This window comes from Streptomyces sp. R11, assembly GCF_041051905.1.
Lineage (GTDB): Bacteria > Actinomycetota > Actinomycetes > Streptomycetales > Streptomycetaceae > Streptomyces.
The window spans coordinates 3,529,683-3,587,353 of the sequence record NZ_CP163432.1; the positions used below are offsets into that span (position 1 = coordinate 3,529,683).

The window sequence follows — 57,671 nt, forward strand, 5'->3', positions numbered from 1 at the left end:
TCGACCCGATCACCAAGAAGCTGAACAACACGGTGGCGCAGGACCTGAACGCGAAGGTGGACGTGGACGGGGAGGATCCGCATCAGGTGGCGTTGGACTGGATGAAGGAGGAGGGGTTCGTGAAGTAGGGGTTGCGGTCCGACTTCCAAAGAACTCGTTGCAAAGCAACCTTTGCATAGCTACCTTTGTACGCATGCCGGAAGAGCACAACGTACGGAAACTCGACGCGCGTTCGCTGCGTGGGCTCGCTCATCCCCTGCGGATGGAGCTGCTCAACGCGCTACGACGGAACGGACCCGCCACGGCCTCGATGCTCGCCGAGCGGCTGGGCGAGTCGAGCGGAGCCACCAGCTACCACCTGCGCCAGCTCGCCGCGCACGGGTTCGTCGAGGACGCCCCTGAGCACGGCAAGGGGCGAGAGCGCTGGTGGCGGGCCGTGGACTCAGGGATCGCGATGGACGAGAACCTGTATCAGAGCCCGGACCCGGCAGTCCGCGGCGCGGCCGACCTACTGCTGCACGAACTCGTGAACCAGCACACCCGCGAGCTGTCCTCCTGGCTGTCCACCCGCGACAGATGGTTCCCGCGATGGACGGACCACTCGATGGACCTGAGCGACTTCACGCTACGGCTGACACCCGAGCGCTCACGCGAACTCATCGGCAAGGTGCACGAGTTGCTCAACAGCTACCAGGCGCACGAGGCCGCCGAGGACGACCCGGACGCGGAGCAGGTCCGCCTCCACACGCACGTCTTCCCCATCGCCACGGACCCGGAGGAGCTCCGATGACCGACCCCGAGACGCATCTCTCCCTGCACCACCTGCACGCGGCCGACCTCCAGGCCCAAGCCGACGCCCACCGCCTGGCCGTCCAGGCCAGACAGCCCCGCCACCTACGGGCCCGCCTCGGCTGGACGTTAGTGGAGATCGGCCTGCGCCTCGCCACCCCTCCGCAAGCGACCGTGGCCACCAGCTAGCAGCTCGGCACAGCGCCCTTCCCCGACTCCAGTGCCTCCAGCGCCCCCACCGCCCCCTTCAGCGTGGTCACCGGCACCAACCGCAACCCCTCCGGCAGTTCCGCCTTCGCGTCGCCGCACTCTGCCTTCGGCACCAGGAAGACCGTCGCCCCGTCGCGCTTGGCGGCCTGGGTCTTGAGGGAGACGCCGCCGACCGCGCCGACCTTGCCCGCCGCGTCGATCGTGCCCGTGCCGGCGATGCTGCGGCCGCCCGTGAGGTCGCCGCCCTCGCCGTTGCCGTTCAGCTTGTCGATGATGCCGAGGGAGAAGAGGAGGCCGGCGCTGGGGCCGCCCACGTCCGCGAGGGTGAGGGTGACCTTGATGTTCTTGTCGTTGAGGTCCAGGTAGTTCAGCGCGGCCTCGGTCGCGGCGTCCTGGGACTCCTTCATCTGCTCGGTGTTGTACTGCTCGATCTCCCGCGTGCTCTGCCCGCTCGGATAGACCGAGTCACGCGGCATGACCGCCTTCTCCGTGCTGAACCAGGCGTCGATCACGTCACCGAACCGCACGTCCGTGTCGGGGGACGTCGCCTCGATGGTCGTCATGCGCAGCTGGCCGCTCGTGTCCCGGGTCGGCGCCCCGGTGATCGTGATCACCGGTGCGCCCTTGTTGTCGCCCAGCACGTTCGCCGTCAGACCGGGCTGCGTCAGCGAGAACGGCAGCGGCGCGAAGGCGGCCGTGGCGAGCAGGGCCACGACCGGCAGGGCGCAGACGGCGATGGCCCGGGGGCGCGTGAGACGAGAGAGCACGGGATCAATCTAACGTGGCGGCGGGTTCCGGCCAGGCGCAGGTCGGAGCTGCCCAGGTTGCCCCATTCAGGTCACGTACAGGTCTCGCCGTTCCTTCGTGAAGCGCCGCAGTGTCTCCGGCACCGGCGCCACCCCGATGCCCGGCGACCGTGGCACCGGAAGATGGCCGTCGACCAGCACGAACGGCTCCGTGATGTCCTCGGCGAAGTAGCGGCTGGACGCCGACGTGTCCCCGGGGAGCGTGCAGCCGGGCAGGGCCGCCAGCGCGAGGTTCGGGGCGCGGCCGATGCCCGTCTCCAGCATGCCGCCGCACCACACCGGCGTCCCGTGCGCGTACGCCACGTCATGCACGCGCCGCGCCTCCAGGTATCCCCCGACCCGCGCGGGTTTCACGTTCACCACCCGGCAGGCGTCCATCGCGATCGCGGACGCGGTGTCGGCGGCGTTGTGCAGGGACTCGTCCAGGCAGACGGGGGTCGCGATGCGCTGCTGGAGGCGGGCGTGGGCGTACAGGTTGTTCTCCGCGAGCGGCTCCTCGATCAGCAGCAGCCCGAACTCGTCCAGCCGCCGCAGATGCTCGGCGTCCGCCAGCGTGTACGCCGTGTTGGCGTCGACCTGGAGCGGCAGGTCCGCTCCGAAGCGGTCGCGCACGGCCCGTACCGGCTCCAGATCCCAGCCCGGCTCGATCTTCAGCTTGATCCGGACGTACCCCTCGGCGAGATACCCCTCGACATCGTCCAGCAACTCGGCGACCGTCCCCCTGATCCCGACCGACACCCCGGCCGGCACCCGCTCGCGCACCGACCCGAGATACGTGGCCAGCGGCATCCCGTACGACCGCAGTTCCGCGTCGAGGACGGCCGTCTCCAGCGCCGCCTTCGCCAGCTCGTGGCCCTTGATCCCCGCCATCGCCGGGGCGAGGTGGGCCGTACCGAGCACGGGCAGGGCGGCGACGCGCGGCAGCAGGAAGTCACGCAGGACGATCTCCGCGCCGGCCACGAACTCCGAGCAGTACAGCGGCTCGGGGTCGGCCGCGAACTCCGACCAGCCCTCGGCCGCGTCCGTGACGACGTGCAGCAGGAAGGTGTCCTTCGTCGTCATCGTGCCGAAGGACGTACGGAAGGGGCTGACCAGCGGGATCGCCACGTGGACGATCTCGACGCGTTCGAGTTTCACGAGGTGGCCTCCCGGCGGGTGAGCGTGTACCAGCCGTCCCGGGACATGTCCGTCGCCGTGAACCCGTCGGCGAAGGCCTTTGTGAACACCTCGCGCACGGCCCGCCGCCAGCCAAGCGCCAGCTCCGGGTCCGCGGCCCGCAGCGCCACTATGTCGTCCGGTACACGGCACCAGACATACCGGTCCTGCGGGTCCCGGCGGGCGAGCGGCCCGCCGTCGGGGGCCGTGTGGGTGGCGGGCGCGGCCTCGCGATCCGGCGTGCCGGGCCCGGCATGGTCCGACTGCCCTTGCGGTGGCCCGATCAGGTCCCAGGTCACCTCCAGTCGGTCGCTCTCGTCGCCGTCGTTCACGCCGTCCGCCATGGGGCCGTAGAAGTCGACGAGATAGCCGGTGCCGTTGGCGCCCAGTTTGACGAAGTTGAACCGGGCGTTCCGGCCGACCAGCGGATCGAAGGTCCAGCGCATGGTGAGCGCCCCGAGCTCCACCGCCCAGGCCCGCTGCGCCCGCTTGATCTGCTGCCCGAGCCCCCGCTCGGCGGCGGCCAGCAGCGAGTACGTCTCCCGCGACGCCGGCGGCCCGAACACGGCGACACAGGCACCGGCGAGCCGTTCCCCGTCGTACGCGGCGTGCACCGCCCCTCCCGCGTGGGCGAGGCTGTTCAGCGTCTCGGGCAGCAAGGGCGGTGCGGTGCGGGGCGTCTGCCATACGTCACTGAAGTAGTCGGCAACAGCGGTGAACCCGGCGGGCTCGTGGACGGTGCGGATGCTCAGTGAGGTCATGACACGAGTGTCGGAGGTGGTGCGGGGCCCTGCCTAGTGCACCCGCGCGTCAACGCAACGCCTCCGCCACCTCCCGAGCCGCGTCAGCGCAACGCCTCCGCCACCTCCCGAGCAGCGTCCATGACCCGCGGCCCCACCCGCTCCGGCACCGCGTCGGCCAGCATCACCACGCCCACGCTGCCCTCGACGCCCGTCACGCCTATCAATGGCGCGGCGGCCCCGCTCGCTCCCGCCTCCAACTCCCCGTGGGTCAGGGTGTATCCGGGCTCCTCCATCGGCTGCTGCCGGGCGGAGAGTATGGCCCGGCCCGCGGCACCGCGGTCCAGCGGGTGCCTGAAACCGGCCCGGTAGGCCACGTGATAGTCCGTCCACGTCGGCTCGACCACGGCAACGGCCAGCGCCTCCGTGCCGTCCACCAGCGTCAGATGGGCCGTCGCCCCGATGTCCTCGGCCAGCGAACGCAGCGCGGGCAGCGCGGCCTCCCGTACCAGCGGATGCACCTGTCGGCCCAGGCGCAGCACACCGAGTCCGACGCGGGCGCGGCCGCCCAGGTCACGGCGTACCAGGGCGTGCTGTTCAAGCGTGGCGAGCAGCCGGTACACAACGGTCCGGTTCACGCCCAGTTTGTTGGAAAGCTCGGTGACGGTCAGCCCGTGGTCGGTGTCGGCCAGCAGCTTGAGGACGCGCAGTCCCCGGTCGAGCGTCTGAGAGGTCTCCGCGGTCACGACGCCCACTCCTTAGTGGTGAGGTCGGCAGCCCCCTCGCGGCGGGTGCGTCACCGAGTCCCGTCAGTGACGCGCTTCAGAGGCCGCCGATCGGCCGGCGGCCCGGACTGACTGTCCGGACCGCGTCGCTTCACGGCTGCGCTCCGCGGCGGCGCTGCCACGGGGCGTGTGCGTAGCGGGACATTAGCGAAGCCGGTTCGCTGAGCGGAAGGCTCCGTCCAGAATCCGGGCAACGACCGGTACGGACCACACCTGTTTGCCCTGAAACGCGCAGGGCGTGATGCGCCGCCCAGGGGCGCGGGGAACTGGCGACAAGCCCCCACCGGCCCGCGGCCGGAACACGACAGCACCCCAGCCGACACCCCGGCCAAGGCACAGCGCCCAGCGTCACCGCATCCGGGTGGCCCACTCCTGGACCTTGGCGATGCGCTGCCGCAGCTGCCCGGCCGTGGCCTCGGCGCTCGGCGGTCCGCCGCAGACCCGGCGCAGCTCGGTGTGGATCACCCCGTGCGGCTTGCCGCTCTGATGGACGTACGCGCTCACCATCGTGTTGAGCTGCTTGCGGAGCTCCATCATCTCCTTGTGCGAGACGACGGGGCGGCGCTCGGCGGGCAGCTCCAGCAAGTCGGCCTCGGCGTCCGGCTTCTTGCGGCTGTGCGCGATCTGCCGGGCCTGCCGCTTCTGGAGGAGCATCTGAACCTGGTCGGGTTCGAGCAGGCCGGGAATCCCGAGGTAGTCCTGCTCCTCCTCGCTTCCGGGGTGGGCCTGCATGCCGAACTCGGCGCCGTCGTAGAGCACCCGGTCGAAGACGGCCTCGGACTCCAGCGCCTCGAAGGAGAACTGCTCCTGCTCGCCGGTGTCCTCGTCCTGCTCCTTGTTCGCCTCCTCCATCTCCTTCTCGGATTCGGCGTACGGGTCCTCCTCGCCCTCCTTCTTCGGCTTGTCGAGGGCGTGGTCGCGTTCGACCTCCATCTCGTTGGCGAAGGTGAGGAGGTCGGGGACGGTCGGCAGGAAGACGGAGGCGGTCTCGCCGCGCCTCCTGGATCGCACGAAACGGCCGACAGCCTGCGCGAAGAAGAGCGGGGTCGAGATGGTGGTGGCGTACACGCCGACGGCGAGCCGCGGCACGTCGACGCCCTCGGACACCATGCGTACGGCGACCATCCACCGGTCGTTGTTGCCGCTGAAGTCGTCGATCCGCTTGGACGCCCCGGCGTCGTCGGACAGGACGAGGGTCGCCTTGTTGCCGGTGATCTCACGGATCAGCTTGGCGTACGCGCGCGCGGAGTCCTGGTCGGAGGCGATGACGAGCGCACCGGCGTCCGGGATGGCCTTCCTGACTTCGGTCAGCCGCTGGTCGGCGGCGCGCAGCACGCTCGGCATCCACTCGCCGCGCGGATCCAGCGCCGTACGCCAGGCCTGGCTGACGGCGTCCTTGGTCATGGGTTCGCCGAGCCGCGCGGCGATCTCGTCGCCCGCCTTGGTGCGCCAGCGCATGTTGCCGCTGTAGCTCAGGAAGATGACCGGCCGGACGACGTGGTCGGCCAGCGCGTTCCCGTAGCCGTAGGTGTAGTCGGCGGCCGACCGCCGGATCCCGTCGTTGCCCTCCTCGTACGTCACGAAGGGGATGGGGTTGGTGTCGGACCGGAACGGCGTACCGGTGAGGGCGAGTCGTCGCGTGGCGGGCTCGAAGGCCTCCAGGCAGGCCTCGCCCCAGGACTTGGAGTCACCGGCGTGGTGGATCTCGTCGAGGATGACGAGGGTCTTGCGCTGCTCGACCCGGTTGCGGTGGAGCATGGGCCGCACGCCGACACCCGCGTAGGTCACGGCGACGCCCTGGTAGTCCTTGCCGAGCGGGCCGGCGCTGTACTCGGGATCCAGCTTGATGCCTATGCGCGCGGCCGCCTCCGCCCACTGCTTCTTCAGATGCTCGGTCGGCGCGACCACGGTGACCTGCTGCACGACATGGTGATGCAGCAGCCAGGAGGCAAGCGTCAGCGCGAACGTCGTCTTTCCGGCGCCGGGCGTGGCGACCGCGAGGAAGTCACGCGGCTGCTCCTGGATGTACTTGTCCATCGCCCCCTGCTGCCAGGCACGCAGCTTGCTGGCGGTGCCCCAGGGGGCGCGGCCCGGGAAGGCGGGTGACAGGTGGTGGGAGTGGGAGGCAGAGCTGGAGCTGGCGGCGGTGGTAGTCACGGTCTCCGGGGACTGGGTCGGGCGGCTCGGCGTACGGGTGTTGGTGACTCGGCTACGTATGACAACCGGGCCACCCTACCGGCGGCCCGACCGTGTCCATGGGCGAGCGGGGCCGGGTCACACGTGGGTGGGACCGACGTCACAACCGCCGCAGCCGGCCCGCGATCACCGCGATGTCCCCCTCGTCACCGGAGGCGACATCGATGACCAGGTCGTAGGCGGCGTCCTGGTCACAGCCCGCGAGGTCGACGCCGTTGACACCGAGAGAGGTCGCGGCGGCGAGCCAGGCCGTGCGCTTGTTCCCGTCGACGAGCGGGTGGTTCGTCGCGATGGCGTGCAGCAGCGCGGCAGCCTGCTCATACAGGTCGTCGTAGGCCACGCTGCCGAACATGCGGGCGCGGGGGCGGTGCACGGCGGAGGCGAACAGCCCGGTCTCCCGGACCTCGGGGGCCCGCCCGCCGAAGGCGATCCGGGCGATCGCCGCGACCTCCGCGACCGTGAGGTGCCTGGTCATTCGCCGAGCCTCCGCAGCAGATCGGCGTGGGCGTCGGCCAGCGACTCCGCCATGACCCGCACCGGTGACGACTCCCGCGCCAGCCGATGCCGTACGGCTTCCAGCGCGATGTCCTCGGGGGCACGACCCGTGGCATCCGCCAGGTCTTCGAGTTCCCGCCGGACGTCCGGCGGGAGGAAGACGGTGAAGTCGTTCATGCGAGGACGATAGGGAGCGGGCCGTGGAGCGGGCGAGCGGTTTACGGCTCACGCCCGCCGGGTCTCACCGCTCCCGCAACCGAGTGGTCACCCAAGCCCCGACCAACGCCACCCCCGCCATCGGCAGGAACACCGCCGCGAACGCCGCCGGATGCGACCCGGCGCCGGAGGCCCCCGCGACCGCGTGGCTCACCGTGCCGCCGCCCAGGGCGGCGAAGGCGGCGCCGCCGGCCGCCAGGAGCACGACGTTGGACAGGCCGTCGGAGATCTGGAGGGCGGCGGAGTTCGTGCCGGCCTCCTCGGGGGCGGAGAGATGGAGCAGCAGCACGCTGGTGGAGGAGATCACCAGCCCCATCCCGAAGCAGCCGAACGCCCACGCCACGGCGACGGTCCAGGCGGGCACGGAGTCGATCAGGACGCTCGGCGCGGCGGCGATGGAGGCCGCCACCAGCACCATCCCCAGCGTCATCAGCCGTTCCCGGTACGGCTCCACCCGCGGCCGCGACTGCATCCAGGAACCCAGCGCCCACGTCCCGCCACCGGCGGCGAGCGAGAACCCGGCGAGCGTCGGCGACAGCCCTCGCTGGGTGACCAGCATCAACGGCACGAAGGACTCGGCCGCGATGAACGACCCCGCCGCGACCCCGCGCAGCAGCACCACGGACGGCAGCCCGCGCGCCGCCCGGTACGTGCCGCGCGGGAGCAGGCCGAGCACGGCCGGCACGAGGAGCGCGGCGCCCGCGACGCCGGGGACGAGGGAGAGCCACCGCAGGTCCTGGGCGGCGTACTGGAGCAGCCCCGCGCCGAGTGAGATGCCGAGGGCGAGCCGGATCCGCCGCCGGTCGAACGAGGTGCCGCGGGCGGAGGCGTCGACCGGTCCTCCCGCCCGCCGCCGTATCTGCGGCAGCGCGAGCGCGAGCGGAAACACGACGAGCACCGGAATCCCGACGAACACCCAGCGCCAGCCCAGATGCTCGGTCACCGCCCCGGCGGCCAGCGGTCCCACGATCGACGGCACGACCCAGCTCGCCGCGAACGCCGCCATGATCGCCGGCCGCAACCGCTCGGGGTAAGCCCGCCCGACGACGACGTACAGCGCGACGATCACCAGCCCGCCGCCGAGCCCCTGCACGGCCCGCCCGAGGATGAACAGCCACATCGCTCCCGCGGTCCCGGCCAGCAACAGCCCGGCCCCGAAGGAGGCGATCCCGGCGGTGAGCGCGCCGAGCGGCCCCCGCCGGTCCGACCACTGCCCCGCGAGCACCATCCCGAACAGGCTGGTGGTGAAGTACCCGGAGAACGCGAAGGCGTACAGCGACACCCCTTGCAGCTCCCGCGCCGCCACCGGCATGGCCGTCCCGACGGCGGTCGCCTCGAAGGCGATGAGCAGCACGACGGAGACGATCCCGATGCTCAGGGCCCGGTGGTCCCGGCTCAGCACGGTCTCCTCGGACTCGGGGACCAAGGGGACATCGGATCTCTTCGCGACACCGGCGTCGCGCGGCTCGAGGGCAGTCATGTCCGCCAGCGTAAGGGCCACAACTGACATTGACCCCTGTCGGAAGACGGCCACGGGCTGGGACCTTGGTCGTACGACCGACGGCGTTCATGAACGCGGTGTGGCAGTCCCATTGCAGGGCCACCCATTCCCTTGATCGGCCCGGACACCCCCGCCTACGGTCGATTCACCGACCAGGGCCAACCGCCCGAAGCCGGTGCAACGGCCGTGTGCCCGAGTGGTTCAGGGGCTCGCCTGCAAAGCGAGTTACGTGGGTTCGAATCCCGCCACGGCCTCCACCCCCTCGCCGTCGTCCTCGTCGGCCTCAGTGCGCGGCTCGCCGTCCGTCCCGGGACATGGCTCCGATCACTGCGGAAACCGCGGCGGTCGCGGCGAGGCTCCCCAGCATGACCATCACCACTCCGACCATGTACAGGCCGGAGGCGTCGTCCGACCAGTCGTGGAAGGCGGCGACGGTCAGGCCGATCGTGGGGCCGAGCACGGCGGCCGGGCCGTGGTGCCGGGAGGCCGCCCAGTACACCGGCATCAGCAGGGTCAGTACCAGGCCGATCACCTGCCACGCCTCGTACGGGCCGGTCGTCGTGCCGTCCGGCTGTATGTCGCGGTGCTGGTCCCAGCCCAGCCAGGCGGCCCACACCGCGAGCGATATGCCGACCGTCACGAGGGTCGGCAGCAGCGAGGAAGCGGGTCTGAGTGGTCCTTGGCTCATGGGCCAAGCGTCGCGGCTCGCCCGTCGCGCGAACAGGGCTCATGTACTCAGCTGCAGCCGAGTACATGAGACCGGAGAAAGTCCGCCCAGCATGTCCAATACGGACAATTCCTCACGGCCCAGCGACGGTTCCTCGTACGGAGAGCACAACCCCGGGCGCCCTCAAGGTGTCCAGTACATGACTGGAGGGCAAACCTCCGGTCGCCGTACTTCCCGCCCCACGAGGAGACCCATCCGTGCGCCAGCGCATCCGCCCCTCACACATCCGTCACTCGGCGGCCCTCGTGGCCGCTGCCGCCGCCGTCGCGGCGCTTCCCGCAGTCGTCGCCCCCGCGGCGCACGCGGAGGAGGGTGACCCCTCCCTGGTGATCTCGAGCCTGCCGAGTGCGTCTCCCAAGCCCGGCGACGTGTACGACGAGAAGGTCGTCATCACCAACAAGGGCACCGCGGCCGCGGACGGCGTCACCTTCCGGGTCCGGCTGACCCGGGGGCTCGACTTCCCGGGGGCCGTCGAGGGCTGCACCTACTCGACCGTCGGGGACAAGGTCCGCCAGGCGCTCTGCGAGCTCGACACCGTCATCGAACCCGGCGCCTCCGTCGAGACGCCCGTGCGCTTCAAGGCGCTGCCCAAGGCCCTGATGGAGGCGGTCGAGTACGGCACCTCGGCCACCGGTGAGGCCCCGGGCGAAGGGTTCGACGACAGCAACCGGCGCCTGACCCTGACCGCGGACAGCACCGCCGACCTCGTCGCCGTCGGTGAGGACACGGAGGCCCTCGCGGGCGACAGGCAGTCCATCACGGTGAAGCTCCGCAACGGCGGCCCCGGCTGGATCCAGAACCAGGAGAGCGACGACCAGCCGGCACTCATGGTGCGGATCCCGAAGGACACGGTCGCCGCCGAAGTGCCCGAGGACTGCGCACCGTTCGGGATCGACGGTCCGTCCGGGCCCGCCGGGACGCCGGGCAAGTCCACGTACGTCTGCTGGCCCGCCGACCACACCATGGACGTGGGCGAGTCCCTCTCCTTCACCTTCATGCTGAAGATCGAGGAGGACGCCCGGACCACCACCGGCGAGGTGAAGGCGACCTCCGTCTACGACATCCACCCGGCCTTCGACAAGAACCCCGCCAACGACAAGGCCGAGATCCGCATCGCCATCCCGACCGACTACGAGCCCGGCCCGTCCACGTCCGGTGGCTCCTCCACCGGCGGCGGTTCCACGGACGGCGGCTCCACCACGGCCGGCAACGACCCCGAGGGCCAGTCCACGGGCGGCAGCGGCAGCACGGGCGGCTCAGGCAGCACCGGCTCCGCGTCGGCCGGCACCTCGACGGGCGGCTCCACCGGATCCGTGAACGGCAACCTGGCGAGCACCGGCTCCGACGGCACCCCGCTCATCGCCGGCGCCGCAGCCGCCGCGGCGGCCCTCGGCGGTGTCCTGGTCCTGGCCGTGCGCCGTCGTCGGGCCGTCGGCAAGTCCTCCTGACGACGCCTCAGCGATACGGCGTCGGCCGCGCGACGTGGGTCCGGAGCAGGCGGGCCCTTCCAGGGTCTCGGTGCTCAGCCGGCCGCCCAGCCCCGCGTCGCGTGCCTCACCACGCCCCGCCCACCGACTCCAGCACCCCGCTCGACTCGTCCTGGAACACCTCGGTCCAGTAGTGCCGCCCGTCCCCGCCCGCCGCTCTGATGCCGGTCGGGTCGACCGTCGACAGGACCTGGAGCATGGTCATGGCCAGCTGGTCGTAGGTGTCGGTCGTCAGGGCGTGGCCCGACTGCTCGTCGATCGCCTGCTCGCGGTGCAGCAGCCAGAGCGTGAAGGCGAGGGTGGAGACGTCCGTGTTCAGGGGGAACAGTCTCGCCTCGGGCTCGCTCCAGTTCAGGACCGCGCCCGTCGCGCCGTCGATGACCAGGCTGTTGTCCTCGACGAGATGGCCGAGGCGTATCAAGTGGCCGGCCCCGAGCGGCAGTTCCGACGACCAATCGTCGTCGGCGTAGTACTCGGCCAGCGTCTGCAGCGGCACATCGGTGTCGAGGGAGAACAGGAAGCCGTCCTCCGGCAGGCCGACCTCGCGCAGGAAGTGGCGCGTCGGCTCGTGCGTGAGCGTGGCGGGGAAGTCGACCTCCTCGAAGCGCACCACCTTGCCCTGGCCGAACTCCTGGTCCAGGAGGCGCCGGGGCAGGTCCAGGGCGAGGCCCGAGTGCCCGGCGCGGCCCGCGACGAGTGCCAGGGGGCGGATCAGGGCGGCCATCCTCCAGAACGGCGCCGGCTCGCCGCCCGCGCCCTCCTCGAACACCGCCAGCAGATGCCGGGACGCGTCCGCCACCGCCTGCGGGCCGTAGCGGCCGACGTAGGAGGCGAACTGGCCGCGCAGACCCGCCAGTTCGTCCGTCGCCTCGGCGAACCGGACCAGCGTCCGCAGTGACGGTGCCAGCGCGCGGCGGTCCATCAGGTCGGGGCGGTCGTGCAGGAAGTACGTGGTCGAGACCTCGCCCGTCGCGCCGTCCAGCAGGACCGACTCCGTCTCCAGGCCGCCGGGACCCAGCAGTCCGCCTATCACCAGTTGGTCCCGCAACTCCGCCGCCAGCCGGCCCGCCGGATCGCCCGTGGAGTCCGCCACCGTCCGCAGGCCGTCCCGGCACAGCTCGGCGAAGCTCAACACCCCGCTGTCGCCCGGCAGTCCGGGTCCCGTCAGCCAACGCCGCGTCGACGCGTGCGTGACGTACGGATCCAGCGCTGCCTCGCTCAGAATGATCGCCGTATCACCGGCGTGCGTCGTGATCGTCGTGCTCATGGCTCCCCCGCATGCGCTTTCCCACCACCCCGGGGCACGACACGGCCGACCGACCGGCCCGCCGACCCCGGCCGCCGTCCCCACTGCCCAGAACACTACGCGCCACCACTGACAACGCCCGCTGAATCAGCCCGACCCATGACAGCGCTTCACATCAGTAGACGCTCGGCCCACCCTTGAGCGTTCCCTTCACCGGGGTTTCCGTCACGGCGAGAATCGCCGCCACGGTCTCCCGCACGCTCAACTCCGAGGGGCCGCCCACAGCAGCGATCCACGGCGAGGGCGGGCCCCGTCCGTCAGAGCAGTCGGCAGGACGGTCGGCAGGACAGCCGGAGCCGGCTCACTGGCCGGTCACCACCGCCGCCTGCGGCCGGATCGGGAGGCGGTTGACCGGGCGGCCCGTCGCGGCGCGCACGGCCGACGCGATGGCCGCAGGTGAGGTCACCACCGGTACCGCGCTCACCGCCTTCGCGCCGAAGGGCGCGACCACGTCCCGCTCCTCGACCAGCTTCACGATCCGGATGTCGGGGGCGTCCAGGGCAGTCGGCAGGGAGTAGCCCGTGAGGTCCGGGTGGCGGATCAGGCCACGCGCGGAGCGCAGGTTCTCCGTGAGCGCTATGCCCACACCCTGCGTCACGCCCGCCTCGATGCGCGCCTCCAGCTGGGCCGGGTTGAGCACCCGGCCGACGTCCTGGGCGAGCGCCAGCTCGACCACGCGGACCGAGCCCAGTTCGATGTCGACGTCGACGACCGCGCGGATCGCGCAGAAGGCCATGCCCACGAAGGCGTCGCCCTGGCCGGCGTCGTTGAGCGGTTCGGTCGGGTGGGGGCGGCACTGGGCCGTCGCCCACAGCTCCTTGCCGTCCAACGCCTCGGTGACGGTGGTCGACAGGACACCGTCGTACGACGTGATCTTGCCGTCCGTGATCTGGAGCAGCTCCGTGGACATGCCGAACTTGTGCGCCAGGGGCTGCAGCAGCTGCGTACGCACCATCTTGGCGGCCCGTTCCACCGCGCCGCCCGACACCCAGGTGTGACGGCCGCGGCAACCCGCGCCCGCCGGGGGCTGGTCGGTGTCCACGGGCGCCACGTGCACCTCGTCGATGCCCAGCGTGTCCTGGACGATCTGCCGCGCCAGCGTCGCGAAGCCCTGGCCCGTCTCGACGGCCGCGCACAGCACCGTCGCCACGCCGTCGTGGACCTTCACGGTCGCCGTGGAGACCTCGTCCGCACCCTCGGCGCCGAGCATGTGCACCATGCCCAGGCCGTAGCCCACGCCCCGTCGCACGGCGCCGGGTTCGCCCGCGCCCTCGGGGCCGCCGGGCAGCAGCCACTCGTCCTCGGGTGTGTCCTTGGGGAGCGCCGGCAGGGGGTGGTCCTGTACGGCCTGGAGCAGTTCCGCGACGGGGGCCGGGCATGTCACGGTCTGGCCCGTCGGGAGTACGTCGCCCGTCGCCAGCGCGTTGCGCAGGCGCAGTTCGGCCGGGTCGACGCCGAGCTTCTTGGCCAGCTTGTCCATCTGCGCCTCGTAGGCGGCGCACACCTGCATGGCACCCTCGCCGCGTACGTGACCGGACGGCGGGTTGTTGGTGCGTACGGCCCAGCCCTCGATGAAGGCGTTCGGGACGACGTACGGGCCGCAGGCGAAGGCGACCGCGGCGGCCAGGGCCTCGGAGGACGTGTCGGCGTACGCGCCCGCGTCCAACAGGATCTGCGCCTCGACCTTGACCAACCTGCCCTCGGCGTCCGCGTGGTGGCGGTATCGCAGCAGGGTGGGATGCCGGTGCGTGTGGCCGAGGAAGGACTCCTCGCGCGTGGCCGTGAGCTTCACCGGGCAGCCGGTCTTGAGTGCCAGCAGGCCGAGCGGGAGCTGGAAGCCCTGGTCCTCGCGGTCGGCGGTGGCGCCGGGGACGCCGGTGACGACGACCTTGACGCGCTCGGGCTCCAGGCCGTAGCAGGCGGCGGCGCGGTCGCGGTCGGTGTGCGGGTCGGTCGAGGCGAGGTAGAGCTCCACGCCGCCGTCGGGGCGCGGTACCGCGAGGCCCGCCTCGGCGCCGATGGGGGCCGGGTCCTGGCGGCCGATGCGGTACAGGCCCTCGACGACGATGTCGCCGGCCGCGTCGGGGTCGCCGTGGCGCAGCGGGATGTGGCGGATGAGGTTGCCGTCGGGATGCAGCGGCTCGGCCTCGAAGGCCTGCTCGGGGTCGGTCACCGGATCGAGCAACTCGTACTCGACGATGACGGCCGCGGCGGCCAGGCGCGCGGTGTCCGGGTGGTCGGCGGCCACTGCGGCGATGGGCTCGCCGTGGTGGCGTACGACCTCGGAGGCGAAGACCGGGCGGTCGGCCCTGCCACGGCCCAGCAGCGGGCTGCCCGGCACGTCCTCGTGCGTGACGACGGCCCGGACGCCGGGCATCTCGCGCGCGTGGGTGGTGTCGATGGACGTGATGCGCGCGTGCGGGTGCGGCGAGCGCAGTACGGCCGCCCACAGCAGGCCCTCGGCCCACAGGTCGGCCGCGTACGGGAAGGTGCCCTCGGTCTTGGCACGGGCGTCGGCAGCCGGCAGGGACGCGCCGAGGCCGTGCGGGATCTGATCGGGGGCGGGGGCTGCCTCCGCGGCTGTGGTCGCGGTGGCGGCTTCGTTGCTCACGCCTGGCCTCCGTCCTGGCCGTACGCCTGGTCATGCGGTCCCATGGCACCGGGGGCCTCGAACGCCGAGCGGTGGACCCCGCCGGCTCCAGGGCCTGCCTGGTGAGGGATACGCGGCTCGTCGCCGTCCTGTTCGCCGCCGTCGGCCGCCGAGTGGGCCTCGCGTTCGGCTACGACCTCCTTGACGGCCTCCACCACGCCCCGGTAGCCGGAGCAGCGGCACAGGTTGCCGCACAGCGCCTGGCGGGTCTCCAGCTCGGTCGGGGCCGGATTGCCTTCGAGGAGGTCGTGCACGGTCATCGCCATGCCGGGCACGCAGAAGCCGCACTGCACCGCGCCGCACCGCGCGAGCGCGCGCTGCACGTCGGAGGGCTGCCCGTCGGCGGCCAGGCCCTCGACGGTACGGACCTCGCTTCCGGCGGCGGTGACGGCGGGCACCAGGCAGGACGCCACGAGCCGTCCGTCGACCTGCACGTTGCACGCCCCGCACTCACCCTGCGAGCACCCGTCCTTGGCGCCCGCGAGGCCGAGTCGCTCACGCAGCACGTAGAGCAGCGACTCGCCGATCCAGGCGTCCGAGACGGGCCGGTCGACGCCGTTGACGCGCAGCACGTAGGAGGCGAGGGGGTGTTCCTCGCCGGAGGGCGCCGGTGCGTCGTCGGAGCCGGCGGCCCGTTCGGTCTCCTGGGCGGCCTCGGCGTCGGAGTGGCCCTCCTCGGCCGGCCCGGGCGCGGCGGAAGCCTCTGCCGGGCCCTCTGCGGCCTCTGCGGCGGCCCCGGCGTCCGTGGCGGGGCCGGCGGGCCCGGAAGCGGCCTGTGGGGCCTCTGAAGCGTTTTCGGCGGAGTCCTGGGCGGGCGGCTCGGCGGCGAAGTCGGGTGCGCCACCGGCGGGCTGGTCCTGCGGGTGCGCGGCCGGGCGCTCGCCGGGCTGGTCACCGGAATACGCGCCGGGGTGCCCCGGCCGTCCGGGCACGTGCCCGGCGTCCGTCGGGTGCCCGGCCGCGGGCCCGGCTTCCACCGCTTCCCCGGTCGCCGCCGCGGCGTCCGCGTGCGGTGCCCACGGCTGCCCGGCCGGCTGCGTCGCCCACGGCGCGGGCGCGCCGCCCGGCAGCGTGGCCGGAGGCGTTCCGCCCCACTGCTCGACAAGGGACGATGTGGTGAACTCGCCCGATTCGTCCGGAAGGTCACCGTCGGCGACGGGGATCGACCACTGCCCGGTCACGTCGTGCCGGGGCGCGGCAGCGGCCTCCTGGCCCGCGGCGGTCTCCGAGAAGTTCCACTGCTGGGTGGCCCCGGGGTTGTACTGGAACTGGCCGGTGCCGCCGTCCTGCGGCACGGCGTTGGGGTCGGGCCACTGGGCGCTGCCGTCGGGCGCACCCGCGACCGGCCAGCCGCCCGGGGCGGCCGGGTCCGCACCCGCTCCCGGAGCGGTCGTTATCTGCGGGGGCACATAGCCGTGGCCGCGCGCGGCGAGCGGGCTGTCGGCGGAGGCCAGGAGGGCGTCGATGCCCCCTTCGGGGAGTTTGACGAAGGCGGTCGCGCCGTCGTCGTAGTCTCCGTGGGGCAGCGGGTCCCAGCGGCCCGCGCCCTGGGGCGTGCCCTCTCCGTGCTGGTCGTCGGTCACGACAGCGCCCTCCCCAGTGCTCGTCGGGCCAGCGCGGCGACGGTGCGCCGCAGGTGCAGTACGGCGGGCGGATGCTGCGGTACGGAGCCGTCCTCGGCCGGCGTCGGGTCCGGGATGCAGGCCGCGGAGACGTACTCCCCGAAGGCGTTCAGCGCCTCGGGGACGATCGCGCGGTTGTTGTCCCAGTCGATCAGCTGGGCGACCCAGTGCTCGGCGTCCAGCGGCCTGAGCGGCATCGGCGCTATGGCGCCCACCGCGCACCTGATGCCGCGCCGGGCGGGGTCGAGGACGACGGCGACGGACGCCATGGCGCGCCCCGGGCCGGTGCGGCCGGTGGCCTTGAGGAAGACCTGCGGGGCGTGCAGCAGCGGCACGCGCACGTAGCCGATGAGTTCGCCGGCGCGCAGCATCTCCATGCCGGCCAGCAGGTGCGACACCGGGATCTCCCGGCGGGCTCCGCCCGGGCCCGCGATGATCAGGGTCGCTTCGAGGGCGGCGAGGACCGGCAGGGCGTCACCGGTCGGGGACGCCGAGGCGATGTTTCCGCCCAGGGTGCCCGCGTTGCGGATCTGCGGCGGGCCCGCGGCTCGTGCGGCGGCGGCGAGCGCCGGGATCAGCGCGGCGAAGTCGGGGCGGCCCATGCGCGCGTGCGTGAGGCCTGCACCCAGCAGGGCGTGGCCGTCCTGGTACTGCCAGCCGCGGATCTCGCTGATCTTGCCGAGGCCGACCAGCGCGGCGGGCCTGAGCTGCCCGGAGTTGACGGCGGCCATGAGGTCGGTGCCGCCCGCGACGGGCACGGCGGCGGGCATGGCGGCCAGTGCCGCCACGGCCTCGTCCAGCGTCGTGGGCAGCGTGACGGACTGCGCCGCCTGCGGTGCGTGCGTGGTCAAACCGGCTGCCCCTTCCCGCTGCCCCACCTGGTCCCACCTGTGCTGCCGTACGGTACGTGCTGACAGGGCGGACGTGGCAACTCTGGCACATCTTCGCAGGACCCGAGGACACGGGTCCGCTAGGAGGCATTCGCCCACCTCATCGGGGAGATGGTCCGTTTTCGCACGGCATCACCGGTGAGTACCGATTGACACTCTTCGGTGACACCTTGCCGGTTTTTTTCAATTACCTGTTCGGGGGCGGGCCGTCGATCGGGCGCCCGAGGACCCCGGGGCGCCGCTGCCACGGCCGCGGTCCGGTCGGCGGACGGTACGCGACTCCCAGGGCGTCAAGTCGCCCGTAGTGGGCTGCCATCCGCCGCTCGAAGCCGGCGAAGTCCCGTTCCGCCGGGGCCGGGAGGCTGCTCCAGGCGACCTCGGCGAAGGCGGCGAGGCGCGGGAAGGTCTGGTAGTCCACGCGCGCGTGGTCCTCCATCACCTCGGTCCACACGTTGGCCTGCGTCCCGAGCACGTGCCGGGCCTCGTCCGGCGTCAACTCCGCGGGAACGGGCTCGAACCGATAGACGTCCTCCAGGGTGCGGACGTACCCGATCGGCACCGGCTCGTCGTCGCCCCCGTCCTGACGGTGGTCCAGATACACCTGCTGCTCGGGGCACATGACGACGTCGTGGCCCGCGCGGGCCGCCGCGATGCCGCCCGCGTAGCCGCGCCAGGACGACACGGCCGCGCCCTCCGCGAGCCCGCCCTCCAGGATTTCGTCCCAGCCGATCAGCCTGCGCCCGCGCGCGGCCAGCCACTTGTCGAAGTGGCCGATGAACCACGCCTGGAGCTCGTCCTCGTCCTTCAGACCGAGTTCCCTGATGCGCTCCTGCGCGGTCGGCGACTGCCGCCACTGGTCCTTGAGGCATTCGTCGCCCCCGACATGAATGAACTCCGAGGGGAACAGCTCCAGGAGTTCCTCGAACACCCCCTCGTAGAAGCGCAGGGTGTTGTCAGTGGGGGCGAGTACGTTCGGATTGATCCCCCAGGTGTCCCAGACGGTGAGTGCGGAGGTGTCGATGACGTCGGTGTTGCCGAGTTCCGGGTACGCGGCGATCGCGGCCTGCGAGTGGCCGGGTACGTCGATTTCGGGGACGACGGTGATATGCCGCTCGGCGGCGTACGCGACGATCTCGCGGATGTCGTCCTGGGTGTAGAAGCCACCGTGCGGCTTGTCGTCCCACAGCGGGGAGGCCCGGTGGCCGAATTTGGTACGCGCGCGCCAGGAGCCGACTTCGGTGAGCCGGGGGTACTTCCTGATCTCGACGCGCCAGCCCTGGTCGTCCGTCAGATGGAAGTGGAAGACGTTGAGCTTGTGGGCGGCCATCAGATCGAGATAACGCAGGACGCCGTCCTTGGGCATGAAGTGCCGGGAGACGTCGAGCATGAGGCCGCGCCAGCGGAATCGGGGGGCGTCCTCGATGGTCTGGTGCGGGATTCCGTAGGTGACGCCCGGCCGGACAGGGGCACGCCGGTAGGCGTCCGGCCCGAGCAGCTGGCGCAGCGTCTGGGCGCCCCAGAAGACGCCGGCCGCGCTGCCTCCGCGGATCTCCACGCCCCAGTTGACGACGACGCTGAGTTTGTACGCCTCCGGCTCCAGGGTGTCGTCCAGGTACAGCCGTACGGAGTTGGGGTCGTCCTCCGTCCCCGGCGCCAGCGGCAGACCGAGGGCCGCGCCCACGGTGGAGCGCAGCCAGCGTTCCACGGTCCCCGTACCGGGAGCGGCGTACACGGTGGTGGCCTCGTCCAGCGGGACACCGCAGCGCGTGGGCCCCTCGATCACGCGCGGCGAGGGAATCAGGTCCGTCTCAGGAGTCACGTCAGTCCTTTACCGCTCCGCCCAGCCCCGACACCAGCCGTCGCTGCACGAGCACGAAGAAGATCAGCACCGGAATCGTCATCACCGTCGACGCCGCCATGACGCCGCCCCAGTCCGGCTCGTCCGGCTTGTAGAAGACGAGCAAAGCCATGGGGAGGGTCGACTGCGAAGTGTCGCTGATGATGAAGGACTTGGCGAACAGGAAGTCGTTCCAGGCCGAGATGAAGGAAAACACGCTCGTGGCCACGAGCCCCGGGAAGACCAGCGGGAAAAGGATCTGCCACAGGAATCGCGACCGGCTCGCCCCGTCGATGTACGCGGCCTCCTCCAGCGCCTCGGGAACCGCCTTCACAAACCCCCGCAGCATCCAGATCGCGAACGGCAGCGAGAAGGCGATGTGCGGCAGGATCAGCGAGCCGAGCGTGTTCAGCTGGCCGAAGTCCCGCATGAGGAAGAACAGGGGGATCGCCAGGGCCTCCACCGGCACCATCTGGGCCACCAGAAACATGATCAGCAGGGTGGTCCGGAAGCGGAACCGGAATCGTGTCACCGCGGTTGCCGCGAGAAACGCGATCAGCGCCGAGACGATCACGACCGTGCACGCCACGGCAAGGCTGTTGAGGAAGTAGCGGCCGAATTCGTTCTGCTCGAACACCCGCCGGAAGGAATCCAGGGAAGGGGCCAGCGTCCAGGGCCGCGGCTCGCTGGACTCGATCTCCCCGGTCGGTTTGAAGGCGCTGAGCACCATCCAGTACAGCGGAAACGCCACCACGACGGCGATCAGCAGCGCGGACACCTCCGCGAGCAGCCGCCAGGGCCGCCGTACGAAGGGCAGGGAACCCACGGACTTCACGGACCTCACAGTTCCTCCCCCTGCCTGCGCAGCAGCCGCAGATACACCAGCGTCACCGCCAGCAGGATCAGCAGCATCACGATGCCGATCGCCGAGCCGAGGCTGTACTGCGAGGACGCGAAGGCCTTCTGGTAGGCGTACACGTTCAGCACGAGGTTCTGGCCCGCGATGCCGCCGCCGTTCGTCATGACGTAGATCTGGGTGAAGACCTTGAAGTCCCAGATGACCGACTGGATGGTCACCACCACGAGGATCGGCCGCAGCATCGGCGCCAGCACCGACCGCCAGATCCGCCACTGCGAGGCACCGTCCAGCGCGGCGGCCTCCAGTACCTCGGCCGGTACGGAGCGGATGCCGGCGTACACCGTCACCATCACGAACGGGAAGGAGCACCACACCACTTCGAGCAGGACGAGGAAGAAGGCGCTGAAACGCCCGTACGTCCACGAGTGGTCACCGAGCCCCAGGATGCGGTTCACAGGCCCGAAGTCCGGGTCGAACAGCAGCAACCACACGGTCGACCCGGTGATGGCCGGCGTCGCCCACGCCCCCAGCGCCGCCAGCATCAACGCGAGCCGCGGCACGGCACGCACGCGCGTGAGCAGCACGGCGAGCGCACACCCGACGGCGAGGGTCGACACGACACACGCCGCCGCGAACACCACCGTGGCCAGCAGCACCTGCCAGAACTGGGAGTCCGAGAACAACTCCGAGTAGTTGCCGAACCCCTGGAAGGTGGTGGGCTCCCCACCACTGACCTGCGCCTGCGTGTACTCGAAGAACGAGATCAGCCCGAGCTGATAGATGGGATAGACGAGCAGCCCACCGAGGACGACGAGTGCGGGGGCGAGATAGAGCCAGGGTGTCGTCCGACCGCGCCCACGCGGACGCCCCTGGGGGCGCGGGGCCTTGCTGAATTTGCCGCTACCGCCGCGCGGGCGCGACCAGCCACGATCCACCCGCACCCGCCGACGCTCCACCACCCCCGACCCACTGGGCACCCGCGTCACCCGGCGGAGCCGAACGCGGCGTCCATCTTCGTGGCCGCCTCCCCCGCAGCCGCCGCCACGTCCTTCTTGCCGCTGATGACCTCCTGGAGCATGGTCGGCAGCACGAGCGAGGAGTCGATCTGCGCCCACGCGGGCGACGCGGGGACGAACTTGGTGCCGGCGGACAGGGTCTGCGCGAAGGGCTTGACGTACGGCTCCTCGGCGGCGACCTGCTGCCGTACGTCCGAGAAGGTGGGCAGGAAGCCCATCGCGTCGAACATCGAGGTCTGGGTCTTCTTCGAGGCCAGCTGCTCCATGAGGTCAACGGCCAGCGTGCGGTGCGAGGTGCTCTTCAGGACCCCGATGTTGTTGCCGCCCGCGAACGCCGGCGCGATGGAGCCGGCCTTCACGCCCGGCAGCGGCACGACCGCGTACTTGCCCTTCGCCTTCCCGGCCTCCACGGCCGTGTGGCTGAAGTCGCCGCCGATCGCCATGCCCGCCTTGCCCGCAGCGAACGCGGTGATCGTGTCGTTGCCGCCCATGCCGGCGCACTTGGCGGCGGGACAGTTGTCGTCGCTGAACAGGGACGTGTACGCCTTGATGCCCTTCTGGGCGGCCGCGCTGTCGATGGCGGAGGCGTACGAGCCGCCCTTGCCGGTGGCGAGTTCGCCGCCGTTGGCCCACACGAACGGCATCGCGCCGTACGTGTACGCCCCGCCCACCACGAGTCCGTACAGCTCGGGCTTCGCTGCGCGGATCTTACGGGCCGTCTCGGCCAACTCGTCCATGGTCTTCGGCGCTTCGAGGCCGAGCTCCTCGAAGACGTCCGTGCGGTAGTACAGGGCGCGGACTCCGACGTAGAAGGGCGCGCCGTAGATCCTGCCGTCCACGGTGACGGACTGCTTGGCCGTGGGGTCGGTGTCCTTCGCCTCGCTCCAGGCGCCGAACTCCTTGGTGACGTCGAGGAGTCCGCCGTCCTTCACATAGCCGGCGGTGTCGGTGTTGCCGTACTCCATGACGTCGGGCGCGGACTTCGGGTCGTTGAAGGCGGCCTTGACGCGCTGGGCGCGGGTCTCGATCGGTATGTACTCGACGTCGACCTTCGTGCCCTCGTGGGCCTTCTCGAAGGCGGTGACGACGGAGTCGACGACCTTCTCCTTCGGCTTGTTGCCGACTTCCTGGAAGAGCCAGACCCGCAGGGTGCCGGTCTTCTCGTCCTTGTCGGAGGAGGAGTTGGTGGACGTCTGCGGGGCGCAGGCGGAGACGATCAGGGTGGCTGCCGCGAGAGCGGTGGCCCCAAGGAAACGGACGGACGGCTTCCTGGCGTTCATGGAGTGCTCCTCCGATGGAGTGTTGCAACATGCGCAATGACGGTTTCGCTGTGCACAACACTCGGAGGCTAGGGACTTCATGAACGCGATCACAAGAGGTCTCAACCACTCTGTGACCGGCGAACGCACTCCCTGCAACGCACGGACAGCACAAAGGCCCTCAGGGCGCGCAAAACGCACTCTGAGGGCCTTACGTCTGCCGAACGGAAGGGACCGCTACTTCTTGTCGCCGTCCTTGCCCTTGTCGCCGCCGGCGCCCATGGACTCGTAGATCTCCTTGCACATGGGACACACCGGGTACTTCTTCGGGTCGCGGCCGGGCACCCACACCTTGCCGCAGAGCGCCACGACGGGGGTCCCGTCGAGGGCGCTCGCCATGATCTTGTCCTTCTGGACGTAGTGGGCGAAGCGCTCGTGGTCTCCGTCGCCGTGGGACGTCTGCGGCGTCGGCTCTACGAGGGTTCCCGTACCAGTCCCGCGCTCGGGCTCGAGAGTGCTCATATCGCCAAGGGTACTGAAGCTCACAGGCATCAGTTGAGCGAAGGGTCGTCCGGGTACGTTGCCACCATCGCGAGCTCGTTGCGCTGCCTGCGCAGGACCTCGCGCCAGAGTCTTTCCGGCGACGGCGAGGAGACGTCCCCGGGCTCGGACTCGACGACGTACCAGGCGCCCTCCACCAGCTCGTCCTCCAGTTGGCCGGGCCCCCAGCCGGCGTACCCGGCGAAGATCCTCAGACTGCCCACGGCCGAGGCGAGCAGCTCCGGCGGCGCCTCCAGGTCCACGAGCCCGATGGCGCCGTGCACCCGGCGCCAGCCCAGCGGGGCGCTCTCGCCGTTCGCGTCGCCGGGGATGACGGCGACGCCGAGCGCGGAGTCCAGGGACACCGGGCCGCCCTGGAAGACGACACCGGGTTCGCCGGCGAGGTCCGCCCAGCCCTCCAGGATGTCGCCCACGTCCACGGGCGTCGGACGGTTGAGCACGACACCGAGGGAGCCCTCCTCGTCGTGGTCGAGGAGGAGCACCACCGCGCGGTCGAAGTTCGGGTCCGCCAGGGCGGGCGTGGCCACGAGCAGCCGCCCTGTGAGCGAGGACACCTCGGTCATGCCAGACATGATCCCGCATCTTCCCTTCGCGTGGGGAGGCAATGCCGGTTCGTCGGTGAATGCAGCTCAGGGCGGAAAGGAGCGTCCCCCGGCGCACGGCCGGGACGGTGACCGCTCGTACCCGTGATGGAACGGTTCGTGTTGTGACAGAGCTATGACGTTCCTGAGCCGTACTTGGGCTTACAGAAGGGGGGCCCACGGCGATTACCCTTTCCCTCCTGGCCCCTGCCCAACTCATCGGAACGCGAGATACATGACCGTCAACGACGATGTCCTGCTTGTCCACGGCGGAACCCCGCTGGAGGGCGAGATCCGTGTCCGCGGTGCGAAGAACCTCGTACCGAAGGCCATGGTCGCCGCCCTGCTGGGCAGCGCACCAAGCCGACTGCGCAACGTACCCGACATCCGTGACGTCCGGGTCGTACGCGGTCTGCTCCAACTGCACGGGGTCACGGTCCGTCCGGGTGAGGAACCCGGCGAGTTGGTGATGGACCCCTCCCACGTGGAGAGCGCGAACGTCGCTGACATCGATGCCCACGCGGGTTCGAGCCGCATCCCGATCCTCCTCTGCGGCCCTCTCCTGCACCGCATCGGGCACGCGTTCATCCCCGGCCTCGGCGGCTGCGACATCGGCGGCCGGCCCATCGACTTCCACTTCGAGGTGCTGCGGCAGTTCGGCGCGACCATCGAGAAGCGGGCGGACGGGCAGTACCTGGAGGCTCCGCAGCGGCTGCGCGGCACGAAGATCCGGCTGCCGTACCCGTCCGTGGGTGCGACCGAGCAGGTGCTGCTGACGGCGGTTCTCGCGGAGGGCGTCACGGAGCTGTCCAACGCGGCCGTGGAGCCCGAGATCGAGGACCTCATCTGCGTTCTGCAGAAGATGGGCGCCATCATCGCGATGGACACCGACCGCACGATCCGCATCACCGGTGTGGACATCCTCGGCGGCTACACCCACCGCGCCCTCCCGGACCGCCTGGAGGCGGCCTCCTGGGCGTCCGCGGCGCTCGCGACCGAGGGCAACATCTACGTCCGTGGCGCCCAGCAGCGCTCGATGATGACGTTCCTCAACACCTACCGCAAGGTGGGCGGTGCCTTCGAGATCGACGACGAGGGCATCCGGTTCTGGCACCCCGGTGGCCAGTTGAAGTCCATCGCCCTCGAGACGGACGTGCACCCCGGCTTCCAGACGGACTGGCAGCAGCCGCTGGTGGTGGCCCTGACGCAGGCGACCGGCCTGTCCATCATCCACGAGACGGTCTACGAGTCCCGGCTCGGCTTCACCTCCGCGCTGAACCAGATGGGCGCCCACATCCAGCTCTACCGCGAGTGCCTCGGCAGTTCCGCCTGCCGCTTCGGCCAGCGCAACTTCCTGCACTCCGCGGTCGTCTCCGGCCCCACCAAGCTCCAGGGCGCCGACCTGGTCATCCCCGACCTGCGCGGCGGCTTCTCCTACCTCATCGCGGCCCTGGCGGCCCAGGGCACGTCCCGGGTCCACGGCATCGACCTCATCAACCGTGGCTACGAGAACTTCATGGAGAAGTTGGTCGAGTTGGGCGCGAAGGTGGAACTGCCCGGCAAGGCACTCGGCTGACGACACCTCACGACCCCGGGCGGCCTCAGAGGCTGTCTGCAGGCGCGAACCACGATGGGGCGGCACCCGGTTCCGGGTGCCGCCCCATCGGCGTTTCTACAAGCCGCACGCCGTCCCGTGGCGTACAGACGGCAAGGTCACTTGCCCTTCGCGGCTTCCTTGAGCTTGGAGCCCGCGGAGACCTTCACGCTGTAGCCGGCCGGGATCTGGATCGGGTCGCCGGTCTGCGGGTTGCGCGCGGTGCGAGCGGCACGGTGGGTGCGCTCGAAGGTCAGGAAGCCAGGGATGGTGACCTTCTCGTCGCCCTTGGCGACAACCTCGCCGACGGTCTCGGCGAACGCGGCCAGCACGGCGTCGGCGTCCTTGCGGGTCACCTCGGCACGGTCGGCCAGCGCGGCCACCAGCTCACTGCGGTTCATGTTGTTACTCCCGTGTTCTTCTTGCTGTTGAGGCGTGCCACGCGGCGGAGCCGCATTGGGCACAGCGAAGCCGATGCTGCCAGGGTCCTCGGACAGTCCCCGGACCCGGGTCCGTCCTCGGACCCTCGCGCCCAGAGACGCATCCTGCCCCTACCTGCGGCGGGAAAGCCAATCCGGCACCCGGAGGAGTCGTGAGAACACCCTTGGGAGTCACACGAAGAGAGGGCCTGAGCTTTTCGCGTCACGATAAACGGCAGCAATAGGCCCCAGGTTCCACGACGCGCCGTTACAAGGGCTTGCCGTGGCGATCCTCACAGCCCACACACACTTTTCGGGGCTGTGAGGCAGCGACACCCGGTGATTACTCGACGATTACTCGGCCGAACCCGCCGTGGTGGCGGACTTAGCCGCCTCCCGCACCGCGCCGGCGACCGCACCCGCGACCTTGTCGTTGAACACGCTCGGGATGATGTAGTTCGGGTTCAGCTCGTCCTCGGTCACCACGTCCGCCAGCGCCTTCGCCGCCGCCAGCATCATGTCGGTGTTGACCGTGCGGGACTGCGCGTCCAACAGACCGCGGAAGACGCCCGGGAAGACCAGCACGTTGTTGATCTGGTTCGGGAAGTCGGAGCGGCCCGTGGCCACAACTGCGGCCGTCTGGCGGGCGATTGCCGGATCCACCTCGGGGTCGGGGTTCGCGAGCGCGAACACGATGGCGTCGTCGGCCATGGCGGCCACGTCGTCGCCGTCGAGCACGTTCGGGGCCGAGACGCCGATGAAGACGTCCGCGTCGCGCACGGCCTCCTTCAGCGTGCCCGTCAGGCCCTCGGGGTTGGTGTTGTCGGCGATCCAGCGCAGCGGGGAGTCCGCGGGGGCCTGGCGCAGGTCATCGCGCCCGGCGTGCACGACGCCGTGGATGTCGGCGACGACGGCGTTCTTCACGCCCGCAGCGAGCAGCAGCTTCAGGATGGCCGTACCGGCCGCGCCGGCACCGGACATGACGACGCGGATGTTCTCAATCGCCTTGCCCGCGACACGAAGTGCGTTGGTGAGGGCGGCCAGGACAACGATCGCCGTGCCGTGCTGGTCGTCGTGGAAGACGGGGATGTCGAGGGCCTCACGCAGCCGCGCCTCGATCTCGAAGCAGCGGGGCGCGGAGATGTCCTCCAGGTTGATGCCGGCGAAGCCGGGGGCGATCGCCTTGACGATCTCGACGATCGCGTCGGTGTCCTGGGTGTCGAGGCACAGCGGCCAGGCGTCGATGCCGGCGAACCGCTTGAAGAGGGCCGCCTTGCCCTCCATGACGGGCAGCGCGGCCTTCGGGCCGATGTTGCCCAGGCCCAGCACCGCCGAGCCGTCCGTCACAACCGCAACGGAGTTGCGCTTGATCGTCAGGCGCCGCGCGTCCTCGGGGTTCTCGGCGATCGCCATGCAGACCCGGGCCACACCCGGCGTGTAGATCATGGACAGGTCGTCACGGTTGCGGATGGGGTGCTTGGACTGCATCTCGATCTTGCCGCCGAGGTGCATCAGGAACGTACGGTCGGAGACCTTGCCCAGGGTGACGCCCTCGATGCCGCGCAGCTGCTCGACGATCTCGTCGGCGTGCGCGGTGGAGGTGGCGGCGATGGTGACGTCGATCCGGAGCTTCTCGTGCCCGGAGGCGGTGACGTCGAGGCCGGTGACCGAGCCTCCGTGGGACTCGACGGCCCCGGTGAGCTGGGAGACCGCGGTTCCGCTCGCGGGCACCTCCAGCCGGACCGTCATCGAGTAGGAGACGCTGGGCGCCGTTGCCATGGCCGACTTCCTCTGCTTTCACCTGTGACGCTGGATGCCGTCCGATCGTCGCACCTACCGCCGAGTAGGAGTTAGCCGGGCTTGAATTGCGAACGTATTGTTCGCCACGCCTTCCCATGAAAAGAGACCCACGTCACATTCGTGACGTGGGTCTCTCCAACGTTCATGACACCGACCCGCCATGCTCGCCTCGCGGCAAGTGGTCGCTCGTAGCGACGAAGGTTGGGCCCGGGGGCTTGGATCGAGCCGGTGCCACACCCAGGCTAACAAACCGATCCCGTAGGGCCATTCCCGTACCGGTGGTTCATCCGGATCAATCTCGGAGCAGGTCCGGCACCCCGCTCGCGTCGGGCTCGTCGCGCTCCCCCGACACCACCGTCAGCTGCTGGGTGGCCCGGGTCAGTGCGACGTACAGCACCCGCAGGCCGGCCGGGGACTCGTCGGCGATCTCCGCCGGGGAGACGACGACCGTCGCGTCGTACTCCAGCCCCTTCGCCTCCAGGCTGCCGAGCGCCACGACCCGGTCGCCGAGCCCGGCGAGCCACTTGGCCGCCTCCTCCCGCCGCTGCATCGCGACCACGACGCCGACCGTGCCGTCGACCCGGTCCAGCAGTCGGGCGGCCTCCTCGCGGACCGTCTGCGCGAGGGAGTCCCGCACGACGGTGAAGCGTGGCTCGACGCCGGTCGAACGCACCGCCGACGGGGCCGTCGAGCCCGGCATGGCGAGGGTCAGCACCTTCGCCGCCAGCTGGGCGATCTCGGCCGGGTTGCGGTAGTTCACAGTGAGCTGGAAGCGGCGGCGCGGGCGGGTGCCGAGGGCCTCGTCACGGGCCTCGGCCGCCTCGTCGACGTCGGACCAGGAGGACTGGGCCGGGTCGCCGACGACCGTCCAGGTGGCGTGCCGGCCGCGGCGGCCGAGCATGCGCCACTGCATCGGAGTGACGTCCTGGGACTCGTCGACAATGACGTGGGCGTACTCGGTGCGCTCGGCCGCCAGCCGCTCGGCGCGCTCGCGCTGCGACTCCTCGCGCACCGGCATCAGCTCCTCCAGGCCGGTGAGCTGGTCGAGCGGGTCCAGCTCGCGCCTCTTCTTCGGGCGGGCCGGGGTGCCGAGGATCGACTGGAGCTCGTCGAGCATGGCGATGTCGTGCACGGAGTACCCGTCCCGCTTCAGCGAGCGGGCGACCTTGCGCACCTCGCCGGGGTTGAGGACCCGGCGGGCCCATCGGCCGAGGCGTCGCTCGTCGGCCATCGCCGTCAGGACCGCCTTCGGGGTCAGCTCCGGCCACCAGGCATCGACGAAGGCGATGAAGCTGTCCTCCGACATCACGTCCTCGTCGAAGGAGGCGCGCAGCTCGGCGGCGAGCTCCGGGTCGGTGTGCCGACTGGCGCCGCCCGACTGCGCCCACAGGGCGTCGAGCAGCAGCTTGCGGGCGCGCGGGCGCAGCAGGTTCACGGGTGCGGTGCCGCTCAGCGCGGTGCGGCGGATACGTTCCAGCGCGTCGGCCTCCAGCTCAAGACGGCGCCCGAAGGCGACCACGCGCAGCCGGGTGGGGGGTGCGGCGGGGGGCTGTGCGGAGGGGTCGTCGTCGCCGAAGGCGAGCTGTCCCGTCCGGTTCACCGCCGTGTCGCCGACGGCGGGACGACGCGCATCGGCCCCGCTGCCCGGCCCCAGCTCCAGCGCGCCCCGCGCCGCTTTTCGCAGCACCTTGAGCATGCGGTACGAGCCCTTGGCGCGGGCCGTGGCCGGGGAGTCGTACAGCGTGGCCTCGGCACCGTCGACGAGGGAGCCGATCGCGCGGATCGCGACCTGGCCCTCCTCGCCCAGCGACGGGAGGACGCCCTCGGTGTACGCCACCAGCAGCGGGGTCGGCGAGACGATCAGGATGCCGCCCGCGTACCGGCGCCGGTCCTGGTAGAGCAGATAGGCGGCGCGGTGCAGTGCGACGGCGGTCTTGCCGGTGCCGGGGCCGCCCTCGACGTACGTCACGGAGGCGGCGGGCGCCCGGATGACCAGGTCCTGCTCGGCCTGGATGGACGCCACGATGTCCCGCATGGTGTGGCTGCGGGCCTGGCCGAGGGCGGCCATGAGGGCGCCGTCACCGATGACGGGCAGTTCGTCGCCGCCGAGGAACGCCTTGAGCTCGGGGCGCATCAGGTCGTCCTCGACGCCGAGTACCCGTCGCCCCTTGGAGCGGATGACCCGGCGCCGTACGACCCGCCCGGGGTCGACCGGCGTGGAGCGGTAGAAGGGCGCCGCGGCCGGGGCCCGCCAGTCGATGACCAGCGGGGCGTAGTCCTGGTCGAGCACGCCGATGCGGCCGATGTGCAGGGTCTCGGCGATGTCGGCGGTGTTGTCCTCGCGGATCGCGCCCTCGGCGGGCTCGACGGCGGTGTACGCGCCGTCGGGCCCCTTCTTGCCGTCCTTGCCGGGCAGCAGGTCGATACGGCCGAAGAGGAAGTCCTCGAACTCGTTGTTGAGCCGATTGAGGTGGACACCTGCGCGAAAGACCTGCGCGTCCCGTTCGGCGAGCGCACCGGGCGTGCCGACCTGGCCGCGCTGGGCCGCGTCGTTCATGAGGAACTCCGCCTCGTGGATCTTCTCCTCGAGGCGCTGGTACACCCGGTCCAGGTGTACCTGTTCGACGCCGATCTCCCGATCTCTCAGGGAGTCTTCGAGCGCGGTTTCCTGTGGAGCCTGAGCGGCCACCGGGCCCCCTTCTGACGTGCTGGGCAGCCGTCAACCGTACGCGAAGGGGACCCGGAATTGCTACGGCGACTACACGTCCACCTCGACGATCTTCTTTCCGTCGAAGTCCATGACCTCTACGTGATCGACATCGTCGGGGGCCATGGACACGCCGCCGCTGACGTAGAGCGGGTTCCTGGCCTGCTCGGTCTTGGCGTCCGGGATGCCGTAGCCCCACTTCGGGACGGACCAGGAGGCGGCCGTCTCGCGCTCGCCGTCCTTGCTGACGAAGATCAGGGAACACTTGAGCGGACCCTTGACGCCCTTGAGTTCAAGGGCGGTCTCGGTGCCCCACAGCTTCTCCGACATGGCGACGGTCGCGCTGGCACCGGTCGTCGCGTCGGTCCCCGAGACCTTGTTCTCGATGCCCGCGAACAGGTCCTTGGCGGGGTTGGCCGCCTGCACGGTCCGGTTGCCCTCGCTGTCCCCGGCGCCGTCGCTGCCGTTCGTCGCCACGGCCACGAACGGACCGCCGACGATCAGCGCGGCCGCCGCGGCCACCATGTAGAAGCTGCGCCGGCGCTTCTGGGCGCGGCGCTCGGCGACCTCGTCGACAAGCTTGTTCACCAGGCGCGGGCTGGGCTTCGCCGACAGGGACTCGCCGATCGCGGGTGAACCGGAACCGGGCAGGTCCGCGAGCGCGGCCAGCATCGGTTCCATCCCGGCGAGTTCGTCCAGTTGCTGGGCGCACCATTCGCAGGTCGCGAGATGTGCCTCGAAAGCGGTTGCCTCGGCGTCGTCGAGAATCCCGAGGGCATAGGCGCCGACGGTCTCGTGTTCGCTCGGAACCGGATGTCCCGTCATGGGTCCAGACATACCCGAACCGCCCATCCCGAATCCCTGGTTTCCCCCGTAAACACTCATCACGCCGTCACCCCCCGCTCCTCCAGTGCCAGCTTCATCGACCGCAGGGCATAGAAGACCCTTGAGCGAACAGTGCCGCTGGGTATGCCCAGCGTCTCGGCCGCCTCATTGACCGTACGCCCCTTGAAGTACGTCTCGACCAGGACTTCCCGGTGGGCGGGCGTCAGGTCGTCGAGTGCGTCCGACAGCGTCATCAGCCACAGCGCCTTGTCGATCTCGTCCTCCGCGGGGATGACCTCCAGCGGCGACGGATCGACCTCCTGCGGCCGGGCCTGCCGGCTGCGGTGGCCGTCGATGACGATGCGCCGGGCGACCGTCACCAGCCAGGGGCGTACCGATCCGGTCGCTCGATTGAGCTGTCCGGCGTTCTTCCAGGCACGGATGAGCGTCTCCTGCACAACGTCCTCTGCTCGTTGCCGATCACCGGCGACCAGTCGAAGGACATACGCAAGGAGGGGTCCGGCGTGCTCTCTGTACAGCGCACGCATCAGCTCCTCATCAGGTTCCGAGGGCTGGGACATGCGATGTCGGGCCCTCGATCCACGTTCATTGGCCACGACGGAATCCTTGCGCACGCCCACCTCCGATGTCCGGGGGTTCCCCCAGTCGGTCGCTCGACTACCCGTACGCAAGCGGCGCTTTGAGTGTTCAAACAGAGGCGACAGTTTTCTTCGGAGTGACGTGACGAGCGGGACATGGCAGCACATTCCCACCGTGCGATCTTTACATTTCCGTCACATCGGCAAGATCGAAAGAGCTCTTCCCTACGGCCCCGTAGGTAAACGACGTGTAATCGAAATCACTTCGACAGCCGTTCCACAGAAGCCGCATAACGGACTGTCAGGCTCGGGTGAGTGCCGCGCGGCGACGGTGCCTGGCCACTCTTTCGCGGTTCCCGCAGACCTCACTGGAGCACCAGCGCCTCCTGCGCCCCCGGGACGTATCGACATAAACGATCGGACAGTTGTCGCCCTCGCACTCCCGCAGCCCGGCCCGCGCGGCCGGATCGGTGAGCAGTTCCAGGGTGTCCCGCGCGATGGCGCCGAGCAGGGCGGCACACTCGGGCGGGTGATCCAACTGCCGTACGAGGGTGCCGTCTTCCCCCCTGACGGCACGGGGGGCCGGTGGCGCCACGCGGGCGATGTCGTTCACGCGGGCGAGCGCGATGTCGTACGACGGTCTGTCGTACGACGACCAGCGCTCGGGGGCGAGTCCGCCGCGCACCAACTGGCCGATACGTTCGCGTAGTTCGCAAAAGCCCGCGAGCCAGGAGGCGTCGGCGTGGGTCAGAGGCGTGCCCGGCGGGGCGAGGCCGGCCCCGACGATCCAGGCGCACAACACCTCGACGGACTCGAACCGTTCCTCGGGGTGCGTGGTCGCGAGGAGATCCAGACAGATCCGCCCGGCGTCGAACCGCAGCTCGAACGCGCCCGTGGCCGTACCCAGTGCCATGTGCCTGTCACCGCCTAGGGGTCACCCCGGTCATGAGGGGTCGGTGAGATGCCGTGAGGAGAGCTGGGGAGAACCGTTCCCCCTAACAGTGCCTGCCCGGAGGCGGGGCCGGAACCCCTCGTACCGCCTGCGGGCCTGGACGTCCGCGTATGGAGCTGCGCGGGACGGCCATGTCCGGTGCGCCTGCGGGCCCGTTGACTGGAGGGCATGACCACAACACGGAACAGCAAAGTCGTGGGGACCGTGCTGGGCGCGGCCACGGTCGCGATGGGGCTGATCGCCGGGGCCTTCCACATCTTCGCCTGCGGGGTGATGCCGGGGTTGGCGCGCAGCGATGACCGGGTGTACGTCGAGGTCATGCGCGACATCAACGACGCGTTCGAGAACCCGGTGTTCTTCCTGAGCTTCTTCGGGGCGCTGGTGCTGACGGGCGTATCGGCGTGGCAGGTCCGCGGGACGTCCTACCGGGGGTGGGTATGGGCGGCGGCGACCGCGTACGGGCTGGCCTTCGTGGTCACCGTCCTGTTCAACATCCCGCTGAACGACAACCTGAAGGGGGCCGGTGATCCGACCGCCCTGCGGGAGGAGTTCGAGGACCCGTGGCTGGCGTGGAATGCCGTACGGACGGTGCTGTCGACGGTGGCGGTGGGGTGCCTGGGGCGGGCGCTGGTGGAACACGGGCGTTCCCAACGCAGGTCAGCGCCACTCAGCCCGTCCGGCGTTTGAAGGGGGGACTTGAGGGGGCTCCGACGCCGAGTGCCTCCCTACACGTCGGCGTACTTCGCGTCCGCCGCTGGGTCCAGCGCCAGCCGGTACCCCCGCTTCACCACCGTCTGGATCAGCTTCGGCGCCCCCAGGGCCGTACGGAGCCGGGCCATCGCCGTCTCCACGGCGTGCTCGTCGCGGCCGGCACCCGGCAAGGCACGCAGCAGCTCCGCGCGGGACACCACCCAGCCAGGCCGTCGGGACAGGGCCCGCAGCAGGGACATGCCCGCGGGCGGTACGGGGCGCAGCGCACTGTCGACCAGGACCGCGTGGCCCCGGATCTCCACCCGGTGCCCGGCGATCGGCAGCGACCGGGCCCGCCCGGGCAGCTCCTGGCACAGCAGCTGGACCAGCGGTCCGAGCCGGAAGCGCTCGGGCTGGACCGTGTCGACGCCGAGCGCCTGCAGGGGCAGTGCGGTGACGGGGCCGACGCAGGCCGGCAGGACGTCGTGGTTGAGGGCGGCGAGCATTTCGGGAAGCAGCCCGCGTTCCTCGGCCCTCGACAGCAGGGACGCCGCGGCCGGGGCGCTGGTGAAGGTGAGGGCGTCCAGGCCCCGGGAGACGGCCGCGTCCAGCAGCCGGTCGACAGGCCCGATGTCCTCCGGCGGCAGCCACCGGTACACCGGCACCCCGAGCACCTCCGCTCCCCCGGCCCGCAAAGCCTCCACGAATCCGGGCAGCGGCTCACCGTGCAGCTGGATGGCGACCCGGCGCCCCTCGACGCCCTCCTCCAACAGCCGGTCCAGCACCTCTGCCATGGACTCGCTGGACGGCGACCACTCCTCCGTCAGCCCGGCGGCCCGTACCGCGCCCTTGACCTTGGGACCGCGCGCGAGCAGCTCGACGCCGCGCAGCCGTTCCAGCAGGTCCTCGCCGAGCCCCCAGCCGTCGGCGGCCTCGATCCAGCCCCGGAAGCCGATCGCGGTGGTGGCGATCACGACGTCCGGCGTCCGCTGGATGATCTCCTTGGTGGCGGCGAGCAGTTCACTGTCGTCCGCCAGCGGCACGATGCGCAGGGCAGGGGCGTGCAGTACGGCGCCGCCGCGCCGCTGAAGCAACGCCCCGAGCTCGTCGGCGCGGCGCGCGGCGGTCACGCCCACGGTGAATCCCGCGAGGGGCCCGTGTTCGGGTTGCTGCTGTTTGTCGTACATAACTCTCGTCCCGCACTCGAGTTGTGATGCCTGCACCAGGGTCTCCCACCGGGGTCGGCGGGAGCGGCTCCTGATCTTCCGGCTCCAGATCTCCTGACTCCTGGTCTTCTGACTCCTGGTCTTCTGGTTCCCGATCGCGCCCTTGGTGTTACACCTGTATGCCGAGCGAGCCTGTCAACGGTGCGTGACAGGCTCGGTTCGGCTTGATGTCGGTGGTGTTACGTCACACCTCGGCGTAGCTGAGCTGCGGCTTTGCCTCGGCGGCCGGTGTCGTGTCGGTCTGCGCGGCCGCCGGGCGGCGAAGGTATACGGCCCAGGTGACCGCGAAGCAGAGGCCGTAGAAGGCGAGGAAGGCGACGAAGGCGCCGGTACCGGAGCCCACGGTGAGGAAGGACTGGCGGAAGGCGAGGTTGATGCCCAGTCCGCCGAGCGCGCCGACCGCGCCGATGAGCCCCATGGAGGCACCGGAGAGCCTGCGCCCGTAGGCGGCGGCCTCCTCACCTTCGAGCCCCTTGGCGACGGCCTTCGCGTGGAAGATGCCGGGGATCATCTTGAAGGTCGAGCCGTTGCCGAGGCCGCTGAGCACGAACAGGGCGATGAACGCGGTGGTGAACAGCGGCAGCGACTTCTGCATCGAGGCCACGATGATGACCGCGGTCGCGGCGGCCATGGCGACGTAGTTCCACAGCGTGATCTTGGCACCGCCGAACCGGTCGGCGAGCGAGCCGCCGAGGGGCCGGATCAGGGAGCCGAGCAGCGGGCCGATGAAGGTGACGTAGGCGGCCTGGAGCGGCGTACGGCCGAACTGGGTCTGGAGCACCAGCCCGAAGGCGAAGGAGTACCCGATGAACGAACCGAAGGTGCCGACGTAGAGGAAGGACATGATCCAGGTGTGGGCGTCCTTCGCGGCGTCCTTGGCGGCGCCGGTGTCGTTGCGCACGGACGAGATGCTGTCCATCTTGAGCCACGCAAGGACGGCGGCGATCACGATGAACGGGATGTAGATCCCGAGCAGCAGGCGCGGCCCGCCACTGGCACCGATGACCGCGAGCCCGACGAGCTGCACGACGGGCACGCCGATGTTGCCGCCGCCGGCGTTCAGGCCGAGCGCCCACCCCTTCTTACGGAGCGGGAAGAAGGCGTTGATGTTGGTCATGCTGGAGGCGAAGTTGCCGCCGCCGACGCCGGCCAGCATCGCGCACAGCAGGAAGGTCGTGAACGACGTCCCCGGCTCCATCGCGACGAACGCGGCGACCGTGGGTACCAGCAGCAGGCTCGCCGAGACGACCGTCCACATCCGGCCACCGAAGACGGCGACGGCGAAGGTGTACGGGACGCGGACGATGGCACCGACCAGCGTGGCCATCGAGACGATCGTGAACTTGTCCGCGGGGGTGAGCCCGTACTCCGGCCCCATGAACAGCACCATCACCGACCACAGGGTCCAGATCGAGAACCCGATGTGCTCGGAGAGGACGGAGAAGAACAGATTCCGCCGGGCGACCTTCTCCCCGGTCTCCTCCCAGAAGGTCTCGTCCTCGGGGTCCCAGTGATCGATCCAGCGGCCTCCCCTGCTCGCGGCGGGGGCTGTGCTCGGGGCTGTCATGACGCCTCCACGGTTCCTTCGGGGCTCGATCGCTCTCGATCGCTCTACGAGTGGCTGATCCCGAAGGTAGGGAGGGCTCGTTTCCGGGCTGTGGCATCGGGTGACCGGAAAGGAACTTTGCTCTCACGCTGGGGGGAGGGGGGATGAGAGGTTCTGGTAGCCGTGCCCTGTGTAATCCCTGTGTAAGGGGAGAGCGAGCGGGCCACGTGGACGTCAGGGCTGCTGCGGGGCTGCCGGTGGGGTTCTGCTGGGGGGTGCGGGGCTGGGATGCGGCGCCTGAGGGGCGGCCTGAGGGGCCCGCTGGCCGCGTCCGTGACCGGCAGGAGCACCGGCAGGTGGGGCGGCCGCCGAATCCGACATCACTCAGCTCTATCCAGCTGTCCAAGCTTGCCCAACTGCGCCCTCACAAGATCATCCGGAATGCCGGCCGGACTCGCGTCCTCCACCCCACTTGGCCTGTTGAAGTCATAGAAGGTCGCGACCGTTGCGTCCTTTCGGGCCACCACCACCGCGAAGGGAACCTTCAACGACTCGCCATCCGGGTACGGCACGACCTGCACGAGCCGCAGGGAGAGGGATTCATCCCCGTAGCCGGGGTCGGGCTGGACGTCGACTGCCTCGTAGTCGTACGCCTGCTCCACGTCCCGAAAAGCCGTACACTTTTCGGCCGCCGCACGGAACGCCTCCACCACAGCTCTCGCATCCTCCGTGCTGTGCGACGCGAGAGTCATGGTTGCCCCGGAGCCCGACCCCGCGGAGCTGAAAATCCGGCTGATCCGCGCGCCGGCGGCATAAGTGCTGCTGCTCTTGCCCAGTGCTTGGAGGATCGGGCTGCACACGGCAGGGTTCGCTCTTCTGGTCGAAGGGCCGGCGCTCATCGGCACGCGGCCGGAGACCTCGTATCCGTCCCGGTCACTGAGCGCTACCTGGTTCAGCTCCGCCTCAGTCCATGGCCTGCCGGGAGTGCTGTCCAACGACGGACCAACTCCTGCGGAACCCACAGCATCCGCTCCGGTCTTGTCCCCGCATCCAGCAAGGGGCAACAGAACCAGCACGGCGCCCGCCGACATGCGGGCGAACCCGCCGCCGATCTCCTTCATGAAGGTCTCCAGCCCCCGTCCTCGATGCGCCCTCAGCCGTCGGCGAGGCGCCAGGCCCTGGGGTGGCGGACCCCCTGGCAAGCCGCCTGCCACAACGCTCGTCCCCTGACGTTACAGTCAGCGTTGCCGTCAAACACCCGGGAGCCCCCGCCGCTTACCGACTCGGTGGGGCTCCCAATGTGCGCCCAAATGAACTCAGAAATCTCGGCAATTTACCCTTCGGCGCGCCGGTGACGTCGGCGCCTACGACAGGTTGTGCCAGGCATGGCTACAAGTTCCTCGGCACTCCGTTTCTCTGCGTCGCATGTCCGCTTCTGCGAACGTAGACACGAGGATGCGAAAGGACTTTATGTACTCACCGGGGGGCAGATTTATGATCTTCCCCATCTGTTCGAGAATTGGTTCCCGGACTATCAACACTGCCGGGGTCATGGTCGGCTTGACGCCTGATCGCCGTAGCCCCTCACGCGCGTCATTCACCGTTGCATGGGCCTGCATGGAGTATCGAACAACCTCGTGCAGCACCGCTTTCTGCTGAGCCTGTTCCAGTGAGGAGAACCAGGCCACAGCATCCTCCAGGGCGCGGAGCCCTTGAGCAACCTCGTTGATGATCCGCTCTGATGCTCGCAATTGCTCACCTGCTCCGGGGCTCGAATATTACGTACGGCATATTTCGATCCAGCTCAGCATAGTCGGGGCGATTCGGATTGTAGCTCTGCCAGAAGTCTCGACCGCGCCCGCCCCCTTCACCATCGCCTGTTCCTCTAGGCAGCGAATTCTTGACGCTGTGACGAGTTCTGGACGGACCAGACAAGATGTAGTCCCAGTCTGACGTCGGGTTAGGTGTTCCGTTTGCACGACTTCCGACCACGATGATTGGCTGCCCCGCCTTGTTAGCTGCATTCTGAATTCGCTTGGCATCATTGGGGCTGATACCAGCTTCCGATGCCGTTCTCAGACCAGGTCCACACCACCCATTGGAGTTATGAACCAGGACCGGCGTTTCGCCCGCCAGCACATAGTACGTATGCAGGTCATCAACCGTGAGGTTGTACGTACGGGCGTGCTTGGTGAATGAGCGGTTGGCGGTGACGATGACGGTGTCGCCCTCATCGGTGAGCAGGGTCAGGCCCGGCTTGAGGTCTCCCGCTTCAACCCAGTCTCGCTCCGAAGGCGACCAGAACGGGTGCTCGTGCGTGGCCGTCAGCTTCTCGGTGCCGACCGGTGTTGCGATGGACAGCTCGTTGAAGTGCTTGTCGTCCTCGGTGACGATGAGGCGGGTGACTTTTCTGGGGCCCGACTTGCCGGTTTCCGGGTCAGTGGCCAGGACCTTGTCGCCGAGTTCGACGTCCTCGATGTCTTTGGTGGTGCCGTCGGCCATGAGGACATCCGTGCCGGCCAGGAAGCACTTGGGGCAGCCCCACTTCACTTTTCCGACCCCGCGCGCGCCGACATAGGTCATGATCGACTGGAAGCCGACATTGCCGCATATCGGGCATGTGTCAACGGTGTTGATCTCGTCGACGTGCTTCCAGCCGCCGTAGAAGTTGCGCAGGGCGCTGCATTCGTCGATTGCGCTGGTGCCGGCGGTGCATCGCTCTCGGAAATAGAGCTCCACCATCAGCTCATAGCTGAGATCACTGAAGTAGACGTTGGTCCGCTTGAGCTGGCCAATGCTTGGAAGCTTCCTCTGGTACTCCTGGTAGATCTTCTTCGGCGGCAGAGTGGGCTTGCCGTCGCCGAGGTCGACGACAACGGCCTGCCCACCACCGCCGCCGCCGCCACCACCACCACCACCGTGCGGCGTACCTCGCACCGTGCCGTCAGAGTTCAGCCCGCCGCCAGGATCCCCTTGGGTTCCGCCGTCGGGGCGGGTCCACCCCTGGCCGTCGTTGCAGCTGGAGCACCAGAGTCCGCTCGGGTCGCTGTCGCTGACCGGGCTGTTGTTGCTGTACGCGTAGCCGTTCATCTGGAGCGGATCCGCGATGTCCATGATCGGATCCACCGACAGGAAGCGGCCGGAGTTCTGGTCGTACTCACGGGCGCCGATGTGGGTCAGGCCGGTGGCCCCGTCGTCGATGCCCACGCCCAGGTAGCCGCGCTTGTTGGGCCAAGTGGTCGGCTTGGGGCCTCGAGCCTCGCCGTACGGCTTGGACTCGCGGCGAGTGACGGGCTGACCGCTCGACACTTCCACGGTTGTGTTTGCCGTGCCGAGGTGATCCGCGAGCAGGACGTTCAGCTTGTGTCCCGTTGTCGCGCCGCCCGTCGCGGTGCGGACGACCGTCGGAGCACCCGCCTGTGCGTAGGAACGGGAAGCCTTGGCGATCGCGCCCGTGGAGTTCGTCGTCACCTCCGCCTCGCCCAGGTAGAGCGTCGAGCCCGACGGGGAGTTCTCCAGGATGCGGTTGCCGGCGGCGTCGTAGACGTACGTCGTCTTCTTGCCGTCGTCGGTGATCGTGTCGAGCTTGTTCTCGGACGTCCAGGTCAGGTTCTGGGTGGTGGCAGGTAGGTCGCGGAGCTCGGTGTTGCCCACGGCGTCGTAGTCGTAGGCGCTGCCCTTGCCCGACGGGTTGGAGCTGATCGACTTCATCGTGTGCGGCTGCTCGGTGGTGCCGTAGCCGTACGTGTAGGTGACGTTCTTGGTCGCGTCCGCCGGGTCGTGTTCCGTCAGTGTGGCGCGGTTGCCCAGCCAGTCGAAGGTGAACGACTGGCGGTACGCCGTCGCGCCCGTGGCCACGGTCGCCGTGTCGGGAGCCGTGGCCGCCAGGGTCGACGACAAGGAGGTGTCCGGGCTCGATTTGTCGCTCGCGGTGTCCGGGGCATGGGCCACCGGGCCGGAAGAGTTCCGGTAGTCGGTGCGGTAACCCCACGTCGTGCCGTTCGACGCCTTGCACCCAGTGCCGTTGCCGGCCGGGGTGATCTTCGATGTCCAGGCGTTCACCAGCTCGCCCATGACGTCATACGTGAAGCACTGGGTGTCCCATGCATCACCCGAAGCCGCCGACAGCTTTCGGGCGTTCGAGGTGATGGTGCCGGACGCGTCGTACGAGTAGTAGCTGTCCGTGATGCGGTGCGGTCCGGAGGTCTCGCGGTCGGTGACCGTGCGCTGGAGGGTGCCGGTGTGCGGGTCGACGAAGTTGGTGGTCCAGACCCGGTGGGGCTGGGAGCTGGAGACCGTCCGCAGGGCTTCGCCATACGGCGAGTAGGTCACGTCGGACGTGTACCAGGCGAGGCCGGAGGTCGACTCGGGCAGGCCGTCGCTGTTGTAGCGGGTGACGACCTTCTCCTTCGCCAGTCCGCCCACGGCCGGCAAGGTGACCGACTGCGGCTTACCGGTCTGGGTGTAGGTGTACGCGGAGGCGTACGTGCCCGACAGCCCCGCGGTCAGCGTGTTCGACGGGATCACCGTCTCACTGCCCGTGGGCCGGTAGTCGGTGTCGTATCCGGTGACCTTGTTCGTGTAGTCGCCGCCCGACGTGTGCCGGGTCGACGCGACCGGCTGGCCCAGCGCGCCCGGCAGGCTGTCGTATGTGAACGACTTGACCGGGGCGGCGGTCGCCGAACCCTCACGGACGTGCGTGACCCGGCCGAGCTCGTCGTAATCCGTATACGTCGACCGCGACTTGGCATCCGTCGTCCTGACCGGGCGGTCGGCGTCGTCGTACCAGGTCTCCGTCCTGCCGGTGTCGGGATCGGTAGTGGAGGTCACGCGGCCCCGGGCGTCATACGTGTAGGCCCAGGCGTTGCCCGCCGGGTCGGTGACCTTCGTGCGGTAGCCGCGGGCGTCGTACTCGTATGTCGTCTTGCGGCCGCTGTTCTCGGAGGTGGCGGGTTCCCAGTTGACCGTGGCGACGTTGTCCTTGTAGTGACGGATCGCGGTGATCCGGCCCAGGGCGTCGGTGTACGTGCGCGTCTGAGGCGCGGTCGACCCCGCCGGGTCCGTGAAGGCGCCGGTGTCGGTGTAGAAGGTGTACGAGACGTAATCGGCCCTGTGTGTGTTGCCGTGGTACGTCAACTGGATCGACGGGCGTTCCAGACCGTCGTAGAGGTACTGGAGCCGGCTCGGGATCAGCGCATTCGATCTCGGTGCGAACAACTCGGCCACCGGCTCTCCCTTCGCGAGGTAGCCGCTCGACTGCTCGAGGACCAGGCCGTGGTCGTCGTACTTCGTGTCGGTGATGATCCGGCCCGTGCCGTGTGCTTCGGACTGGGTCTGGACCTGGCGCATCAGGCCGTCGTAGATCGTGACCTGACGGCTGTATGTGCCGTCGTCCTTCAGCGTCTTCATGGTGACGGCGGCGGGCCTGGTCTCGGCCGATGTGGCCACCGCAGCGTGGTACGCGACCTCCACGTCCGGGGACTTGCCGCCCGAGGAACGCGACGGCGACCAGCCCTTCACCATGCGGCCGAGTGCGTCGTACTCGCTGCGCGTGACCCGGCCATTGGCGTCCGTGACCGTCAGCGCCAGGCTTCGGCCCGGGTCGAAGGTCGTTGTGACGGCGTGGCCCTTGGCGTTGATCGTCTTCACCGAGGTGACAGGTCCGCCAGCGTCCGCAGGGGTGTACTGCGTTTCTGTCGTACCGGCGCCCGGCTTGGTGACGGTGCGGATGCGCCCCAATGGGTCGTACGTGGTTTTGGTGACGACCGAGTACGAGGTTCCGGCGCCATTGACACCGGCAGCGGAGGTGACCCGCCCCTTCGTCGGAGTCTCGCCGTATCCCAGACCGTCGTAACTGTTCCGCCCCGCCTTGATGAGCTTGGTCGCCGGGTCGGCCGTGTCGTGTGCCGCGCAGGACGTGCCTGTACTGCGCTGCTCCGTCAGCAGGCCGATCAGCCACGCGGATGTGTTGTGCACATACGACGTCTTGGTGCAGGTCTGGTCGGAGACGGTCTCACCCGTGCTGCCGTTCGGCTTGACCACGGCGGTCTCCACCTGGATCGGCAGGCCGTACGTGTCGTCGACCGTCGTCAGCGTCCGAACGGCTCGCCAACTGTTGTCGACAGGCTGGATCTCCTCCGTACGCTCGATACCGGTGCGGTGCGCGAGCAGCGGATCCATGCCGGTGCCGTTCTCGGCCTCCCGCGGGCGCGACGCGGTCTGCTTCGACCAGGGGTAGTTGAGCGTGCGCTTGTGGATCCGCTTGTCGGCGTCCCGGTATGTGATCGTCTCCGCGGTCATTCCCGCGTACTGCACCGCGTCGTCGGCAAGCAGCGTGTGCGTGCCCGTGGAGTCCTTGACCGCACCGCCCACCCCCAGGAAGTACCGGGTCTCGGAGTACGACTGGGCCTGCGGGAAGTTCTGCTGGTTGCTGGTTCTGCTGCCCTTGGTGACGGCCACCTGGCGGTAGCCGCGCCAGACGCTGTACGTGCGCAGGGACGGGCGAGTGAACTCGTCGTCGCTCTCGGCCCAGGCGGGATCCGTGTACTTGTACGTCGTGCGGACAGGCTTGCCGCGGGACGTGACCTTGTCGGTCTCCGTCACGGAGTCGACGACGTACTTGTTGAACCAGGCCTTCGCAGGCGTCTTCTCGTCGCCGTCGGGAGACCAGCGGACGGGATAGCAGGTGCCGTTCTTCTCGCCCTTGTCCTCGGACGGCTCGGTGGCGCAGCCGCCTGTGTACTCGACCTCGACGTCACCGCCGTGCTCGGTGGCGACCGTGCCGATACGCGGGCGCGTGAACGCGGGACGCTGGTCGTTCGGGCCGCTCGGCACCAGGTTCGGCAGCTGGCGGTCCTTCAGGCGGCCCCGCAGGGGCGAGGTGGATCCGACCGAGTACTCGGCGAAGCTGACGCCGTCCTTGTGCTGGAGGGTGCCGGTGGTGTCGCCGGGGGCGAAGCCGCGGCGGGTGATCGAGTTCAGCCAGAGGCCGGGAGAAGTGTCGTACCAGTCCTCGGGGAAGGACTGGTGAAGTTCGTACGTGTCGACCTTGCCGAGACCCGTCTGTCCTGCGCGGGCGGCCTTCGTCGTCACCGAGTCCAGGCGCATCTGCGTCCAGAAGGACGGGAACGACGGGCACAGCTTCGACGTGGACTTGCAGTTTAGGTTGCCGGGCGTGTCCCACCAGGGGCGGTACGCGCCCGGGTCATCTGTCTTGGCGAAGTTGGCGGCATCGCAGGCCGTCTCCGACTTCAGGCAGCGCTGCTTGACGCCGAACTCAACGGTGGCGGACGGCTTGGTCAGGTCGGACGGGCGCATGCCGTACTCGATCGAGGTCGGGTAGGCGTACCGGTCGTAATGTTCGGGCTTCGTGAGCTTCATCTTGACGGCGTAGTAGTTCGTCTCCTGCTTCCAGTTGACGACCATCGTGTTGCCGTGCACGTCGACGACCTTGTCCAAGCCCCAGCGCCACGCCTGCTTCTTACCGGCGCCACAGCGGGAGTCGGCGAAGGCGGTGCCGTGGCAGGGCTCCCCGGGGTGGTTACCGAAGACGGGGACAGTGGAGACGGAATTGGTGTCGGCGTGGCCGCCGCCGACCTGGTTGAGCCCGAAGTAGTACTTCGTCCCGTCCTTGTGCGTGACGATCCAGTACTCGCCGTTGTTGTCGCCGTTGGTGCCGCCCGTCCGACGCTCGACGCGGGTTCCGTCGTCGCTCTGAGGGCGGTAGATCTCTGTGTCGGTCTCGGGGTTGCTGCCGGCGGGCGCGTCCCGCACCAGCTCCACGCTGCGGCCGCCCAGCGACATGACCGCGTTGTACGAGACCCAGCACAGGTCGGACGTCTTGTCCTTCTTCGCTGTGTTGTTGGGCGTGCCGGACTTCTGCGCCTTGCGGTCGTCCTGGCAGGTTCGGTACTGGCGCTCGATGTGGCCCGGGTCGTAGTCCCAGCCCTCTCCGATCCAGGAGGCCTGGGGAGAGGACACCGCGACACGGCCATCCACCGTCTGGGAGTTGTAGTTGAGGGAGACGGTGGGGGCAGGACCGGCCGGAGCCGCAGGCACCATCAGCGGGTAGGACCAAGTGAACCCGCCGGAGGAACCGCCGGCCTCCCACTTGCCGCTGGAGACCAGGGGCGTGGCCTTGAAAGTACCGCCCGCTCCGCGACCGGAGTCGATCGCGCCGAGGACCGCGGCGCCTCCGGTCGCGGCGACCGGGGTGACCGAAGTGCGGTACGCAGCCCTGGCAATGGACGGACCGTCGGAGTCAGTGGCCGCCGCCGAGGCCGGGGTCACCGTTCCGTCCGCCGACGTATCGACCGTCGCCGTGATCGACTGAGACTTGGTGTCGTTGGTCGTCTCCAGTTCCTCGTACACCTGGCACGCCTCGTTGTCCGGCGTGGTCAGGTAGCACTCGGGGAACTGGACGAAGCGCAGCCGGGAGGCCCAGTCGGCGCCGTACAGGTTCTTGAACTTGGCGTAGTCGAGTTTGACCGAGATCGGGACCGAACCGGTCGCGGGCGCCTGCACCTTGACGACGGCGCCGTCGACACCCTGGGAGACGGGGGCGGTGCGGTCGAAGACCTGGACGGACCACGCGCCCGTCGGGGCCTGCTGGTCCGGGGCCTGCCCGAGGCTGACGGGAAGGTCGTCGACAGGGGTCAGGGCTGCCTGCCGGGCGGTCGTGCCCGCGCGTGCCGAGGCCGGCGTCGTGGCCGACGCCGTAGAGCCGAAACTGACCGTCCCGGAGTCGGCGACCGGCGCGGTGGCCGTGCCCGCGGGAGCCGCTTCCTGGTCCTGCGGGACCTCGACCTTCAGGGTCTCCAGGTCCCGCTCGAAGGTCTCACCGACGACCGGCTCGTCCTGGTCGAGCGTCTCCAGGTCCAGGGTCTCGCGACCCTTCTCCTCGACCGCCGGGTCGGGCGGCAGCGCCAGCGACTGCGCTGGCAGCAGGCCCACCAGCAGGGCGGCGCCGAGGACAGGTACGACGGCCGTACGCAGACGACGCAGATGACGGCGACGGACATGCGAAAAGCGACCGAACACGACGAAGTCCCCCCGGACCACCGAGGCGGGACCGGGTTCGGACCACGCGTGATGGCGTATCAGATAGCGCAGATTTTGTGACCACTCCGTGGAGTTCCGCTAGATCAGATGTGCTGATGTGATGATCACCACGGTGCGTAACGATCCATAGCGGTACGTGATGCCCGGGTTTGGCGTCTTTCCGAGATAGCGGAAGGTATTGCACCTTCGCGATCAACCGCCTGATTCGTAAATCCCTTGGCAAATGGCAGTCAAATCAAGCGCGTTAATCAAGGGTTCGCGGTGTTTTACCCGCAAGTCAGCAGTGACGTATGCAAGTTATTGCGCCCCACGCACAACCACCCTTACGGCCGCAGATGTTGATCGGCTCAAACCCCTTCACCGCTCGCGAAGCGTGACGACTGTCCGCTCATGGGTCATCATCGGCTCGCCCGGCCGCGCCCTGTCCCGCCGCCGGTTCCAAGGGGGAAGGGGAGCTCGCCCGATGACGCGCAAGACGCGTAACTGGCGCCGTGCGCCCGGACGGCGGACCACCGCCGCCATAGTGACCGCGGCGCTCGCCGCTACCGGCATCGCCTTCATCGGCCTCGGTCCGGACGGCCCAGGTCCGCGTGACGCGTCCGCCCGAGAGGCGAAGGCGAAGCCCGTAGCCGAGGCTGCCGCGATCGCGCGGGCGGTGAAGACCGGCAAGTCCGTCGAGGTCACCGCGCTGCGTACCGCGCACTCCAGCACGTGGGCTCGGCCCGACGGTCTGATGGCCAAGAAGCTTTACTCGTCACCGATCTGGGCCGAGGTGGGCGGCGAATGGAGGGAGATCGACTACGACCTCCACCGCACGAAGGCCGGTTGGCAGCCCCGGGCCACGAACACCCGAGTCGTCTTCTCGGCCGGCTCCGCGTCGGGCGGTGGAGAACAGCGCGCCTCACGCTCCACCGTGCGCCGGGCCTCCCTGGTGCAGGGGCTGAAGGGCGCCGCCGCTGACGAGACCGCCAGCCCCCTGGTCACCCTGACCGCCGACGGTCAACAGATCCAGCTCACCTGGCCGGGCACGATCCCGGCCCCGATCATCGACGGCTCGCGCGCCCTGTACCCCGAGATCTTCCCGGGCGCCGACCTGGTGCTGACGGCCGACGACGACGGGTTCGCCCAACTCCTGGTCCTCAAGAACCGGCAGGCCGCGGCCGATCCGCGGGCCCGGCAGATCTCGTACGGCATCACCTCCCCGACGCTGAACTTCCGGCTGGATCCGATCACGGGCATCCTCACCGCCGAGGACGTCTTCGCCAACGAGGTCGCGATGTCGCCGACCCCGCTGATGTGGGACAGCAGCGGCCAGCCGGCCGTCACCGACGGATCGGTCGGCGCCACCGCCCAGCCCACCACGTCGGAGAGCCCCGCACCGGCCGAATCGGCCACCGACGGGCCGAGCGAGAGTCCGAGCCCCACCGAGGAGCTCATCGAGACCGACGAGCAGGCGGACACCGCCCCCGAGACGCTGCCGGCGGCCACCGACGGACCCGAGCCCTCGGTGCCGGAGTCCCCGCTGCCGTCCGCCCCGGCCGAACCGACGCCCGCGCCCGCGCAGACCGGCTCGGCGGCCACGCTCAGCCTTCCGGGGCTCGACGGTCCCTCACCCGACTCGCGCGGCGAGCTGGTCGAGCCCAGCCTGACGGGCCCGAACTGGAAGCTCACCCCCGACCTGGCCTTCCTCGACGACCCGGCCACCACGTACCCCGTCTTCATCGACCCGTCGGTGAAGAAGCACACGCAGAACTGGACCACCGCCTACAGCCGTCATCCGAACGCCACGTTCTACAACGGCAAGGGCTTCAACAAGGGTGGCACGCACGAGGCCCGTGTCGGCTTCGAGTCGGACACCTGGGGCACCTCCCGTTCGTACTTCAACATCGCCTTCGACAAGGACCTCAAGGGCACGAAGATCACCAGCGCGAAGCTGCGCATGCTGGAGACCTACTCCTGGTCCTGCAGCGCCCGTTCGATGAGCGTGCACCTCACCGGGTCGATCAACGGCAAGACCAACTGGAAGAACGCACCCAAACTGCACGACGGCAACAAGTTCGCGACCAAGAGCTTCGCGCACGGGTACAAGTCCGGATGCCGGGACGCGTACGAGACGTTCGACGTGCGCAAGGCGGCACAGAAGCAGGCCGATCAGGGCAAGGAAACCATCACCTTCGGCCTGCGGGCACGGGACGAGCACTCGCAGTACTCGTGGAAGAAGTTCCAGGCGAACGGCGACAACGCGCCGGTCCTCGAACTCGTCTACAACCGCAAGCCCACCATCGACTCGAAGTCGCTCGACCTCGGCCCGGACGCCAAGTGCACCACGACCGAGCCGTACGTCCGCATGGGCTCGGGCGACCTGACGTTCACCGCGCGGGCGTCCGACAAGGACAACAACCTCGACTACCTCGACTTCGACCTGTGGCCGCACGGCAAGTGGGAGACGAAGGGCGACCTGCTGGGCTCCACCGGCAAGGTCTCCGTCGGTGGTGACAAGGGCACCGCACTGCGTACGACGACAGGCTTCTCCACCAGCAAGCTCACCAACGGCACCCTGTACTCGTGGCGGGTGCGCGCCGTCGACGACACCGGTGTCAGTTCGAGTTTCGCACCGGCCAAGACGCCCTGCCGCTTCGTCCTCGACACCACCGTGCCGAAGCCGCCGAAGGTCAGCTCCACCGACTTCCCCAACGCCGACGGCGGTGAGAACGGCTTCGGCAACGACGCCGAGGACGCCAACTGGTCCACGAAGAAGTTCGGCACACCCGGATCGTTCACGGTCCGCGCGCTCAACAGCGACGTCGTGCGCTACGAGTACGGCTTCAACTCGGCCAGCTACACCGGCAGCCTTCCCCGCACCGCCGGCACGGCCACCAGCGTCAGCGCGATCATCTCCAACGCCAAACCGCCGACGGCCGGGCCCAACGTGCTCTACGTGAGGGCCGTGGACAGCGCGGGTAATCCCTCGGATGCCACGAAGTACTTCTTCTACGTCACGCCCCGGGACCAGGCCGACTCGCCCGGCGACTTCACGGGCGACAAGCTGCCCGACATGATGGTGGTCACCGAGGCCGGCAATCTGGGCATGTATCCGTCGCAGGCCACCGCCACCGACCTCGCCAAGGGCAGTGGCGACCTGGACTACTCGATGCCCGGCGCCTACCGGGCCAACCCCGACAAGGACCCCAACGGCGACGAGCTGCCGCCCTATGCAGCCGCGCCCAATGGCCACTTCAAGGGCGCCCTGATCACCCACAACGGCGACATCTACGGGGGCGACGGCCTCCAGGACCTGGTCGTCCGCGTCGGGGGCAAGCTGTGGGTGTACCCCGGTGACGGCTACGGCGCCGTCAACATCGACAAGCGCCGCGAGATCCTCCTCCCGGAGGGTGCCCCCAGCCCCGCCGACCTGACCCAGTTCGTGTCGGCGGGCGACGCCACCGGGGACGGCCGGACCGACTTCTTCGCCACCATCGGCGACGAGCTGTGGGTCTTCACCGGATACCACGGAGCGACCATCGACCAGGCGACCCGGCTGTGGGCCTCGGGCTGGACCAGCCGGGACATCATCAGCGCGCTGGACATCAGCGGCGACGGGGTCACCGACCTCGTCTACCGGTCCGACTCGTCGGGCAGGCTCCTGCTGCGCAAGGGCATCGCCGCATCCGGTGGCGGGGTGAGTCTGACGTCACTGGGCAATGCCGGAAGTTCGGCCGGGGGCGATGACAGTGAGTACGGCGCCTCGGGGTGGGCGGTCAGCAACTTCCCGCTGCTGATGGGCACCCCCGACGCCAACGGCGACACCGTCCCGGACATATGGGGCGTGCGGTCCGACGGATCCGTGCGCTTCTACGCGGGCGGCAAGGCCACCGTCGTGCCGGGGTCGGGCGCAGAGATCATCGGTGCGGCGAGTTACTGGAAGACCCGCATCGCCATCGGGTGACCCGGTCCCTGGCCGCCGGTGGACGACACCGGCGGCCAGGGGGTGGCACGGATCAGGTGCGGTACGCGTAGTACAGGGCGTTCGGGTACGACGCGATGATGCTCGCCACCGACCTGCTGTAGGTGTTGGTGGAGTGGTACGTCAGATACGGCACGCCGCGGCTGCGGGACGTGACGATCATGGTGTGGTCCTTCGAACCGTCCTTGTCGAAGTCGAGCTGGAGGACGTCGCCGACGTCCAGCTGGTAGACGTTCGCGAGGCTGGTCGTGCGCTTCGAGTTCTGGGCGAACCAGGACCACTCGTTGACGCCGATGAACGAGTGCGACTGGATGTCGGCGTTGCCGAACCACTTGGTGTAGTCGTACACGTAGCCGGGGACGTGCTTCCAGCCGCCCGCCTTCAGGGACTGGCTGACGAAGTTGGTGCAGTCGCCTCCCGCGCCCTGGCCGTTGAAGTTCGGGTAGGCCGGGTTGTAGTTGGACCAGTACTGCTTGGCGTAGGTGGCCATGGCCGGGTAGTCCAGGCCGGACGCGGTGAAGTTCTTCGGGTTGGCCGGGCCGGGGTACGAGGTCGACGCCTTGGGCGCCGACGGCGTGGTGCTGGCGACCTTCGCGGTCATGGGCTCGACGGCCGGCCTGGCCGTCGAGTTCACGGCGAGGTCGCCCTCGTCGGTCGCGCGGATCCCCGTCAGCTGCCAGTCGCCCCGCCGGTCGGCGCTGAAGGTCAGCTCGTGGTGGGCCTGGAAGCCGGTGGTCCCCGGCTCGCTGCCGCGGACCTTCTCGTAGGTGAGGGTGGTGGTCTCGGTGACCGCGACCTTGGCCTTGCGGCCCTTCACGCTGGTGGCGTCCAGAGTGACGGTGGTGCTGCCCTTGCTGTACTTCTCGCCCAGCTTGGCCAGCTTGTCCTTGCGCTGGTCGAGCGCGGACAGTGCGGCGTCCTCGCTGCGGGCCGTACCGGCAGACATCCGGACGTCCCCCGAGAAGCCGTCGGTCAGCGGCTTGTCCCGGTTGCCCTGCCCGCCGTCGACCAGCGCTTCCGTGCGGTCGGTGAAGACCGCGTCCGCCAGCCGCTGGAAGGTGGCCTTGGTCCTGGCGTCCACCGTGGGGTCGTCGACGACGGCGGCGCCCGCGCTCCAGTTGGGCAGCATCGCCGCTCCGGCGACGACCGAGGCGGCCGCCGCGCCGAGTATGGTGGCGCGTCGCCGCGTACGGCTCAATTTCCTTGTCTTCACTGATGGTTCCCCTCTAGTCCCGGCGGACGGATGCCGGGGGCAGCGCATCTTCGCATGACATGTGTGGCTGTTGTGAAGGGGGATGCGTGCGTGATTCAAGGACGTTATGCGAACGTCACTGCACGACGGTCGACCAGTCCGGGGACTGCGCCGGATCGAGGGTGCGCAGCCGCTCCAGCGTCGCCGGCTTCTGCACGTCCATCCAGTCGGCGAGCTCCTTGAAGGACACGCACTTGACGTCCTTCTTGGTGCACACCTCCTCGATCATCCGGTCGACGGCCCGCATGTAGATGCCGCCGTTCCAGTCCTCGAAGTGGTTGCCGATGAACAGGGGCGCCCGGCTGCCGTAGTACACGCGGTTGAAGCCCGCCAGGTAGGTGCCGACGGTCTCCTCCTCCCACTCGGGGTACCGGGCCGGGTCGCCCTCGGTCTCGCCGTCGGACTGGTTGTAGAGGAAGTTGAAGTCCATGGAGAGGCCCTGGTACTTGCCCCCCTCGTAGGGGAGCATCTGCAGCGGGAAGTCCCAGATGCCGTTCTTCTTGGTGGGCCATATCTGGAAGTCGCCAGCGGAGCTGGCGTCGTAGCGGTAGCCGTAGTCCTTGGCGGCCTTCAGCAGGTTCTCCTGGCCCTCCAGGCAGGGGGCGCGCCCGCCGGTGACCGCCTTGGAGACGTCGAACGGCAGCGGGGGGAGATCCGTGGCGCCGGTGTTGGTCTTCCACTTCGACACGAACGAGTTGAACTGGTCGATCTCGCTCTTCCACTCCTCGACGCTCCAGTCGCCGCCGCCCTTCTCGCCGCAGAAGTGGCCGTTGAAGTGGGTGCCGATCTCGTTGCCGTCCTGCCACGCCTTGCCGAGCTGCTCCACCGTGGTGAGGATGTGCTCGTCCGTGGGGTAGCTGATCGCCGCGGCTCCCCTGTCGTGCTGGGGCGGGTCGTACAGCGCCTTCTTGTCCTTCGGCAGCAGGTAGATGCCCGTAAGGAAGAACGTCATGTGGGCGTCGTACTTCTTCGCCACCTCGCGGTAGTGCGAGAAGAGCTTGTCGTCGCCCTCCAGCGCGCCGTCCCAGGAGAAGACGACGAACTGCGGCGGCTTCTGTCCGGGCTTGAGCGGCACCGGCTTCAACTGGCCCTTCTGCGGACCCGTATAGGAAGTGGAGCCGTCCCCCAGGATCTTGGTCCTGCCGTCCCACTGCGGCTCCTTGGCGCCCGACCCGCCCCCCTTGCGCTCTTCCCCGGAGGACGCAGTGGGCTCGGTGCTGCCCGTGCGGTTCAGCACCAGGTAGCCCGCCGCCAGCGAGGCGACGACGAGGAGCGCCGCCAGAGCCAGGAACCCCGGGCGGCGGGCGGCGGCGGTGCGGCGCGATGCCCGGGCCTTGCGGCGACGCCCAGACGGTGGCTTCATGTGCGGCTCATTCTCCTGACGGTTGGACTGCGGTACCGGGTCGGTGGTCAGCCGAGGGGTCTCATGGCACCGGACCAGATGCCGTAGGGGACGCTGTCGTCGGCGGTGCCGGCGAGGCCCTTCAGCGGCAGCGGTTCGAGGCTCTTGGCGAGGTCGATGCGGTAGACGACGACCGCCGTGGAGACGGACTTGTTCGTGCCGACGTACCAGGAGGCGGTGTCCTTCGGCGTCGTCCCGGCCTTCCCGGCCACCTGCGCGGTGGCGGGCGCCGCGTCGGGGTGGGCGGTCCGGAAGGCGTCCGTGAGCGCGGAGGTGACCTCCTCGGCCACGTCGGCGCCGAACGCCCGGCGCGGGTCCGGCAGGTTCAGGGAGATCTTGTCGCCGTTGTGGGTGATCCGCCGCACCGAGTACGGCTCGGTGTGCTTGCCGGCCGCGGCGAACGTGGAGTAGCCGCTGGCCATGCGGATGGCGCTGGGTGTGGAGCTGCCCGTGGCCAGCGCCGGCACCTGGGCCCCGATGCTGGAGCTCAGCAGACCCGCGGCCTCGGCGGTGGCGCGCACCTTGTCCAGGCCGGTGTCCATGCCGAGTTGCATGAACGGCGTGTTCACCGACAGCGCCATCGCCCGGTGCAGGGAGATCTGCCCGTACGACTTGTTGCCGTCGTTGCTCGCGGCCACCTTGCGGCCGCTGCGGTCCCAGTACGGTCCCTCCGGCGTGGTCACCGGCACGTCGTCGTCGCCGTCGTAGACGGAGTCCCCGGTGACGGAGGTCGTCTCCCCGTCGCGGGTCTTGCGGACGCCGTGCTCCAGACCGGCCGCGTACACGAACGGCGCGAAGGCCGAACCGGCCGGGACGGTGGTGGCGTTGGACTCGTTGTAGCCCTGCTTACGGTGGTCGGGCCCGCCGTGGACGGCGAGTATCCGGCCGTCCGAGGCGACCGACGCCGCGCCGTAGTGCACGCTCTTCGCGGCCTTCGGGTCGTCCTTCAGAGCCTTCTTGCGCGCCTTGGTGACGGCTTCGGTGAGCTGGTCCTCCCGTCGCTTGTCGAAGGTCGTGTAGATCTGGTAGCCGCCGAGGTCGAAGTCCTTGTCGGAGATCTCGGCGGCCTTCTTGGCGTACTGGGAGGCGAGTTCGACCAGGTAGTCGCTCTGCTCACCGGTGTCGTACAGCGGGTTGCGCTTCAGCGGCTCGGGGAACTTCCTGTAGGTGTCCCGCTCGGCCTGCGAGAGCTTGCCTATCTGGACCATCCGGTCGAGGGTCCAGGACCAGCGCTCCACGGCCCGGGCGCGGTTGGCGCCGCTCAGGGTCGGGTCGTACAGGCCGGCGCCCTTGAGCAGGGCGGCCAGGAACGCGGCCTCGCTGGCGTTGAGCTCGCTGACGTCCTTGCCGTAGTAGGCCTGGGCGGCGCGCTGGATGCCGTAGGTGCCCCGGCCGAACCAGCTGGTGTTCAGGTAGCTCTCGAGGATCTCGTCCTTGCTCATCCGGTTGTCCAGCTTGAGGGCGATCATCGCCTCGCTGAGCTTGCGGCGCAGTGTCTGGTCCTGGTTCAGGTAGACGTTCTTGACGTACTGCTGGGTGATGGTCGAGCCGCCCTGGGTGTCGCCCTGGCCCAGCGTGCGGAACAGGGCGCGGGTGATGCCCTGGAAGGAGATGCCGGGGTCGCTGTAGAAGCTCGCGTTCTCCGCGGCGAGGACCGCCCAGCGCACGTCGTCCGGGATGTCCTTCAGCGGCATCGCCTGCCGCTGCACCCAGCCGGTACGGGCCATGGGCGTCCCGTCGGCCCAGAAGTACACGTTGTCCTGCTGGGTGGCGTACGAGTTGAGGTTGTCCGGGATGTCGGTGGCCGCGTAGGCGACGGCGAGGAGGAGGCCGCTGAGGCCGACCCCGGCGAGTGCGCCGCCGAGCCACTGCCGCCAGGACGGCAGCCACCGGCGCCACCCGGTGCGTCCGGGCCGGGGGTACTCCGGCCGCATCCGGCGGGCGTAGGGCGCGAGGCGGGCGACCAGGGGGGTGAGGCGAGCGGCAAGGGGAGCGAGGAAGGCCAGTACGGGCGCCAGATGGAGCGCGGCTACGAGGCGGGGGCCCAGAGGCGGGCTGGGGGCTTTGCGGCGGTTCCGGTTTCTGCGGCGATTCTGCTGGTCGGGCGTGTCATCGCCGGGTATTCGCTGCGACGAGTCCGCCTCCGCGGAAGCGGATATTTCGGATATCGACGATTGGCTTTCGGCGTCGGATATGCGTTGTGACGGCACCCGCAACTGAACGGTTTGGTCCACCGGAAACAAACCGGACACTTTGAGCTGCATGGTGGCGTCCCGCTCTTGCGGCTCCTCCCCATCCCCCCTCGGCGCCACGACCTCCCCCTCGCATTCGGTATATGCCGACCTCACAGTCCAGCGCGCCTACAAATTACCAGCGCCCTTCACAAACTCTCCACGGAGGAAAGTGTTATGTGACCCAGCACATTGGCGAATAAGGGACATTGGCGTACAAGTGATGACGCTCACGTTCGGGCCCTCGGACGCTCACGCCAGCCCCTTAGACGCGCATGTCGGGCCGTTGGTTGTATACACCCAGGATGCCGAGTCCACGTCCGAGACCCATCCCTCGGCGGGCGGCTCCAACCACCCCTCCTCGGCCGCGAGCCGCGCCGCGGCGTGTCGCAGGGCGTCGAACGCGGGGTGTGTCAGGCCCTTTCGCCACACCAGGGACACGGGGGACAGGGGCACGGGGTCGACCAGTGGGCGCAGCACGGTCCCGGGCATGGCCGGAAAGTCGACCACGGCGAGGACGGGGTGGCGCAGCTTGGCCATGATGCGCCGGAACTCCTCGTCGCCGACGGCGAGCGGCGCGGGCGGGGCGACCTCGATGCCCCGCCCGTCGAAGAGCCGGTGCGCGAGGTCGGTCCACTCCGGAGTACGGGGGTTCCCGGCACCGGCGTACACCGTCTCGCCGGCCAGCGCGGCCAGCGGCACCCGCTCCAGGGCGGCCAGCGGATGGTCCTCGGGCAGCACGATCGCCATCGGCTCGTAGCGGACCGGCTGATGGTCGAGGCCGGCCCGCAGCGCCGGGGCCAGTCCCGCGAACCGTCCGAAGGACGCGTCCAGCCGCCCCGCGACCAGCTCGGCGGCCGCACCCGTCAGGCCGCTCTCGTAGCGGGCCATCAGCTCCTGCTCGGGGGCGAGTTCGCGGGCCCGGTGCAGGACCCGGCGGCCGGTGCCCAGGCCCGGCGAGTTCAGGTCCACCAGCAGGGGCCGCGCCTGGCCGAAGACGGCGAGCAGGTCGTCCTGGGCCTGGAGGGCACGGCGGGCGTACGGCACCAGCCGCTCGCCGTCGGCCGTCAGCGTTACGTGCCGGGTCGTCCGCACGAACAGCTCGGCGCCCAACTCCCGCTCCAGCCGCCGTACGTCCCGGCTCAGCGCCTGCTGGGCTACGTACAGGCGGGCCGCGGCGCGCGTGAAGTGCAGCTCGTCCGCCACGGCGAGGAAGGCGCGCAGGAGGCGGGGGTCGAGGTGGGCGGGGGCGGCAGCGGGCATGCGGAGAATTTACAGCTCGCGCGTCTCTCACAACACAGGTGCGTGAATCCGTCCCGAACAGGTGTTGGACCCCTTGATCCACTGCGGGCGACGGTGGGGCCATGCCGCAATCGCCGTCCACGAACGCCCCGACGCCCTCCGCCGGTCACCCCTCCCGCCCGTACCGCCGCCTCTTCGCCCACCCCGGCGCCCGCGCCTTCACCCTCGCGAACCTGGCCGCCCGCCTCCCCATGGGCATGTTCAGCGTGAGCGCGGTCGTGATGATCGCCGGTACGCGGGGGTCGTACGCCCTCGCCGGCGCCGTCACCGCGACCGGCCTCGCGGCGACCGCGTTGGTCGCCCCCTGGACGGCGCGGCTCGTCGACCGGTACGGCCAGGCCCGGGTCGCCGTACCCGCCACGCTCTGCGCGGCGCTGGGCAGCCTCGCGCTGCTGCTGTGCGTCCGCTACGACGCCCCCGCCTGGACACTCTTCGCCGCGTACGCCGCCACCGCGACGACCCCCAACACCGGCGGCATGTCCCGCGCCCGCTGGGCGCACCTGCTCAAGGGCGACCCCGAGGCCCTGCACACCGCGAACTCCTTCGAGCAGGCCGCGGACGAACTGTGCTTCATGCTGGGCCCGGTGCTCGCAGCCTTCCTGTGCGGGGCGTTCTTCCCGGAGGCGGGGACGCTCGTCGGGGCGGTGCTCCTGGTGGCGGGCGTGCTGGCGTTCGCGGCCCAGCGGTCGACGGAACCGCCGCCCTGGGCCCCCGCCGCCGGGGCGGCCGGCACCTCGCTGTTCCGCGCGCCCGGGATGCCTGCGCTGCTGGCCGTCTGCCTCGCCATGGGTGCGGTGTTCGGGTCGACGGAGGTCGTCACGATCGCGTTCGCGGACGCCCAGGGTCACCGGACGGCGGCGGGTGCGGTGCTCGCGCTCCAGGCGGCCGGTTCGTGTGCGGCGGGGCTGCTGTACGGGCGGCTGCGGCTCTCCGGTCCCGCCGAGTACCGCTACGTGTGGTGCATAGCGGCGATGACCGCGCTGCTGACGCTGCCCCTGCTCGCCGCGTCCCTCACCGGCTCGCTCCCGCTGCTGTGCGTCGCGCTGCTGTTCGCCGGCATGGCCACGGCTCCGACCATGATCACCAACATGGCCCTGGTCCAGCAGCGCACCCCGGAAGGCCGCCTCAACGAGGGCATGACCCTCGCGGTGACCGCCCTGCTCGGCGGCATCGCGTGCGGCAGCGCTACCGGCGGCTGGCTGGCGGAGCACCTCTCCCCCGCGGCGGCCTACGGCGTGCCGGTCACGGCGGCGGCCGCGGCACTGCTCATCGCCCTCGCGACAGGGACCGTCGGCTCGGTGCGCGGTCGCGTGAACAGTGGGTGATCGTGCTGCCGGGTGGGGGGCCGTTGTGCTGTACTTGGGTGCAGAAGGACCCTCGCCCGGCCGTGTGACCGGACGGTGGCCCGAGCTCAGCAAGAGCCTGTCGGATGTCCCCACGTGATTTGGGGACATCCGGCTACCTGCTGTACCACCAGAGCACCCACCTCCTCGCGTGCCTCGCCGCTCGTTCCGGCAGAAGCCGGATCAGCCGCATGACGAAAGTCAGTTTCTGCTCCTCGTGACCGCCGTCCGGGGGCGCCCTCCCTTCGACGTGAGGCGGCCAGCCACGGTCCCGGAGCCGCTCTCGTCGGGCCGGGCCCCGACGAGGTGGGGCCCGGAATGAAGGGAGGACGCACCCATCGGGTGCGTCACGGGGGCAACCATACCGGCTACGGCGTGCTGTCGTACGACAACGGACAGCGACGGAAGGCCAGTTGGCGCCTCAGCCGTGCCAGGCCCGAGGGCAGGCGTAGGCGCGCAGGCGTTCCGGGCGGGTCCAGTGGGCCGTGGCGGGGCGTTGCGGGGTGGGGGCGTGGGTGGCGTCCGAGGTGGCCAGACGCAGGGTCAGGACGGCCGTGAACGCGGCGAGTTCCTCGGCACTCGGCTCGCCCCGCAGGACCTTGAAGGACGTGGCGGCGAGCAGGTCGGAGGTCGACGGGCGCGGGATCGGGGTCCGGGTCGTGGTCATGCGGGCTCCTACTGGGGCGGGTTGCCGTGCTTGCGGGTGGGCAGGGCGGCGGACTTGGTGGCGAGCATCGCCACGGCACGGCTGAGGATCTGCCGGGTCTCGCGGGGGTCGATCACGTCGTCGACGAGGCCGCGCTCGGCCGCGTAGTAGGGGTGGACGAGTTCGTCCTTGTATTCCGCGATCTTCTGGCGGCGCATCGCCTCGGGATCGTCGGCGGCCGCGATCTCCCGGCGGAACACGACGTTGGCAGCGCCCTCCGCGCCCATCACGGCGATCTCGTTGGTGGGCCAGGCGAGGGCGACGTCGGCGCCGATGGAGCGGGAGTCCATGACGATGTAGGCGCCGCCGTAGGCCTTGCGCAGGACGACCGAGACGCGGGGCACGGTGGCGTTGCAGTACGCGTA

44 protein-coding genes, 1 tRNA gene and 1 pseudogene (2 of these 46 cut by a window edge) are annotated in these 57,671 nt (G+C 69.8%); 9 read left to right on the forward strand and 37 right to left on the reverse strand.

What is annotated here, in order from left to right:
• The 3 genes from AB5J55_RS16120 to AB5J55_RS16130 form a co-directional block, all read left to right on the forward strand.
• Nucleotides 1-128: the final stretch of a glycine betaine ABC transporter substrate-binding protein gene (locus tag AB5J55_RS16120; protein ID WP_369271345.1), read on the forward strand. 832 nt of this gene lie to the left of the window's left edge; only the last 128 of its 960 coding nucleotides appear in the window; its start codon lies off the left edge, out of view; it ends in the stop codon at nucleotides 126-128.
• A 65-nt stretch (nucleotides 129-193) separates the two neighbouring features.
• A complete protein-coding gene (locus tag AB5J55_RS16125) occupies nucleotides 194-790 on the forward strand; it encodes an ArsR/SmtB family transcription factor (RefSeq protein ID WP_369271346.1) in 597 nt (198 codons plus the stop codon).
• Nucleotides 787-978 carry a hypothetical protein gene (locus AB5J55_RS16130; RefSeq protein ID WP_369271347.1) on the forward strand — a complete coding sequence of 64 codons (192 nt, stop codon included), beginning with the start codon at nucleotides 787-789 and terminating at the stop codon, nucleotides 976-978. Before AB5J55_RS16125 ends, AB5J55_RS16130 begins: the two co-directional genes overlap by 4 nt.
• On the opposite strand, the gene AB5J55_RS16135 is transcribed toward AB5J55_RS16130, so the two are convergent.
• The 8 genes from AB5J55_RS16135 to AB5J55_RS16170 all read right to left on the reverse strand — a co-directional run bounded on the left by AB5J55_RS16135 (nucleotide 975) and on the right by AB5J55_RS16170 (nucleotide 8,872).
• On the reverse strand, nucleotides 975-1,766 hold the full coding sequence (locus AB5J55_RS16135; protein WP_369271348.1) for a PDZ domain-containing protein: 792 nt from the start codon (nucleotides 1,764-1,766) through the stop codon (nucleotides 975-977). The two genes, AB5J55_RS16130 and AB5J55_RS16135, sit on opposite strands and share 4 nt — an antisense overlap.
• 66 nt (nucleotides 1,767-1,832) lie before the next feature.
• Nucleotides 1,833-2,942 (reverse strand): o-succinylbenzoate synthase, encoded by a 1,110-nt coding sequence (menC, locus tag AB5J55_RS16140; RefSeq protein WP_369271349.1) that lies wholly within the window; start codon nucleotides 2,940-2,942, stop codon nucleotides 1,833-1,835.
• Nucleotides 2,939-3,721, reverse strand: coding sequence for a chorismate synthase (locus AB5J55_RS16145; protein WP_369271350.1), 783 nt, complete (start codon nucleotides 3,719-3,721; stop codon nucleotides 2,939-2,941). Before AB5J55_RS16145 ends, menC begins: the two co-directional genes overlap by 4 nt.
• Nucleotides 3,722-3,804: 83 nt before the next feature.
• On the reverse strand, nucleotides 3,805-4,446 hold the full coding sequence (locus AB5J55_RS16150; protein ID WP_369271351.1) for an IclR family transcriptional regulator: 642 nt from the start codon (nucleotides 4,444-4,446) through the stop codon (nucleotides 3,805-3,807).
• Nucleotides 4,447-4,833: 387 nt separating this feature from the next.
• Entirely contained in the window at nucleotides 4,834-6,642 is a 1,809-nt protein-coding gene (locus AB5J55_RS16155; RefSeq protein WP_369271352.1) for a DEAD/DEAH box helicase, read from the reverse strand.
• A gap of 139 nt (nucleotides 6,643-6,781) precedes the next feature.
• The gene (locus tag AB5J55_RS16160) at nucleotides 6,782-7,156 is read right to left on the reverse strand and encodes a type II toxin-antitoxin system death-on-curing family toxin (RefSeq protein WP_369271353.1); all 375 of its coding nucleotides are present in this window, start codon (nucleotides 7,154-7,156) and stop codon (nucleotides 6,782-6,784) included.
• Complete coding sequence (locus tag AB5J55_RS16165; RefSeq protein WP_369271354.1) at nucleotides 7,153-7,353, reverse strand: hypothetical protein; 201 nt, start codon at nucleotides 7,351-7,353, stop codon at nucleotides 7,153-7,155. Before AB5J55_RS16165 ends, AB5J55_RS16160 begins: the two co-directional genes overlap by 4 nt.
• 64 nt (nucleotides 7,354-7,417) lie before the next feature.
• Nucleotides 7,418-8,872: an MFS transporter gene (locus AB5J55_RS16170; protein WP_369271355.1), complete on the reverse strand. Its 1,455-nt coding sequence runs from the start codon at nucleotides 8,870-8,872 to the stop codon at nucleotides 7,418-7,420.
• A gap of 203 nt (nucleotides 8,873-9,075) precedes the next feature.
• Here AB5J55_RS16170 and AB5J55_RS16175 point away from each other — a divergent pair.
• A tRNA-Cys gene (locus AB5J55_RS16175) sits at nucleotides 9,076-9,150 on the forward strand.
• Between the two features lie 26 nt (nucleotides 9,151-9,176).
• Here the strand turns inward: AB5J55_RS16175 and AB5J55_RS16180 are convergent.
• Nucleotides 9,177-9,581, reverse strand: coding sequence for a hypothetical protein (locus AB5J55_RS16180; RefSeq protein WP_369271356.1), 405 nt, complete (start codon nucleotides 9,579-9,581; stop codon nucleotides 9,177-9,179).
• Nucleotides 9,582-9,817: 236 nt separating this feature from the next.
• On the opposite strand from AB5J55_RS16180, the gene AB5J55_RS16185 reads away from it, so the two are divergent.
• The gene (locus AB5J55_RS16185; RefSeq protein ID WP_369271357.1) at nucleotides 9,818-11,068 is read left to right on the forward strand and encodes an LPXTG cell wall anchor domain-containing protein; all 1,251 of its coding nucleotides are present in this window, start codon (nucleotides 9,818-9,820) and stop codon (nucleotides 11,066-11,068) included.
• Between the two features lie 106 nt (nucleotides 11,069-11,174).
• On the opposite strand, the gene AB5J55_RS16190 is transcribed toward AB5J55_RS16185, so the two are convergent.
• The 11 genes and pseudogenes from AB5J55_RS16190 to AB5J55_RS16240 form a co-directional block, all read right to left on the reverse strand.
• Complete coding sequence (locus tag AB5J55_RS16190; RefSeq protein WP_369271358.1) at nucleotides 11,175-12,374, reverse strand: SUKH-4 family immunity protein; 1,200 nt, start codon at nucleotides 12,372-12,374, stop codon at nucleotides 11,175-11,177.
• A gap of 340 nt (nucleotides 12,375-12,714) precedes the next feature.
• Nucleotides 12,715-15,024 (reverse strand): xanthine dehydrogenase family protein molybdopterin-binding subunit, encoded by a 2,310-nt coding sequence (locus AB5J55_RS16195; RefSeq protein WP_369271359.1) that lies wholly within the window; start codon nucleotides 15,022-15,024, stop codon nucleotides 12,715-12,717.
• Nucleotides 15,021-16,040: a 2Fe-2S iron-sulfur cluster-binding protein gene (locus AB5J55_RS16200; RefSeq protein WP_369271360.1), complete on the reverse strand. Its 1,020-nt coding sequence runs from the start codon at nucleotides 16,038-16,040 to the stop codon at nucleotides 15,021-15,023. Before AB5J55_RS16200 ends, AB5J55_RS16195 begins: the two co-directional genes overlap by 4 nt.
• Nucleotides 16,018-16,116, reverse strand: a pseudogene (locus AB5J55_RS16205) (IS5/IS1182 family transposase); the annotation flags it as partial. The pseudogene AB5J55_RS16205 and the gene AB5J55_RS16200, both read right to left, overlap by 23 nt.
• Nucleotides 16,117-16,642: 526 nt before the next feature.
• Nucleotides 16,643-17,536, reverse strand: a complete 894-nt coding sequence (locus tag AB5J55_RS16210; protein WP_369271361.1) for a xanthine dehydrogenase family protein subunit M — start codon at nucleotides 17,534-17,536, stop codon at nucleotides 16,643-16,645.
• 226 nt (nucleotides 17,537-17,762) lie between these two features.
• Entirely contained in the window at nucleotides 17,763-19,394 is a 1,632-nt protein-coding gene (locus AB5J55_RS16215) for a beta-N-acetylhexosaminidase (protein ID WP_369271362.1), read from the reverse strand.
• A 1-nt stretch (nucleotide 19,395) separates the two neighbouring features.
• Complete coding sequence (locus tag AB5J55_RS16220) at nucleotides 19,396-20,247, reverse strand: carbohydrate ABC transporter permease (RefSeq protein WP_369271363.1); 852 nt, start codon at nucleotides 20,245-20,247, stop codon at nucleotides 19,396-19,398.
• A gap of 5 nt (nucleotides 20,248-20,252) precedes the next feature.
• Nucleotides 20,253-21,212, reverse strand: coding sequence for a carbohydrate ABC transporter permease (locus AB5J55_RS16225; RefSeq protein WP_369276200.1), 960 nt, complete (start codon nucleotides 21,210-21,212; stop codon nucleotides 20,253-20,255).
• A gap of 41 nt (nucleotides 21,213-21,253) precedes the next feature.
• Nucleotides 21,254-22,567, reverse strand: a complete 1,314-nt coding sequence (locus AB5J55_RS16230) for an extracellular solute-binding protein (protein ID WP_369271364.1) — start codon at nucleotides 22,565-22,567, stop codon at nucleotides 21,254-21,256.
• A gap of 216 nt (nucleotides 22,568-22,783) precedes the next feature.
• Nucleotides 22,784-23,068, reverse strand: coding sequence for a DUF3039 domain-containing protein (locus AB5J55_RS16235; RefSeq protein WP_328427332.1), 285 nt, complete (start codon nucleotides 23,066-23,068; stop codon nucleotides 22,784-22,786).
• A 29-nt stretch (nucleotides 23,069-23,097) separates the two neighbouring features.
• Nucleotides 23,098-23,670 (reverse strand): YqgE/AlgH family protein, encoded by a 573-nt coding sequence (locus AB5J55_RS16240; protein ID WP_030054423.1) that lies wholly within the window; start codon nucleotides 23,668-23,670, stop codon nucleotides 23,098-23,100.
• Nucleotides 23,671-23,923: 253 nt separating this feature from the next.
• On the opposite strand from AB5J55_RS16240, the gene murA reads away from it, so the two are divergent.
• The gene (gene murA, locus AB5J55_RS16245) at nucleotides 23,924-25,264 is read left to right on the forward strand and encodes a UDP-N-acetylglucosamine 1-carboxyvinyltransferase (RefSeq protein WP_369271365.1); all 1,341 of its coding nucleotides are present in this window, start codon (nucleotides 23,924-23,926) and stop codon (nucleotides 25,262-25,264) included.
• Nucleotides 25,265-25,401: 137 nt separating this feature from the next.
• Here the strand turns inward: murA and AB5J55_RS16250 are convergent, their stop codons facing one another.
• The 6 genes from AB5J55_RS16250 to AB5J55_RS16275 all read right to left on the reverse strand — a co-directional run bounded on the left by AB5J55_RS16250 (nucleotide 25,402) and on the right by AB5J55_RS16275 (nucleotide 32,545).
• A complete protein-coding gene (locus AB5J55_RS16250) occupies nucleotides 25,402-25,683 on the reverse strand; it encodes an HU family DNA-binding protein (RefSeq protein WP_007498188.1) in 282 nt (93 codons plus the stop codon).
• A gap of 372 nt (nucleotides 25,684-26,055) precedes the next feature.
• A complete protein-coding gene (locus tag AB5J55_RS16255) occupies nucleotides 26,056-27,480 on the reverse strand; it encodes an NAD-dependent malic enzyme (protein ID WP_369271366.1) in 1,425 nt (474 codons plus the stop codon).
• 313 nt (nucleotides 27,481-27,793) lie between these two features.
• The gene (locus AB5J55_RS16260; RefSeq protein ID WP_369271367.1) at nucleotides 27,794-30,190 is read right to left on the reverse strand and encodes a UvrD-helicase domain-containing protein; all 2,397 of its coding nucleotides are present in this window, start codon (nucleotides 30,188-30,190) and stop codon (nucleotides 27,794-27,796) included.
• 69 nt (nucleotides 30,191-30,259) lie between these two features.
• Nucleotides 30,260-31,033, reverse strand: a complete 774-nt coding sequence (locus AB5J55_RS16265; protein ID WP_369271368.1) for an anti-sigma factor — start codon at nucleotides 31,031-31,033, stop codon at nucleotides 30,260-30,262.
• A 59-nt stretch (nucleotides 31,034-31,092) separates the two neighbouring features.
• Nucleotides 31,093-31,614 (reverse strand): sigma-70 family RNA polymerase sigma factor, encoded by a 522-nt coding sequence (locus AB5J55_RS16270; protein ID WP_010039908.1) that lies wholly within the window; start codon nucleotides 31,612-31,614, stop codon nucleotides 31,093-31,095.
• Between the two features lie 319 nt (nucleotides 31,615-31,933).
• Nucleotides 31,934-32,545, reverse strand: a complete 612-nt coding sequence (locus tag AB5J55_RS16275) for an ABATE domain-containing protein (protein WP_369271369.1) — start codon at nucleotides 32,543-32,545, stop codon at nucleotides 31,934-31,936.
• 207 nt (nucleotides 32,546-32,752) lie between these two features.
• Between AB5J55_RS16275 and AB5J55_RS16280 the strand changes: the two genes are divergently transcribed.
• A complete protein-coding gene (locus AB5J55_RS16280) occupies nucleotides 32,753-33,271 on the forward strand; it encodes a DUF1772 domain-containing protein (RefSeq protein WP_369271370.1) in 519 nt (172 codons plus the stop codon).
• Nucleotides 33,272-33,309: 38 nt separating this feature from the next.
• On the opposite strand, the gene AB5J55_RS16285 is transcribed toward AB5J55_RS16280, so the two are convergent.
• The 5 genes from AB5J55_RS16285 to AB5J55_RS16305 all read right to left on the reverse strand — a co-directional run bounded on the left by AB5J55_RS16285 (nucleotide 33,310) and on the right by AB5J55_RS16305 (nucleotide 45,085).
• Nucleotides 33,310-34,461, reverse strand: coding sequence for a uroporphyrinogen-III synthase (locus AB5J55_RS16285; RefSeq protein ID WP_369271371.1), 1,152 nt, complete (start codon nucleotides 34,459-34,461; stop codon nucleotides 33,310-33,312).
• 223 nt (nucleotides 34,462-34,684) lie between these two features.
• Nucleotides 34,685-36,067 carry a nitrate/nitrite transporter gene (locus AB5J55_RS16290; protein ID WP_369271372.1) on the reverse strand — a complete coding sequence of 461 codons (1,383 nt, stop codon included), beginning with the start codon at nucleotides 36,065-36,067 and terminating at the stop codon, nucleotides 34,685-34,687.
• Nucleotides 36,068-36,426: 359 nt separating this feature from the next.
• Nucleotides 36,427-37,167, reverse strand: a complete 741-nt coding sequence (locus tag AB5J55_RS16295; protein WP_369271373.1) for a hypothetical protein — start codon at nucleotides 37,165-37,167, stop codon at nucleotides 36,427-36,429.
• A gap of 243 nt (nucleotides 37,168-37,410) precedes the next feature.
• Nucleotides 37,411-37,797 carry a DUF5958 family protein gene (locus AB5J55_RS16300; RefSeq protein ID WP_369271374.1) on the reverse strand — a complete coding sequence of 129 codons (387 nt, stop codon included), beginning with the start codon at nucleotides 37,795-37,797 and terminating at the stop codon, nucleotides 37,411-37,413.
• Between the two features lie 4 nt (nucleotides 37,798-37,801).
• The gene (locus AB5J55_RS16305; RefSeq protein WP_369271375.1) at nucleotides 37,802-45,085 is read right to left on the reverse strand and encodes a polymorphic toxin-type HINT domain-containing protein; all 7,284 of its coding nucleotides are present in this window, start codon (nucleotides 45,083-45,085) and stop codon (nucleotides 37,802-37,804) included.
• Between the two features lie 484 nt (nucleotides 45,086-45,569).
• Between AB5J55_RS16305 and AB5J55_RS16310 the strand changes: the two genes are divergently transcribed.
• Nucleotides 45,570-49,052 (forward strand): DNRLRE domain-containing protein, encoded by a 3,483-nt coding sequence (locus tag AB5J55_RS16310; RefSeq protein ID WP_369271376.1) that lies wholly within the window; start codon nucleotides 45,570-45,572, stop codon nucleotides 49,050-49,052.
• A gap of 52 nt (nucleotides 49,053-49,104) precedes the next feature.
• Here AB5J55_RS16310 and AB5J55_RS16315 read toward each other — a convergent pair whose 3' ends face one another.
• From AB5J55_RS16315 to AB5J55_RS16330, 4 genes are all read right to left on the reverse strand, one after another.
• Nucleotides 49,105-50,283 (reverse strand): amidase domain-containing protein, encoded by a 1,179-nt coding sequence (locus tag AB5J55_RS16315; protein ID WP_369271377.1) that lies wholly within the window; start codon nucleotides 50,281-50,283, stop codon nucleotides 49,105-49,107.
• A 115-nt stretch (nucleotides 50,284-50,398) separates the two neighbouring features.
• On the reverse strand, nucleotides 50,399-51,685 hold the full coding sequence (locus AB5J55_RS16320; protein ID WP_369271378.1) for a hypothetical protein: 1,287 nt from the start codon (nucleotides 51,683-51,685) through the stop codon (nucleotides 50,399-50,401).
• 47 nt (nucleotides 51,686-51,732) lie between these two features.
• The gene (locus tag AB5J55_RS16325; RefSeq protein WP_369271379.1) at nucleotides 51,733-53,988 is read right to left on the reverse strand and encodes a transglycosylase domain-containing protein; all 2,256 of its coding nucleotides are present in this window, start codon (nucleotides 53,986-53,988) and stop codon (nucleotides 51,733-51,735) included.
• A 219-nt stretch (nucleotides 53,989-54,207) separates the two neighbouring features.
• Nucleotides 54,208-55,218: a LysR family transcriptional regulator gene (locus tag AB5J55_RS16330; protein WP_369271380.1), complete on the reverse strand. Its 1,011-nt coding sequence runs from the start codon at nucleotides 55,216-55,218 to the stop codon at nucleotides 54,208-54,210.
• 101 nt (nucleotides 55,219-55,319) lie between these two features.
• Between AB5J55_RS16330 and AB5J55_RS16335 the strand changes: the two genes are divergently transcribed.
• Nucleotides 55,320-56,582: an MFS transporter gene (locus AB5J55_RS16335; protein WP_369271381.1), complete on the forward strand. Its 1,263-nt coding sequence runs from the start codon at nucleotides 55,320-55,322 to the stop codon at nucleotides 56,580-56,582.
• Nucleotides 56,583-57,021: 439 nt separating this feature from the next.
• On the opposite strand, the gene AB5J55_RS16340 is transcribed toward AB5J55_RS16335, so the two are convergent.
• A complete protein-coding gene (locus tag AB5J55_RS16340; RefSeq protein ID WP_369271382.1) occupies nucleotides 57,022-57,267 on the reverse strand; it encodes an acyl-CoA carboxylase subunit epsilon in 246 nt (81 codons plus the stop codon).
• An 8-nt stretch (nucleotides 57,268-57,275) separates the two neighbouring features.
• On the reverse strand, nucleotides 57,276-57,671 hold the 3' portion of the coding sequence (locus AB5J55_RS16345; protein ID WP_369271383.1) for an acyl-CoA carboxylase subunit beta. Its footprint extends 1,218 nt past the window's final position; 396 of the gene's 1,614 nt are visible here — the last part of the coding sequence; the start codon falls outside the window, past its right edge — the gene reads right to left on this strand; its stop codon occupies nucleotides 57,276-57,278.

Bases quoted from the DNA above. Each gene is read 5' to 3' on its own strand.
- AB5J55_RS16235 (WP_328427332.1), bottom strand. From the start codon at position 23,068: ATGAGCACTCTCGAGCCCGAGCGCGGGACTGGTACGGGAACCCTCGTA.
- AB5J55_RS16275 (WP_369271369.1), bottom strand. From the start codon at position 32,545: ATGGCACTGGGTACGGCCACGGGCGCGTTCGAGCTGCGGTTCGACGCC.
- AB5J55_RS16325 (WP_369271379.1), bottom strand. From the start codon at position 53,988: ATGCAGCTCAAAGTGTCCGGTTTGTTTCCGGTGGACCAAACCGTTCAG.
- AB5J55_RS16295 (WP_369271373.1), bottom strand. From the start codon at position 37,167: ATGAAGGAGATCGGCGGCGGGTTCGCCCGCATGTCGGCGGGCGCCGTG.
- AB5J55_RS16335 (WP_369271381.1), top strand. From the start codon at position 55,320: ATGCCGCAATCGCCGTCCACGAACGCCCCGACGCCCTCCGCCGGTCAC.
- AB5J55_RS16190 (WP_369271358.1), bottom strand. From the start codon at position 12,374: ATGAGCACGACGATCACGACGCACGCCGGTGATACGGCGATCATTCTG.
- AB5J55_RS16180 (WP_369271356.1), bottom strand. From the start codon at position 9,581: ATGAGCCAAGGACCACTCAGACCCGCTTCCTCGCTGCTGCCGACCCTC.
- AB5J55_RS16330 (WP_369271380.1), bottom strand. From the start codon at position 55,218: ATGCCCGCTGCCGCCCCCGCCCACCTCGACCCCCGCCTCCTGCGCGCC.
- AB5J55_RS16270 (WP_010039908.1), bottom strand. From the start codon at position 31,614: ATGTCCCAGCCCTCGGAACCTGATGAGGAGCTGATGCGTGCGCTGTAC.
- AB5J55_RS16320 (WP_369271378.1), bottom strand. From the start codon at position 51,685: ATGAAGCCACCGTCTGGGCGTCGCCGCAAGGCCCGGGCATCGCGCCGC.
- AB5J55_RS16310 (WP_369271376.1), top strand. From the start codon at position 45,570: ATGACGCGCAAGACGCGTAACTGGCGCCGTGCGCCCGGACGGCGGACC.
- AB5J55_RS16170 (WP_369271355.1), bottom strand. From the start codon at position 8,872: ATGACTGCCCTCGAGCCGCGCGACGCCGGTGTCGCGAAGAGATCCGAT.
- AB5J55_RS16285 (WP_369271371.1), bottom strand. From the start codon at position 34,461: ATGTACGACAAACAGCAGCAACCCGAACACGGGCCCCTCGCGGGATTC.
- AB5J55_RS16160 (WP_369271353.1), bottom strand. From the start codon at position 7,156: ATGACCAGGCACCTCACGGTCGCGGAGGTCGCGGCGATCGCCCGGATC.
- AB5J55_RS16240 (WP_030054423.1), bottom strand. From the start codon at position 23,670: ATGACCGAGGTGTCCTCGCTCACAGGGCGGCTGCTCGTGGCCACGCCC.
- AB5J55_RS16255 (WP_369271366.1), bottom strand. From the start codon at position 27,480: ATGGCAACGGCGCCCAGCGTCTCCTACTCGATGACGGTCCGGCTGGAG.
- AB5J55_RS16250 (WP_007498188.1), bottom strand. From the start codon at position 25,683: ATGAACCGCAGTGAGCTGGTGGCCGCGCTGGCCGACCGTGCCGAGGTG.
- AB5J55_RS16165 (WP_369271354.1), bottom strand. From the start codon at position 7,353: ATGAACGACTTCACCGTCTTCCTCCCGCCGGACGTCCGGCGGGAACTC.
- murA (WP_369271365.1), top strand. From the start codon at position 23,924: ATGACCGTCAACGACGATGTCCTGCTTGTCCACGGCGGAACCCCGCTG.
- AB5J55_RS16340 (WP_369271382.1), bottom strand. From the start codon at position 57,267: ATGACCACGACCCGGACCCCGATCCCGCGCCCGTCGACCTCCGACCTG.
- AB5J55_RS16125 (WP_369271346.1), top strand. From the start codon at position 194: ATGCCGGAAGAGCACAACGTACGGAAACTCGACGCGCGTTCGCTGCGT.
- AB5J55_RS16130 (WP_369271347.1), top strand. From the start codon at position 787: ATGACCGACCCCGAGACGCATCTCTCCCTGCACCACCTGCACGCGGCC.
- AB5J55_RS16290 (WP_369271372.1), bottom strand. From the start codon at position 36,067: ATGACAGCCCCGAGCACAGCCCCCGCCGCGAGCAGGGGAGGCCGCTGG.
- AB5J55_RS16230 (WP_369271364.1), bottom strand. From the start codon at position 22,567: ATGAACGCCAGGAAGCCGTCCGTCCGTTTCCTTGGGGCCACCGCTCTC.
- AB5J55_RS16265 (WP_369271368.1), bottom strand. From the start codon at position 31,033: ATGACGGGACATCCGGTTCCGAGCGAACACGAGACCGTCGGCGCCTAT.
- AB5J55_RS16145 (WP_369271350.1), bottom strand. From the start codon at position 3,721: ATGACCTCACTGAGCATCCGCACCGTCCACGAGCCCGCCGGGTTCACC.
- AB5J55_RS16280 (WP_369271370.1), top strand. From the start codon at position 32,753: ATGACCACAACACGGAACAGCAAAGTCGTGGGGACCGTGCTGGGCGCG.